The organism is Enterobacter sp. PL1 (genome assembly GCF_945957325.1).
Lineage (GTDB): Bacteria > Pseudomonadota > Gammaproteobacteria > Enterobacterales > Enterobacteriaceae > Enterobacter > Enterobacter roggenkampii.
Window position 1 is genome coordinate 1 of the sequence record NZ_CAMFKT010000005.1, and the last position, 57,671, is coordinate 57,671.

Consider the following 57,671-nt stretch of genomic DNA (forward strand, 5'->3'; position numbering starts at 1 on the left):
ACTTGCGTACTACGACCGAAAAACCCAGAGTGTGGTGCGGATAGACTAAAAGTGTTACCTATGTTCCCGGTCTGATCTGTCACCTATGTATCCGGTCATACAAAAGCGCTACCCGGCAATATGCCCCATAAGAAAACCCGCCGAAGCGGGTTTTTTGTTATTTGCTGGTATCCAGCTCATCGAAGCTCTTGACCAGATCGTCAATTGCTTTGATCTGTTTCAGGAACGGCTCCAGCTTATCCAGCGGCAGCGCAGATGGGCCGTCGCATTTTGCGTTATCCGGATCCGGGTGCGCTTCAATGAACAGGCCAGCCAGGCCGGTTGCCATACCGGCGCGCGCCAGTTCGGTCACCTGAGCACGACGGCCGCCGGACGCAGCGCCAAACGGGTCGCGGCACTGCAGCGCGTGGGTCACGTCGAAAATCACCGGAGACTGATTAGAGACGTTTTTCATCACGCTGAAGCCCAGCATATCCACAACCAGATTGTCATAACCGAAGTTGGAACCACGGTCGCACAGGATAACCTTGTCGTTGCCACCTTCGATAAACTTATCGACGATGTTGCCCATCTGACCCGGGCTCACGAACTGTGGTTTTTTCACGTTGATCACGGCACCGGTTTTCGCCATCGCGGCAACCAGGTCGGTCTGGCGAGCCAGGAACGCCGGGAGCTGAATCACGTCAACCACGTCTGCCACCGGCTGCGCCTGAGCGGCTTCATGCACGTCGGTGATCACTTTCACGCCAAAGGTCTGCTTCAGCTCCTGGAAAATCTTCATCCCTTCTTCCAGGCCCGGGCCACGGTAAGAGTTGATGGAGGAGCGGTTGGCTTTGTCAAAAGAGGCTTTAAACACGTACGGGATGCCCAGCTTCTGGGTCACGGTCACGTAGTGCTCGCAGATACGCATGGCGAGGTCGCGGGATTCCAGCACGTTCATGCCGCCAAACAGCACGAACGGCAGGTCGTTTGCTACCTTGATATCACCAATGCTAACCACTTTTTGTTTCATAGGATCGCCTTATTCAGGTGTGAATCGGAATTAAGATTAATGCAGTGTAATTTGCTTGTGCGAGATCGCGTTGATCTGCGCACGAATCATTTCGCTAATAGGATCTTCCGGACACTGCTCGACGAAATAGCTCAGATCGTTCAGCGCCACGTGCTCACAATCGAGCTGGGCATAGATCAACCCACGGTCGCGAATTTCGTACGGGTCTTCCGGATTAAACTGCAGCAGCACTTCGCTGGCGCGCAGGGCCAGCTCCATCTGACGCTCTTCCATTAACGCAGACTTCAGCGTATCCAGCAGCTTGCGGATCACTTCTGCGTTATCCGCCTCGTCGAGATCTTCGTTGAAGAGCTCAGCCACCGGGCTGATATTGCCTTTCAGCCACACGTCCAGCGTATGTTCATCCAGCGTATCGCCGTTGAAGGGATTAATGAGCCACATCTCACCGTCCAGCCACTCCGCACGCAGGATCATCTGCGTCGGAAAAATGACCGGCACCAGTGGAATATCCAGGCGATGCGCAACCCAAAGCAAAATAGAACCTAGCGCAACGGCGCTCCCCTGACGATTTTTTAAGACCTGGTCCAGCCATAATGCGTCAGACAGGCGATACACGCCCCGCGTGTCGCAGAAACCCCATTCGCCGTAGAAAAGCTCAAGCAGCTTCTCTAATTGCCAGTCCTGCGGGCGCGCCTGATTGATCTCTTCACGCGCCAGGCAGACCAGATTCTCCAGCTCATCGTAGACGTACTGCGACGTAAAATCGTCGCGGATCATCTCAGAAATCAGGATCATGCCATCGCAAAGCGGCACTTTATTAAATTCGAAATCGGCTAAGGACTTCATGACTTACCCCAGTAACGACCGAGCGTAAAGCGACGCCCGGGCGAGATAAAACTCAAAACGATGTAGATGATAACGCCAAACCGCCTTTCAGTCAGCCTTACGCCTTTATCAGTACCTGCGCTCATAACCACTGCCCCAGCGTCAGGCGTTCGTTGCCGCCGTAGTCGCGGCAGGTTTTGACACCTGCGTAGCCCGCCTGGGTAAAGAGCGCCCGCACGGCTTCCCCCTGCGTCCAGCCATGCTCCACCAGCAGCCAGCCGCCGGAAAGCAAATGTTGTCGTGACGTTGTCACAATGTGTTCAAGGTCGGCTAAACCCTCCCTGGCGGCGACCAGCGCCGTCAGCGGTTCGAAGCGCACATCCCCCTGCGCAAGGTGCGGGTCATGCTCGTCAATATAGGGCGGGTTACTGACAATCACTCCGAACGTCTGCTTCTCCAGCGCGCTGAACCAGCTGCTTTGCAGCACCGTCACGTTGGTCAGTCCAAGACGTTCCACGTTACGCTGCGCCAGCGCCACCGCGTCGGGCATCACATCCACCGCCGTGACCGCGCAGTCGGGCCGTTCAGTAGCGAGCGCCAGGGCGATGGCCCCGGTCCCCGTTCCGAGATCGAGAATGCGGCAGGACGATACGGGTAAGCGCGCCAGCGCCTGTTCAACCAGACACTCGGTGTCGGGGCGCGGGATCAGCGTCGCCGCCGAGACGTAAAGCGGTAACGACCAGAACTCGCGCTCGCCGACCAGGTGCGCCACCGGCTCGCCGGTTTTACGGCGGGCAAGCAGCGCGGCGAGCCGGGCTTCCTGTTCCGCGGTCAGTTCGGTTTCGCCGAAGGCCAGCAGGTACGTGCGGGCTTTACCCGTCACATGCTCAAGCAAAATTTCGGCATCGCGCTTCGGGCTTTCGCTTTCGGAAAGCTCACTGGCAGCCTCACGTAACCAGCGCTGAAAATCCATTATTCCTGCTCGGACAGTGCCGCCAGCTGGTCGGCCTGGTATTCCTGCACGATAGGCTCAATCAGCATATCCAGCTTGCCTTCCATTACTTCGTCCAGACGGTACAGCGTCAGGTTGATGCGGTGGTCAGTCACGCGCCCCTGCGGGAAGTTGTAGGTGCGGTTACGGTCGCTGCGATCGCCGCTGCCCAGCAGGTTACGACGCGTAGACGCTTCCGCCTGCTGGCGTTTCGCCATTTCGGCCGCGTGGATACGTGCGCCCAGCACGGAGAGCGCTTTGGCTTTGTTTTTGTGCTGGGAACGCTCGTCCTGACACTCCACCACGATGCCGGTCGGCAGGTGGGTAATACGGATGGCGGAGTCGGTGGTGTTAACGTGCTGACCACCCGCCCCGGAGGAGCGGAAGGTATCAATACGCAGGTCAGCAGGGTTGATGTCCGGCAGCTCCGCTTCCGGCAGCTCCGGCATCACCGCCACCGTACAGGCGGAGGTGTGGATTCGGCCCTGAGATTCGGTGGCCGGTACGCGCTGCACGCGGTGACCGCCGGATTCAAACTTGAGACGACCGTACACGCCGTCGCCGCTGATCTTGGCGATAACCTCTTTGTAGCCACCGTGTTCGCCTTCGTTGGCGCTCATGATCTCCACGCGCCAGCGACGCGACTCGGCGTAGCGGCTGTACATGCGGAACAGATCCCCGGCAAACAGCGCCGCTTCGTCCCCGCCGGTCCCGGCGCGGACTTCCACGAACGCGTTGCGTTCGTCGTCCGGATCTTTTGGCAGCAACAGCACCTGAAGCTGCTGCTCCATCTCCTCAGAACGCGCTTTCGCATCCTGCAACTCTTCCTGCGCCATCTCGCGCATTTCAGGATCGTCGAGCATCATCTGCGCGGTTTCGATATCTTCCTGAACCTGTCGCCAGTCGGTAAAGCATTTAGAAACATCACTTAACTGCGCGTATTCACGTGAAAGTGCGCGAAAACGTTCCTGGTCCGCAATGGTCCCGGCATCCCCGAGCAGCGCCTGGACTTCTTCATGGCGCTCGTGCAGAGCTTCCAGTTTAGCGACGATAGAAGGCTTCATAGGCGTAAGTGCACCTTGTCTTAGAAAATGGGTATAGGGCGCTATTCCAGCCCGAGGCTGTTGCGCAGAATAGTCAGGCGTTCATCATCCCCGTCACGGGCAGCCTGCTGAAGAGATTTGGTTGGGGCATGGATCAGGCGGTTGGTCAGTTTCCACGCCAGATCCTGCATAATAGCCTGCGCGTCGCCGCCCTGCTCCAGGGCCGCTAACGCTTTGGCAGTCAGGTCATCACGCACCTGCTCCGCCTGCCCGCGGTACTCGCGGATGGTCTCGCTGACGCTTTGCGCGCGCAGCCAGGCCATAAACTCACTGGTTTCCTGCTCGACAATGGTTTCCGCCTGCACCGCCGCCGCTTTACGCTGCGCGAGGTTGTGCGAAATGATGCTTTGCAGGTCATCTACGCTGTAAAGATAGGCGTTAGCCAGCTTGCCGACTTCTGGCTCAACGTCGCGCGGGACGGCGATATCCACCAGCAGCATCGGCTGATTACGGCGGGACTTCAGCGCACGCTCCACCATCCCTTTGCCGATAATCGGCAGCGGGCTGGCGGTCGAACTGATAATAATGTCCGCCTCCTTCAGGCGTTCATCGATGTCGCTCAGGGCAACCACCTCTGCCCCCACTTCATCCGCCAGCACCTGCGCGCGTTCGCGGGTGCGGTTAGCGATAATCATCTTTTTCACTTTATGCTCGCGCAGATGGCGCGCCACAAGTTCGATGGTTTCGCCCGCGCCCACCAGCATCACGGTGACGGTAGAAAGGGATTCAAAGATTTGGCGTGCAAGGGTGCAGGCCGCGAAAGCAACAGAAACCGCACTGGCACCAATGTCGGTTTCGGTTCGCACACGCTTCGCCACGGAGAATGACTTCTGGAACATGCGCTCCAGCTCGCTGGCCTTCAGATGCCCTTTTTGCGAATCCGCAAAGGCTTTTTTCACCTGACCGAGAATTTGTGGCTCGCCCAGAACCAGCGAATCCAGCCCGCTCGCCACGCGCATCAGATGGCTGACGGCATCGTTGTCCTGATGCCAGTACAGGCTGTTGCGCAGCTCGTCTTCATTGAGATTGTGGTAGTCGCATAACCAGCGGATCAGCGCGTCGTGCAGGTTGTCCTGCTCTTCCACGCTTAAATAGAGCTCGGTACGGTTGCACGTCGAGAGCACCACGCCACCCTGCACCATCGGCTGTGCAAGCAGGCTATCCAGCGCCAGGTCGAGCGTATCTGGCGAAAACGTTACGCGTTCTCGCAGCGAAACCGGGGCTGTTTTGTGGTTGATACCGAGTGCTAATAGGGTCATGTTGAGCGGGAGTAGTACCAGCGTTAATAAGGTTAGCAGAACGCATCATACAGGATGCGCGAGATCAATAAAAGAGACAGCCCCCTTTCGGAGTAATAGGTTACACAACGCTTTGAGATAATTTGAACGTAGACGGTAGCCCCCTTCGACGCTAGCATTAACAGTTATAACTGCAACGTATCTCAAGGATTTGTCCTCATTATGACCCGACTGATTCGCCTGCTGCCCCTGGCGGCACTGGTTCTGACCGCGTGTACCGTCACCCAACCAAAAGGCCCGGGCAAAAGCCCTGATTCACCCCAGTGGCGTCAGCACCAGCAGGACGTCCGTAATTTGAGCCAGTACCAGACCCGCGGCGCCTTCGCCTATCTCTCTGATGAGCAAAAAGTGTATGCCCGTTTCTTCTGGCAGCAGACGGGTCAGGACAACTATCGCCTGCTGCTGCTGAACCCGCTGGGCAGCACCGAGCTGGAGCTTATCGCGAAACCGGGCGAAGCGCAGATCACCGATAACAAAGGCCAGCACTACACCGCAACCGATGCCGAAGAGATGATTGGCAAGCTGACCGGAATGCCTATCCCGCTCAACAGCCTGCGCCAGTGGATCCTTGGCCTGCCGGGTGACGCCACCGACTATACGCTTGACGATCAGTATCGTCTGAGCCAGGTGAACTACACCCAGAACGGCAAGACCTGGAAAGTGGTGTACAGCGACTATGACAGCAAGAGTAAACCGTCGCTGCCATCCAACATGGAACTGACCCAGGGCAGCCAGCGCATCAAGCTGAAAATGGACAACTGGATCGTTAAATGATGACCCACTGGCCCTCTCCGGCAAAACTGAATCTGTTTTTATACATTACCGGCCAGCGCGCTGACGGCTATCACACCCTGCAGACGCTGTTTCAGTTTATTGACTATGGCGACACAATTTCTATCGAACTGCGCCAGGACGGGCAGATTTGCCTCCTGACGCCGGTCGACGGCGTGGCGCATGAGGACAACCTGATTGTGCGCGCTGCGCGTCTGCTGATGAACGCTGCAGCGGAATCGGGTCGTCTGCCTGCGGGAAGCGGTGCGGACATCCATATCGAGAAGCGTCTGCCGATGGGCGGCGGCCTGGGCGGCGGCTCATCCAACGCCGCTACCGTGCTGGTTGCCCTGAACCACCTTTGGGGCTGCGGGCTGTCGCAGGACGAACTGGCCGTCTTAGGCTTGAGGCTGGGTGCGGATGTCCCGGTGTTTGTGCGCGGTCATGCGGCCTTTGCTGAGGGCGTGGGCGAAATCCTCTCCCCGGTCAACCCGCCGGAAAAATGGTATCTGGTTGCTCACCCCGGCGTGAGCATTCCGACCCCGGTCATCTTTAAAGATCCTGACCTGAAAAGAAATACCCCGATTCGGTCAATAGAAACGTTATTAAATTGTGAATTCAGCAACGATTGCGAGGATATCGCAAGAAAACGTTTTCGCGAGGTTGATGCGGTGCTTTCCTGGCTGTTAGAATACGCGCCGTCGCGCCTGACTGGTACAGGGGCCTGTGTCTTTGCTGAATTTGACACCGAATCCGCCGCTCGTCAGGTGCTTGAGCAAGCGCCGGTTTGGCTGCATGGTTTTGTAGCGCGTGGGATGAACATTTCCCCCCTACAGCAGGCCATTCTGGCGCAGACTGAGTTTCGGTGACAACGTCACCCTGTTCCAGACGTTGCATCGCGCTCTTTAATACACCGCCTGGATAGCCTTTGCCTGGCCCGCACAGTTTACGGCGAACGCTATCCACCACTGGACGCATGCCTGAGGTTCTTCTCGTGCCTGATATGAAGCTTTTTGCTGGTAACGCCACCCCGGAACTAGCACAACGTATTGCCAACCGCCTGTACACTTCCCTCGGCGACGCCGCTGTAGGTCGCTTTAGCGACGGCGAAGTCAGCGTACAAATTAACGAAAATGTACGCGGTGGTGATATTTTCATCATCCAGTCCACCTGTGCTCCAACGAACGACAACCTGATGGAACTGGTTGTTATGGTCGACGCCCTGCGTCGCGCTTCCGCAGGCCGTATCACTGCTGTAATCCCTTACTTCGGCTATGCCCGCCAGGACCGTCGCGTCCGTTCCGCGCGTGTGCCAATTACCGCGAAAGTTGTCGCTGACTTCCTGTCCAGCGTTGGCGTTGACCGCGTACTGACCGTTGACCTGCACGCAGAGCAGATCCAGGGCTTCTTCGACGTCCCGGTTGATAACGTATTCGGCAGCCCAATCCTGCTGGAAGACATGCTGCAGCTGAACCTGGATAACCCAATCGTGGTTTCTCCGGACATCGGCGGCGTGGTACGTGCCCGTGCTATCGCTAAGCTGCTGAACGACACCGACATGGCGATCATCGACAAACGTCGTCCGCGCGCTAACGTTTCTCAGGTGATGCACATCATCGGTGACGTGGCTGGCCGCGACTGCGTGCTGGTTGACGATATGATCGATACCGGCGGTACGCTGTGTAAAGCGGCTGAAGCGCTGAAAGAGCGTGGTGCCAAGCGCGTATTCGCTTACGCGACCCACCCGATCTTCTCCGGCAATGCCGTAAACAACCTGCGCAACTCCGTCATTGACGAAGTTGTAGTATGCGATACCATCCCACTGAGCGACGAGATCAAGGCACTGCCAAACGTGCGTACCCTGACCCTGTCCGGGATGCTGGCCGAAGCGATTCGTCGTATCAGCAACGAAGAATCCATCTCTGCAATGTTCGAACACTAATCGAACACGGCCGAAAAACCCGCTGCGGCGGGTTTTTTTGTCTCTGGGTTTTATTTGTATGATTAATGCCTCCTTCACCTGCCATTCACATGACAGATGATGCGCATACGGATGATAGATAATTGTGAAAAACGTAGCCTCCTCACATGTTCTGCCCTTTCGCGCCCTCATCGACGCCTGCTGGAAAGAGAAGTACACCTCGTCACGTTTTATCCGTGACCTGATTGCCGGGATCACCGTCGGCATTATCGCGATTCCGCTGGCGATGGCGCTGGCGATTGGCAGCGGCGTTGCGCCGCAGTACGGCCTGTACACCTCAGCCGTGGCCGGGATCGTCATCGCTCTGACCGGCGGCTCGCGCTTCAGCGTCTCCGGCCCGACTGCCGCCTTTGTGGTGATCCTCTACCCGGTTTCACAGCAGTTTGGTCTGGCAGGCCTGCTGGTCGCCACCCTGATGTCCGGCGTCTTTTTGATTCTGTTTGGTCTGGCCCGCTTTGGGCGGCTGATTGAGTACATCCCCCTTTCCGTCACGCTGGGGTTCACCTCGGGGATTGGGATCACCATCGGAACCATGCAGATCAAGGATTTCCTCGGCCTGCAAATGCCCCATGTTCCGGAGCACTATTTACAGAAAGTGGGTGCGCTGTTTATGGCGCTTCCGACGGCCAACCTGGGCGATGCCGCCATCGGGATTGTGACGCTGGGCACGCTGATCGTCTGGCCTCGTCTTGGCATTCGACTGCCGGGCCATCTGCCCGCGCTGCTGCTGGGCTGCGCGGTGATGGCCATCGTCAATATGTTCGGCGGCCATGTCGCCACTATCGGCTCGCAGTTCCACTATGTTCTTGCGGACGGTTCGCAGGGGAGCGGCATTCCGCAGCTGCTGCCGCAGCTGGTGCTGCCGTGGGATATGCCCGGATCCAGCTTTACCTTAAGCTGGGATTCCCTGCGCGCCCTGCTTCCCGCCGCGTTCTCGATGGCGATGCTGGGGGCGATTGAATCCCTGCTCTGCGCCGTCGTTCTGGACGGGATGACCGGCACCAAGCACAAAGCCAACAGCGAGCTGGTTGGTCAGGGGTTAGGGAACCTCATCGCACCGTTCTTTGGTGGTATTACCGCCACGGCAGCCATCGCCCGTTCTGCGGCAAACGTGCGCGCGGGTGCAACGTCACCCGTTTCGGCAGTTATCCACTCCCTGCTGGTGATCCTCGCCCTGCTGATCCTCGCCCCGCTGCTCTCCTGGCTACCGCTTTCCGCCATGGCCGCCCTGCTGCTGATGGTGGCCTGGAACATGAGTGAGGCGCACAAGGTGGTAAACCTGCTGCGTCGGGCACCGAAAGACGACATCATCGTGATGCTGATCTGCATGTCGCTGACCGTGCTGTTCGATATGGTTATCGCCATCAGCGTCGGGATCGTGCTGGCTTCCCTGCTGTTTATGCGCCGTATTGCGCAAATGACGCGCCTCTCCCCGGTTAACGTGGAGGTGCCTGACGATGTGCTGGTTCTGCGCGTGATTGGCCCGCTGTTCTTCGCCGCGGCGGAAGGTCTGTTCAGCGATCTGGAGTCTCGCATCGCGGGCAAACGGGTTGTGGTGCTAAAATGGGATGCCGTACCGGTGCTGGATGCGGGCGGCCTGGACGCCTTCCAGCGCTTTGTGAAACGTCTGCCTGAAGGCTGTGAGCTGCGGGTGAGTAACCTCGAATTCCAGCCCCTGCGCACCATGGCGCGTGCAGGCGTGCAGCCGATCCCTGGCCGCCTTGCTTTTTATCCTAACCGTGAAGCCGCGTTAGCGGATCTGTGAGCCGCCTGATGCAGAGAAACGTCTCTGCATCATCACCCCGATCGCCTGCTGGAGCCATGCAAGCACGGCAGGCGTCATCCAGGTTCCCTTCATCAGATGCGGCTCCTGCTGCATGGCCGTGCGAAACTTTTGCTGGGTCTCCGGGTTGGTGCCCGCGTACGACTGGAACAGCGCCAGCCAGTTTTCGGCAAGCTTTTGGGCATCGTCAGAGGCGGGGTCGAGATTTTCCCGCTGCGCCTGATGCAGCTTCGCCACCAGCGGCGGCCACTCCATCATGCGATCAAAGTAGTGCTTCCGCGTAAAGGCCATCTCTTCGGGAGTAAGGTACTTCTCCCATATACTGAGCTTGGATTCCGCAAACGCGCGCGTAATGTAATCCGTCATCTCCGGCGTGATGCCGGTTTGCGCCTGCATCTGTGGCTCTACGCTGTGCATCTCGTTCAGCCGGGTAAGAAACTCCGGTTTGCCCGCCGTGTCCTGCTCCAGGCGCTCTATCCAGCGCGTCGCCAGGTCCTTCGCCCTCTCGTCCGTAACGGGTATATGGTGCTCCAGCAGCGCGTTGGCCTCTGCCACCAGCCCTGACCAGATAGCCGACAGCGCGTCCTTCTGCACCGCAAACGGCAGCTGCTGTAACTCTTCTTTGCTAAACCAGCGATCGTACATATTCATTAACTCCAGAGTCTGTAGCCAGGATTCCAGGTCCGGCGTCGCATCGTCGAGAAGCCCGGTACGCAGTTCGACCAGCCGGTCGCGCAGCGTATGTATGCTGCGCAGCTGTTTATCCAGCAGCGTGATTTGCGCATCGAGTAACTCGGTTAACGACAGCGACTCCTGTTCAAGGAAATCCCTGATTTCAGCAAGTTCCAGCCCCGCTTTTGCCAGCGCCTGGATCATATGCAGGCGCTGAACATCCGCCAGGTTGTAAAGCCGGTAACCTGCCGCGCTTCTGGCAGAAGGCAGCAACACTCCTGTTTGCTCATAGTGATGCAATGTGCGTACGGTGATACCGGCCCGTTTCGCCAGCTCCCCCACCTGAATCAACATAACTGCTCCTTTTCTTTGCCAGTGCCGCCACTCTGGCGCCTTACGTTACGTGAGGGTCAACCCTTGATGCAAAAAAAAACGACTCCCAGGGAGTCGTTTCGGTATTCTTTCGTCTTGGCACTAGCTGTGCTTATGCTGATCTCGACGGCAGCGTTTGTCGTAGTGGCGCACCCACCAGTATTTATCGCAGACTTCCTCATGTCCGCTCACGCGCGCGCCGGCGAGCCACAATACCGCACCGAGGAAGATGCTCAGTACCGCGCCATGCGCGAAGTATTGCGGAAGATCAAGCTGCGGCAGCTGGTTTAATATGGAATAACCTACGCCGACGACCATCACAAACAGCCCCAAACCCATCAGCACGTTACCGAGTAGCGAAGCGTTTTTGCGTTTCATGTGTCACCTCCGGAACTTTGGGTTGTCAGGGGAAAAGCCCCTAATCCTTGTGTGTAAAGTATAGACAACGCTCCTTTTATGAGTTGCGTGAATGATCACAATTACAGATAACGCCCACACAAAAGTTTACAAATAACACGTTGAACAGCTTGAAATTCTAATTGTTCAGGTAAGTAATTATTCGTATTTCGCTGAGACGATCGCAGAATTTTGTCAAGCGGCGCGCCAGACAGTAAACTACGCGCCAGATCTGGAACCCATTAGGAATTGAATCGTGACGATTAAACTGATTGTCGGCCTCGCCAACCCGGGCGCAGAATATGCGGCTACCCGCCACAATGCCGGGGCATGGTACGTCGATCTGCTGGCCGAGCGGTTACGTGCTCCCCTGCGTGAAGAACCTAAATTCTTCGGGTATACCTCACGTATCAACCTTGCTGGCGCGGATGTTCGCCTGCTGGTCCCCACCACGTTTATGAATCTGAGCGGTAAAGCCGTGGCGGCGATGGCAACGTTTTATCGCATCAATCCGGATGAAATTCTGGTCGCCCACGATGAGCTGGATCTTCCCCCTGGCGTGGCAAAATTCAAGCTGGGCGGCGGGCACGGTGGTCACAACGGTCTTAAAGACATCATCAGCAAGCTGGGCAATAACCCGAATTTCCACCGTTTGCGCGTGGGAATCGGCCATCCGGGCGATAAAAACAAAGTTGTCGGTTTCGTGCTCGGTAAGCCACCGGTTTCTGAGCAGAAACTGATTGACGAAGCGGTAGACGAAGCGGCGCGCTGCACGGAAATCTGGCTGCAAGACGGCTTAACCAAAGCGACAAACCGCTTACACGCTTTCAAAGCGCAATAATCCGCCCGATACGGCTTTTTTACCGCGCGTCATGCGGGTTACGTGTATAATAGGCGTAGTTATTTACTTTTCATCAGTCGGTTATCGTTAACGGATTGATTATCAAGATATTAAGGTGATTTAGAAATGGGATTCAAATGCGGTATCGTCGGTCTGCCAAACGTGGGCAAATCCACCCTGTTTAACGCGCTTACAAAAGCGGGTATCGAAGCGGCGAACTTCCCGTTCTGTACCATCGAACCGAACACCGGCGTTGTGCCAATGCCTGATCCGCGTCTGGACCAGCTCGCGGAAATCGTGAAGCCGCAGCGCATTCTGCCAACCACCATGGAATTCGTGGACATCGCGGGCCTGGTAAAAGGCGCATCCAAAGGCGAAGGTCTGGGTAACCAGTTCCTGACCAACATTCGTGAAACTGAAGCGATCGGCCACGTTGTGCGCTGCTTCGAGAACGACAACATCATTCACGTAGCGGGTAAAGTAAACCCGGCTGAAGATATTGATGTCATCAACACCGAGCTGGCGCTGTCGGATCTTGATACCTGCGAGCGTGCGATCCACCGTATCTCCAAGAAAGCCAAAGGTGGCGATAAAGATGCCAAAGCCGAGTTGGCGGTGCTGGAAAAATGTCTGCCACAGCTGGAAAACGCGGGCATGCTGCGTTCTCTGGATCTGAGCAAAGACGAGAAAGAGCTTATCCGCTACCTGAGCTTCCTGACGCTGAAGCCAACCATGTACATTGCCAACGTGAACGAGGACGGTTTTGAAAATAACCCGTACCTCGATCAGGTGCGTGCTATCGCCGAGAAAGAAGGTTCTGTCGTGGTTCCGGTTTGTGCCGCAGTAGAAGCCGATATCGCCGAACTGGATGACGAAGAGCGTGACGAATTTATGGCAGAACTGGGCCTGGAAGAGCCTGGGCTGAATCGCGTTATCCGTGCTGGTTATGCCCTGCTCAACCTGCAAACCTACTTCACCGCTGGCGTGAAAGAAGTGCGTGCCTGGACCATCCCTGTGGGTGCAACTGCGCCTCAGGCTGCGGGTAAAATCCACACCGACTTCGAGAAAGGCTTTATTCGTGCGCAGACCATCGCGTTTGAAGATTTCATCACCTACAAGGGTGAGCAAGGCGCGAAAGAAGCCGGCAAGATGCGTGCAGAAGGGAAAGAATACATTGTTAAAGATGGCGATGTGATGAACTTCCTGTTCAACGTCTGAGTCGTCTTGAATGAAAAAAAACCACGCCCTGGCGTGGTTTTTTTATTGCGGGGTCAAAACACATTGTCTAAGAGTTCTGTTTTCATGCTGGGTTCAAAAGGAATGATTTCAGCCGTCGCGAGCTTTAACCTCTGAAAAGGATCCTCGCGTAATCGCTCTTCAAGAGAGGCAAGACTCTCACATTTCGCGAGAATGACCCCACCGATTCTCGGCACCCGTCTTCCGGATGCGAGGAAAATTCCCTCTGCATACCCTTTTTTTAGCCACTCGACATGCGCAGGTATTGCTGCGTCAATCTCTTCGAGTGGTTTGATATAGGTTAAAATGACAATATAAACCGTGCTCATCCTTTGCCTCTCAGCTGTGTTTTTAGCCGTTTGTTGGAATTGCTTATGCAGTTCCTCTGTTGCCATCGGGTATCGTTATCATTTTGGGCACATTTGATCTTAATATGCAGGGCCCGATCGAGACAACGCGTTATTCTTCATATTCCACGAATAGAACCAGTCATGCCAGCCGTTTTGCTTTACCACATAGCTACAGGCCACAATCACTTCCTTTGACTGGTTGAAAGTTAAGTAATAGAAAATAGAGCCTTCAGGAGGTGCAGACCAAAATAATTTTTCGCCCTGAGCATTGAAGATGGTCAAAACGGTTGGTAATGGCTTTGGTTGGCTTAACGCAAAGACTAACTGGCGTGTTGAGTCGACCATTGCAGAGTCTAAAAATGGCATACTAACCATTATGTTACGTTCACCACACGCCCACTGAAGCAGGTCATTTTCTTTAATACAAATGAGATTTTCAATCATCGGTAAACCTCAACTTTTAAAGCTTGATCTGTTTCATATCACCTTCAAAAAGCCCCACAAGATATACCCGGTATCGGGCTGGTTGCACTTCTTTATACGTTAATACAGTAGAAAATTCCTTTACACACTTTGAACATGTATTTTTCGAAACATATAATTGGCTTTCATCGTAGATATACTTCTTATGTTCACTAACAAACTTCACACCTCGCATTTTCTTAACCAAAAAGTCTTTCGCCTCTTCAGAGAGCGAGTCAAATTCATATGAGTTTACGATAGAATAGATTATTACTCCCTCGCATTCAGGGCATGCTATTTCTGCGCCAGAATCTAAAAAGTCATTATCTATGCCATCCAGGACTAGTACCTTCTTTTTCAGTCGATTAGTTATTTTCATTTTCTATAACCTTTTAATTTTATTAATAAATAAGATGAGAACCGAATGAGGGATTTTATTAATCTATAATGTCATTCAGTCAAACATTCCATTCGATATAAATTCCACAGTCGAAGCTTTTTTCATTAGACTGTACAATAATGCTTCCCCACTCATGATGCCACTGAGTTCCGTATGGAGGCGTACTAATTTTAAGCTTAGGGCGCGAAGTTATTTCACTCTCTACCCAAGCTGTCAAGCGCTGTTCTTCTTCAGATAAATTACGCAAATTGGCTCTTTTATCCCAATTCCATAAAGTTTTATAAAAATCCCCATTCTTACTGGTAAAGAATATGGAAGGAGAAAAAGAAAACACAGAAGGCCTCAGTTCTAATATGAAAGTTTGATCTTTCCAATCGATATTATCAATAGAGAAATAATAAGAGCCTATTGTATTCAACGGAGAGAATAACATGTAAAATTCGGAGTTTTTAAAAGTCTCAACATCCTTTAACTCGAGGGGGCAATTGTTAATAGCCACAAAGCCACTATTAATATCAAAATTCATTTCTAACATATCTAAACCACCTTGTCTGGAAGTGACTACATTATATTCCAGGTTAAATATATCCCGTGATTAAATGATTTTATCTCATATGAGACAGAAATCCGCCCCCATTCAAAGCGCCACCTAATCATGTCTGTTTCCGTGGTATCAGGCGTGTCCAGATTGAGTGATTCTCTTAGCCAATCAGATAAGCTTTTCACTGATTCATTTAGCATGTGAATATTAGCTCGCGCATTCCAGTCATTTAATGCGTTATAATACTGACTGTTTTTATCAACAAGATGAAGCATAAAAGGAAAACCATAGCACACCGGGCGTATAGTAACTTGAAATTCTTTGTCGAAAAACGCTACTGAGTCAACAAGGTAGTGATTCGGCATGGTTTTATTTACAGCTTTTCGCTTGATTAATTCGTGGTATAAACCACTCTTACAAAAGCCTTCTTCAGTATCAATTCCCAAAGGAAGATCATCAAATGTCAGATCACCGGCAATCGGATTTAAATTGAATTCAATCATGCTCCCCTGCATTACTTTTGACTGTCTAACAAGATCTTAATGATATAGTCGACTTAACATGATAACAACCATATAACGATAATTTTCCGTATAAAATCACATTTGTTATAACATTTACAATAATATCCATATAGCAATAAAGTCTTATTGCCAATGGTGTAATAAGTCAATCCACATTTCTTTTTCCCCAGCGATAACTTTTATGCCATCTTTATTTTGTTTTACATACTGCATGTATGTTTCATAAATAGCTCTTATCATCACTGTTTTTTCAGAGCGAGATCCTTCAATCAAAGTCATTATTTTTTCTAAATAAATTGATGAATTCACTCTTTCTTTGAAAAAAAATGAGGTAATCGGGTACTTCGTTATAAGAATCGTAATTCATGACAGGCTTCTCTGAGCTCTTATTCAGATTTATTTTAGCACATCCAATTTTTGGTTGCGCCTAAAACAGTGTTTCCATTTAACAAAGGAGTCATGTATGCAAGCGTCAATTGATACTGGAACGCTACGCATGGAGATTCTGGTTGGTTTGTACACCAGTTTAAGCAATAAAAATTAATCATTTTCTATGTCAGGAGGAGGAGTCGTAATGCCAAGAACATCTCGCCCAAATCGAATTTCTTCGTTGGTTTTCTTTTTTAATTTAAGGATTATTACACCCAGTAGAGTATTGTTTTTATCTGAATAAATTTTAAAGGAAAATGACTTAGTTCGGATATTAATTACTAAGACAGTTTCTTCATCATAGTTTTCAAGAGCAATAATTAATTCATCAAGACCTTCTACCTTCACCCCTGTAAGTTTTGTATTATTTTTATGCGCTTTCATTATTCGCAACTCATCTTGAGTATTGTTTATAAATGATGCACATTGAAGATTATTCTTTTTATTTAAAGAAGAACTATATTCATCCGGTATTTTTTCTCGCGCATACTCAATAAGGTCATCATCATTTATCATGGTAAATTCGCCTCAACGTAGCCTCTTAGAAGTGCTTTCAGAATGATTTCATGTTCCTTCATTCGTCAAAAGAAGACTCCCACGACCACGAATCACCTTGTAAAGGAGTCTATTGAAAGTGCAGTGTCTATATCTGATCCACGCGACCGCGCTGTCGTCTCTCTTCATTTCTGTACCTCAGAGTAATCGGCCAGTTCAAAAAATACCGAAACTCATTGTCGTGCAACCCTGCCGGTGCATCATCGTCGTCAATACGCGGCAATGAGCGATCGAGACGGTAGAATTCATCGCGTGCGCTCAACAGCCCTGCGTGCGGAAGGGAAAAATTGCATCGTTAAAGATGGCGACATAATGATCGCCTTCTTTACGTCTGATTCTTTATAAATTAATCATCTTTGGTTAGCTTTAAATTTAAAAAACACCTTCTTTAAGAGGATGATTTTTTATTCCACTCTAGGGATCGTCTAGCAAAAACTTAGCTGCAACAGTTTCTTTTGTCGGTACGAGCGTGAAATTATAATAAATTTCATCTCCTTCACAAACTTCATAAAATAGTGAATAAGTTTTATCATTTAATCCTAAGCTTAAATCAAATTTTTCAGTTGCTGAAGCTACTTGTAATTTATGTTGTTCCGTAACAAAAAATGGCACAACGATGCAGCGCTGAGAATTCTCATCTAAATTGAAAGATTGTTCTACTTTAATATTCACGTTTGCAACAAATGCATCATCTGGCAATGGATCAAATATTACATAATCCTTATGAAGTACAGCACCTTGTGAAATATTTCCTTTCCCCCACTGACTCAGTTTCTCATCATAGTCTCGGGATCGTAACAATATTTGACTATGCGAAATCAGTAGATTAACTATTTGTATGTTTTTATTGTTCATTACCTTACCTCAATTTTTATTCTCGTTACACCTGACTGCTCTGATAAAAACGTTACCAATATTACACCCTGCACCACAGTTACTGCTCTTTGATATCCGTCATCTCTTGCCAGTTTTGCTTATAAAAATTTATTGCCATATATTGAACAACTGCCTCCATATCTCCTGTTCCTCATGAGCAAGGACTCTATAATCTTGAGTCTTTCGTCTATATACCATAAAGCATGAGTCTATAGATCGAATAGAAACCGTTTTTTCTTTTCGACAACCCTCTAAAATAGATTGCATATCCTGGAGGCAATTATAATCAAGAATATATTTTTGAAAAAATAATTCCAGAAAATCCAATGCTTCATAATAAGATTGCAAATTTATCATAGTTCCTCTGAGAAAATATCAATCTTGTCGTAATTAATAACTCTATTTTCAGCATGCAGCTGTTGAACACTACCCTGGTCGTATTCAGGGTATGAACTGTGAAGCTACAGACAACATTTACTTCCTTTGACTTTTTCAATTTTAAGTAAAAAAACGCCTTCAGCCGGTAAAACAAAAGTATTTTTTCTCCCTGTACTTTGAAGATTATCAAAATGGTTGATTAGTGCTCTCCAGGATTTATTTTATGAGGAATTATCTTTCCTCTATATGGTATGTATTTCTATTACTCCAGTAAATAATTTTATATTTACCAAATTTGATGTTTTGTTCTTTATAATACTCTATTACTTCAGATGGATACCAACCAGGTCCAAATAAAAAAAGAGCACCTTCGTCAACTAACAGTCTTATTATTCTTTGTTTATTCTGTTCGTCAATTACAGGTATAACCATAAACTCATCTTTTAATGAAAAACCTATCGCCTGCATTTTTTTAATTAAACCACTTCCCAAAACACGTATTTTTATACTAGTCCCAGCCACATCAATAACAACAATTGAATTATCTGGCATCTTATTCAATATACATTTACCCTTATTAATTGTAGTGAATATATTGCTAACATTCAATGGCTTCTTATGAAAGATCTTCTTCTGTTACCAATCCATTAACAAAGATGGAAAATGAATTTGTCAGATATCTTTGAAGTTTTATGTGATTCTCTTGCATAGTCAAATACTCATCAAAAGAATCTGTAGCAAAGTATACAATTGAGTAATTATCTAAATCCAGACAGAAGAAATTCCCTCCCCAATCATTTGCGAAGGGAAAAAGGTTTTTTGGGATCACTTGCCTATCCAACATACTGACATAGCAACCATCAATTAAAGATCTAGGGTCATCATTTGTCTGACTATTATAAATAAACGGTTTAAACCCAGCCACCTCTACTGGTTCAAAATCTTCATCATCGGCCCACCAACTTTTCTCAGGAGTGCCACCATTAAATTGCAGATAATGTGAAATGAAATCATCAGGAAGAATAATAGATAATTCTTCTTCATTTTTAGCAATATCTGCACGTCCAATCTTTTTTTCACAGTTACTGAAATGATTCATATATTATTTGGCCAGATGATCAAAAAAATCGCGAATTTATTTAAGGTGTTTATGAGCTGTTGCTGTATGAAAATTAGCTTAGGAAGCCCGCCTCCCCTGATGATCAAATATTTATCAGAACATTGTCGACAAGCTCAAAGCCTGAAACCCCCATTGTTGTGTAATTTGGATATTCAGCAACAGGTAAACGCCTGATCTCGTCCTCCCCATCATATAAGCCGCCAGCATGATTAAATATTTTTAATTCTTTTTTTTCTTCAGTAAGATTAGCGTGGCCAATAATTTTCCAAATGCCTTTGCTAATATTCTGATTGCCAGTGAAAACAACCTTCATCTCTTTGCCAAACTTTTCAAAAGATAAAGGTCTCAGTAAACTGTTATCTTCAAGCTCCTCCGTATTCTGTATTGATAAAATGCAGAAACCTATTGCTTGCTTAAACTTTTCTTTTGGAGCAAATACAATCTGGCAAATCGCAAATTTCCCATTACTCATCGGAATGACAAAGATGTCACCCTCTTTGTATTTTACTTTCATAAGCTATTACCTTTCAGAATTGATAACGCATCTTTCAATACTTTTCCACCCCAATTACTGTTATGACCCGCAATATCATATGTGCTAGCATTTAGGTTATAAGGACTAAATGATCTGATTTTATTTATGAGATTTTTTAAGGAGATCAATGACTTAGCTCCACCATTAAGAACCATAATCCTTTGTACCAGGAATTTAATTTCCGCTTTGGTCAAATTATTATCTAATATAATCAACTGTTGCAAATGTGATTTACCCGGTGTATTCGCATGGCTATTCAAACGAGCGGGAGCTTCCCCACGTCCTCCATAGATAATATTCTTTTCATCGTGAAGGGTTATCGTCCCGCTCTTCCCACACCAGGTTATTGCGGCAATCGTAATCCAGGCAGAGGGACCAGCGGCGCAGCGCTGGGTGTGGAAGGGGAAGATTATATCATTAAAAAATGCGATGTGATAAACTACTTTTCAATATATGATTTGTTTTGAACAAATTAACGATTTGACGTGAATTTTTCAATGTTCTGAACTAGATGATTAATAAATCAAACATTATAGCCTAAATATGCTATTACTTTCTTTATCCATGTCCAGACTTCCTAACGCTCCAAGATCTAAAGAATAAATCTCATCAGTACCTTTACGCAAATTCAAAAAGTATCCCAAATCACCATCTTGACCAATCAATAAAACGTCAGGCTCCACCGATTGAATTGTGTATGTATTATTTCTTTCAAGCAAGTCAAAACAATTGAAAACATAAAGCTGTCCACCATTTGCTCGTTGAATTTCATAAGAGTAGCTATCTTTGACGTTCTCAATCATAAAGCGCTTATATTCAGAAGGTAAAGACGTGTGTATAATCTTTTCAACTTCATTTAACTGATCAATTAAATCTTGCTTTTCCATATCGGCTTACCTATAAATGAATAAATCCTATATTAGGATAAATATTATCTCCATTAGGTTCACATTTATTGATGAATTAGTTGTAATTATTAATAAGGGCAATTATTGTTTCTTTCCTGAAACTAACCAGTCATTAATTGCATAATAAAAAATGGAATAAAAACCCAATTTTTCTTATCAATGCTCTATATATTCAGTGCAATGGTTAAAGATTGATAGAATCTTTATTTATAAACACCAAGCTCTTCAGATCATGAAATTAATTCATCTTGTAAGGAGCCTTGTACTTCATCGCCGTCATATTCAAGTTTAAAATCCCCATCAATATTTGGAGGGAAACGTGAACCATCGATTGTTCCGAGAACAGTAAAAGTTGTATCTACAATGACCAACCTAAGGAAATTGAAAATTTTCTCCTGTTCTTCTGGGGATAGTTTATGAATTACACTTCTTGCCCGCGAATAAGGATCTTCATCACCATTTGACTTGGATAAATCAGATAGATTATCAATATAATAATTTAGCGTATCGCCTAAAAGCTCGGCAAGTAATGATCTCACAACTAACTCATCTTTATTCACATTATCTCCTACAATTACTTTTACCTTTAGGTTTTGATTTTCTCATTTCAGGATACATTGCTTTATTTTTTGCGATTAATTCCTGAAGAACGCTGTTTGCAATGTCTTGATAAACTCGCCTTAATTCTAAGATGTCTCTAGCAAGCAGTTCCCTCGCATTAGCAAATGGTTAGCCAGTTGAAGGATTAATTTTCTTCGTGAAACAATACCGACACCATCTTTTGATATAGTATGGCTTTCTTAAGGTACTAAAATTGACGGGCCAGTTTTAGGATCATAACCTTCTACAAAATCTTTCATAGTAGCTTTTTGCCCCGCTTGATGAGCATCAAGTCCTGTGTTACCTCGCAAAACTATATCTCTCAAATCAGTGTAGACGTAGGTCAGCGGCACGTCTCCATGCAGTTCCTTCAGCAGGCTGAACCCTTCCCGGACAAACCAGGTGGTCACCAGCTTACCGGCGGGCTGTCCGCCCAGCACCTGGCGACTCGTTGGCGGGTAAAACATCCCGGCGATGCAGAAGCCCGAGGAGGTCGTACTCGCTGCGGGTGGTCAGCAACTACGGGGGCTATCCTGAGGTTGGGGTTATTCATCACGAGTATAATGACCGATTATGGAGGTTAAGAGTAAGCAAAGTGCAAAAAAGCAAGCAAGGTGCGTTCAGAAGGAAAAAGAAAATTGTTAAAAATGACTATGTGATGAACTACTTGTATTATTCTATTTTTTCATTCAAAGATAAACTCCCTCTTCTAATGAGTTTTCAGTAGTCGTTGTTTTTGCAAAGGAAATTAGAATATTTGAATCTTGCTTTTTATATTTAACTTCGTAACTACCAGGTTCGAAAGTAATAAACTCACCTGAAATGGCATCTGAGTCGTCAGGCTCAAGATCTCCGCCAGTGACATCTTCTCCCGCCCCAATGAAAACCTTTCCAGAAGGTACGTTTAAAAATAGCGACCCGGTACTTTCATCAACATCTCTTTTAATATGGACTTTATAGGTTCCATCATCTCCAAGATTGAGAAATAACACATTACCTTTATTTATTTCTTCGACTTCATCTTCTGGAAGGCTCCACCAATCTACATCATCGTTAAGTCTATGTTTTAGTGACATTAAATCATAAATCACAATTGTTGCTGTATTTGTTTGGACATGTATTATTGCATGCATAATTTTCAATACTTAATCTTTTATGAAATAATTAAAAACACTATTATGTCAAGTTATAATCTGTAGTATCAATCCCAACTCACATTTCAGCGTTATATTTTTTGAGGATTCCAGTCAGAGTAATCAGCTACACGGATTTCATTAAGAACGAGATCCAGTGGAACATGTGCAATGCTATCTGCGATTTCATCATAAGGCGCTGGCAACTCAAATGAAAAACCAAAGTCGTCATTTATAATAATGAAACCATTAAAAATGCGTTGTTTATTAGTCAAGTCGATTATTTGCCTCATCGTTTGACCTGTTTGTAATATGTTATTATACCTCCCCTTGTAGCTTACATTACAACCAATCGAAATGATCGTTCCATCTTCAATGGTAGCGATTGTGATAGTGTCATCTACAATATATGCAAGCCTTTTCTCATCATCAGGCAAAAAATAATCAAAGTAATTTACCTTAAAATCGGTATATAACTCATTCGTATATTTACTTATATTTTCACCCAAAAACAAGTTACCTAGCGCTCTCCCTGATAAAATATCAGCATAAAAATCAATCATTTACACCCATCCATTCGGAACAAGAATTAAATTATAGTAAATTCCATCTTCTTCACAATTCAGCGCAATGGTTAAAGATTAACATGATGCATCTACCATTGCACACTCAAAAAAGTGGTATGTCGGAAATATATTTTTACCCTTTAGAGATTACAATGCTCCTATGATCGGTCTCATTTTTTATCCATAACATTTCATCTTGAGGTAACGATCCATCACTGCAGAAATCTACAAGTTCACCTTGCCAATCATCAGGAACATATTTGTGATAATGCATACTTTCGACATATTGGGAATATAGTCTTTTATTATCAAAGTCTATAAACAAATCTGGCATTTGATCATATATATCCCACCAGGTGGTTTTTTGCGAAAACCTATTATAAAACTCCTCAGCTATATCATCCTTATTATATAAATAAGCATCTTTAATTAAACCATCAATGAATATCTTTGCGTTTTCTTCATTTACAACTGGTATGTTATATCTTTCCTTATGGATATCCTGTAGGTTTATTTCCATCCCACTTCTCACAAAATCTTCTACCCATTTTGCTCTGTCTAAAACCCACATTTCTTTAAAGGCCACGAACCAATAAAATCTTCCTTCGTTCTTTATTATCACAAGGAGTTCTTCATCTTTATTAATATTCATATTATAACCTATTTTACACTCCCCGAGACTGGAATCGCTACTTCTTCAAGCCATTCAGCCCATATTGATGGTAATTCATACGATCTAACTGGCGTTGTCGGCTCCACACGCTTAGGAGTTAATCTCCCTTGATGTAACGGATTAGTACGATAACCAACCAGAGGTATTACACTTCCTTCTTTTAAATCCGCCATCCGCTTAGGGACTTTAAAGGAGAAGATATTTGCCTCGCTCATGTAGATATTTTTAAAAGTTACAATATGACCCTTTTACCACATGAATTATCCGTAATACTTGGCGGAAATAACAAATTATTTTTTCCAATAAAGTATCCTCTGGTTAAGAAAATAATCCGCATGATTAATAGAGGCATCCGCCAAGGTACGGTATGAGAGATACCAAGTTTTCAACTTACAACGAGCAAACCGTAAATCTATTGTCCTGCCATAGTTTTGCCTTTAAGAATCGAGTGCTCTACAGCGGTTTGAAAATCCAAACCTAATGCCCCCGACAGTGATCTAACATTAATGCCTTAAATCGAATATATTAAATTAAAACGCATTCGAGCTTCATTTTTTCAAGGCTGATGTCATATTCATTGCCAACCACCTTAAATATCTCGTCTTCATTCACAAAAAAACCTCTGTACACTATAGAGGAAATTATTTGTCTAAACATATCTGAAGAAACATGTCTTCTTAAACTTTTTAGATCTGTCAAATTATTTCTAACAATATAATACGAATAATTCATTAGAATGAAATTTGATATTAGTAAATTCTTCGTGGATTGATACTTGTCAAAACACTGTTCCAAGGCTCTATAAATTGTTTTTTTAGATTTCTCATAAGTATTAATAAAACTATCAGGATCGCAAAGGTAGCAGTTTTTATCATTAAAAGACAGGTGATTTCTATCGTTGTTCGCAACAAACAAAAAATTCAACACTGATGATTGATAATGTTTTATAGACTTAATATCTTCAAAGTTTTTCTTTTTTTTAAATTGTACATAAAATTGCTCAAGCAAAGACAATATTGAGACATTACCATGCTGAGAAGTATTTATACAAATCCCATCTTTAGTAATGCATAGCAAATTATAAGAGTCATCATCCATGCCCATTTCAAAACACAAAAATCTTAAAAAAAAGCTTTTTGCTTTTATAGCGTAATCTTCTTCGTTATCTTTTAAAGAAAATAGTTGATAGATATAAAACAAGATAAAGATATCTTTATCTATACGCTGTCGGTTATCTATTTGAAAAAGATAACCTAATCGAGAAAGGAAAACTTCAAATGCATACTTACCATCTTCACTTAGGCCTAACTTGTTTAACGCACGCTGAAACATAACTTTAGGAAAGCAAGTTTGCCAACGACTCAACTCTACATGCTTCCCATTTACTTTTTTAAAACAAACGGGGAAAAGGTCCGGTTCATCCTGAAAATAGATATATTTTCCAAAACTTTCAATCTCTGCTCTCGCATTAGTGAAGTGTTCAATTTTATGTATAAACATTTCAAAAATCATTACGTAATCCTCTTACCACATTTCTTCCAATTACCTTTAGCATCTTTCTTTTCAATCTGGAATGAAGTGATTTTATCATTAAAACGAGGAAGGATATTTTTAACCAGGGTTAAATCCTGGTCGGCTATCATGATTAACCCATATGGCTTTATCACCTCGATTATTTGGGACCAATCCACCTTTACCACCGCGCTCAGAAGCTGATGCAATCGCTTCATCTTTACTCGTATAGCGTATAACTTCCTCTTGTTTTAATCCCAGAAGGTCTATTCGCGTAAGACTATTTGCACCATACAGGTAAAGATTTTTCTCCCCCGCCAGCCCTATCGGGTCCTTCTGCGCAAACCGTCCGCAGTCCGGGTCGTAATACCGGAACAGATTGTCGTGCAACCATCTCACAATGCAGGTGTTGACCCTGCATCCGCAGGTTCTGGGAATATCCTGATCCCTGCGTCTCGCTTTCCCGCAACAGCTTGCCCCAGGCGCTGTTCACCCCTTCCCAGCGCACCTGCCCTTCGATATCCGTCATCCGCTCTGGCGTGCCGTTGGACTGGCAGTGGAACCAGAAGATCTCCGGCGCTTCCACGCCGTCAATTCGCGCCAGCGGGTCGTAGCTGTCCTGGTCGCTGTAGACATAGGTCAGAGGCACATCTCCGTGCAGCTCCTGCAGCAGACGGAACCCTTCCCAGACAAACCGGCTTGCCGGTTAGCTGTCCGCCTTGCATTTGGCGTCGTATTTTGCTGATGCGTGGTCCGAGCGGGTCGTAGCGGAAGCTGACCTGCATCTGCGACCTGTTGCGATCCCGCGGCTGGCTGATAACCTCCGTCAGGCGGTGTTCGCCGTCGTACCGGTAGTGCCAGCGGATCTGGCCGTTATCCTTCTCTACGGTACGGCCGTGGATGTCATAGCGCGAGCGAATACCGTTCAGTTGCGTGACCCGGTTATGGGCAATCTTCTCTCCAGCGCCCTCTAACGGATTACCAGCCGCATCCCAGCGCCACTGCTCCTGACCGGGCAGCGTGCCGTCCTTAACGAGCAGGCGACCGGCGCTGTCGTACTGCCAGCGATACCAGTTAAACGGGTTATCGTCCCGTACTTCCCGCACCAGGTTATTACGATAATCGTACTCCAAGCGGCGAGACCAGCGGCGCGGCGACGGGCGCTGGGCATTGCCGGTAAAGTTGTCCCATCGATAAAGATAACATCGTTAAAGATGGCGACGTAATGAACTTATTGTTTAACGTTTGATTTGTTTTGAATGAAAAAAAACCAAGCTTTGGGATAGTTTTTTTCAATATGGGGGACTCATTACGCCCCCCAATACTACTTATAATTGAAGTGGTTTATAACTTATAATTTTATCCGCAATTTCTTCTGCGCTAAGTTCTTCATAATAAATATAATTAGCTGCCTGAGGATCTGCGACACTTCTACAAAGGAGGTCGATGTCATTATCAGCTTCTTCTTCTGTCCCTTCGCTGTGTTGGATTTTCCTTATTAGCTCGATAAGCACTTGTCTTTGCATATTATACCTCAAAAATGATAAGCACGATCTTAAATGTCAAGGTGATATCTTGTTGTAACGATTACTTGATTATCAATCCCGCCTCCATGTTGGATAGGGGTTCTCTGGTGTATGACATAAGATCTATTTTTCCCGCTCCACTGTGTATCATGCGCTACTGGAGCTTTTCCGCCCCGCATTCCAGAAACGACAGAGCGTGGGCTTTTGTCAAGGCATTTCGAATTGGTTGCTTAATTAAGCGAACTGCTCATCATTATTAAAATCATGTTCTATATATGTCATTTTCCCTATAATAATTTACTTCATCGATAAACCATTTATTCCCATGACCTCCACTATTTTTATTCTTCACAATATAGTTCAAAGAACTGACTAACATCCATCCTTTCAAAGAAAAAGTTTCTACTGCTAAGGGCATTTCCAGATCCTCTTCATCAAGATATATTTCGTCATTCTCCAAACTTTGGATATAATCCCAAGGAATATAAAAGAAGTGAGTACCTTCAGGCCGTGCTTCCCATGTGTTTATATTAGTATAAATCCATTCACCAGGCTCTAACTGAGAAAGACTTGCTATTAATTCATCTATAGATGTATATGTATTCATTATACCCTCACAATTATCTGCATCGAGAACCACCCTCCCCAAGTTTTTCTTCCACCATATACTTTCGGGTGATAATCCAGATGCTTAGAGTTATGATCTGGCCCATTAACCAATTGTAACAACCCACCAACTCGCTCATGATGATGCCAAGTTGTTTCCCAACTAGAACCTGTTGGAGCTGTTCTTAGGAACGCGCCACGCTTACCTGTCGAAACCTTTTCAAATATTCCCGGGAATTTTTCCTCAAGGGAAGCTCTATATGATGGGTCATTATTCATTTTATAATATAATTGTCTGTTCGCTTCCTGGAAGTGTTTTCCGTCACTCATTCTAAACATGTTTTTAGGTAAATTTTTTTAATATTGACTTTATAGGCGCCATCATCCCCAAGATTGAGAAATAATACATTCCCTTTATTTACCTCTTCTACTTCATCTTCTGGAAGACTCCACCAATCTACGTCTTCATTAATTCTATGCTTTAATGACATCAAATCATAAATAACTAAAGTGGTAGTATCTGTTTGTATGCTTATGATTTTTCTCATTGCGTTAGCAAAGGCCAGAAATACCTTCCCGGACTAGCCTATTAGTTAACAAAGCTTTCTATAGATTTTATAATGCTTTTACAGAATTGAATCGACTCTTCACCGACTGGTATATTCTCAGTCGGCGATTCAATTGGCACTCCATGCTGATCATATGTTTTATTTCTGACAGGATTTTTAAAATAATGCTGTGGTAAAATATCCACTTCGCTCGTTTCGATAGTTTTAAACGTTACTAAATAACCGTTTTTCCAACATGAATTATCAGTAATAATTGGTGGCAATAGCAAATTATCTTTTGCCAATACAGCATCTTCTTGAAGCGAAGATGTAAAATAGTCATATATATATATAACTATAGCATTCTTGAATGGGCCAACATCTATTTTACCCAGGGCGACCATACCATAGCCTAATCGAACATCATTTAACTGAAAGTAAAAAACATCGCCTTCTTTTGGCCACTTTTTTTGCTTTTCATTTCCTGACACTACTGTAAGTCTGTCGGCCATTTTACATTAACCCCATTGTTTTTAAGCCAGTTCCCACCCCACAAAACAGCATCCGAGTATAACTTTCTTGTAGGACTTATGCCTATTGATAGAATATTCAAAATGGGAATTATTGTGAATAACTGCTTATTCTATGCTCCGTGCATGACCGCGATTTAGCGGTTCTTCAGTGATTCTAAATCCTAAATACACATGGGTATTATTCCCACCTTTTGCCTTTCTTTTAATCCAGTCAGCAAATGACATGTTTCTCACTGACCGTTTAGGGCTTCCATTTTTGCAAGCGGTTAAACCTATAGGATTCCCCCAGCGCATTCGGCGCATACTGGTTAAGATTTATCCCCCCGCCAGCCCTATCGGGTCCTGATGCGTAAACCGTCCGCAGTCCAGGTCGTAATACCTGAACAGATTGTCGTGCAACTCTCTCACAATGCAGGTGTTGCCCCTGCATCCGCTCGTTCTGGGAATATCCTGATCCCTGCATCTCGCTCTCCCGGAGCAGCTTGCCCCAGGCGGTGTTCGCCATCGTACTGGTAGTGCCGGATCTGGCCGTTATCCTTCTCCACGGTACGGCCGTGGATGTCATAGCGCCAGCGAATACCGTTCAGTTGCGTGACCCGGTTATGGGCAATCTTCTCTCCAGCGACCTCTAACGGGTTACCAGCCGCATCCCAGCGCAGCTGCCCTTCGATATCCGTCATCCCCTCCGGCGTGCCGTTGGGCTGGCAGTGGAACCAGAAGATCTCCGGGACATCAACGCCGTCAATACGCGCCAGCGGGTCGTAGCTGTCATGGTCGCTTTAGACGTAAATCACCGGCACGTCTCCATGCAGCTCATGCAGCAGGCGGAACCCTTCCCAGAAAAACCGGGTAGTGAGGGGCTTGCCGATTTGCTGTCCGCCCAGCCTCTGCTGGCGCGTTTTGCTAATGCAGCGTCCGAGCGGGTCGTAGCGGATACTGACCTGCGTCTGCGGCCTGTTGCGATTCCGCGGCTGGCTGATCACTTCCTTCAGGCGGTTGTACGTGACCTTCTCTGCAGATCCTTCAAGCAGGCAACCGTCCCGCTCTTACCGTGCCAGGTTATTGCGGTAGTCGTATTACAGGTAACTTTAATACCCACGGGAGGGTTAACTTCGCTGATCATAAACATTGTACATTGTAGAGAGAGATGCCTCGACGATACGGTAAATCAGGAAAGCCGTAATCGCTGTGACCATACTGAATATCCCCCCTCTGTCGTAGTTGGATTGCTTCAACTCGCGGTCATCTCGCAGCGTAAATGACTAACAATTGCAGTGGGGATAATACTTTACTAAAAGTTGATAACTCACACGTAAAAAAATTAATAATAAAAATTCAAATGGCGTGCATAAAACATATATGCATTTATTAGCTCTACATCTTTATTCTCGTCAATCCCAACGCTCGTCCAGATAAGGTGTGATACCTTCAATTGTAAGAAAGTTTGATTGACAATGGAAATTTAATTTTTCATCTGTTATAGATATTTTACTATAATTTTCTGTTGAAATAATTACAGGAGAGCAAACAAAACCCACCTTCATTCCTTTAACATCAAGTTCAACTACATCCCCAAATGTCAACACAATACAAAGGGTATTGAATTCACTCTCTTCCCATTTTTTTGGGTAGCAAGATGGGATTTTTCTTGTAAAAAATCGACATGAAATATCAGAAAACCTTTCGAAGGTAAAACCATCGAACTCGACTAATTCCATGCTTAACTCCCCATCAAACATGAAGTTAATTTTTTCTTTCCCTATTGCGTTGTCAAACCACATTTATTAACTCTCGAAATTATAATGACCATGACTACCCGGAACGCTACCTGTATTCAAATTTTGTGACGGCCTAACAGTGAAATGAGGTTCAGCACCATGACCTGAGGTTGCTTTATCATGCCCTAAACTATGTTCCTGGATAAAAACAGGCTTGTTATTTGAGTCCCTAAATTCATATTGTCGAGTTTTTATCGGTAAACCTTTTGTATTTAGTATTTTGTTGCCTTCCCCATCTAACAGATCTGGTCTGGAATGGGCATTCTTCTCTCCAACGCCCTCTAACGGGTTACCGGCCATATCCCAGCGCCATTGCTCCTGGCCCGGCAGCGTGCCGTCCTGAACCAGAAGGCGCCCGGCGCTGTCGTACTGCCAGCGCAAGACCAGCGGCGCGGCGACGGGCGCTGGGCGTTGACGATGAAGACATCCAGGCGATGCAGGCGGCCGAGACGGTCGTACTCGCTGCGGGTGGTCAGCAGTCATAGGGGCGACAGTTCTCACGGTGGAGTTCGTCGCTGTTATACTGACAGTCTGTCGAAAACATGGTGAACAAGGAACGAAGGAAGCAGGAAAATGCGTGCCAGAGAAGAAGATTACATAGTGAATGGGACGTAATGCTTCACTTCTTATTTAACGTTTGGTTTGTTTTGAATGGAATAAATTACTGTTCTTACGACTTCTTACGCAGATAGAACTCAAGATATTTTTTAGGTCTATCCTGAAAAGCACGCTCTCTGCCGTAGTTATAAGCATCGTTAAAATATTTATACGCTTCATCGAATTGATTCAACTCGTAACAGACCATACCCAAGTCGATTAACGGTGCAGTGTCTTTATCCGATCCATGTGTCCGTAAAGCCGTCTCTCCCCATTTCTTTGCCTCAACGTAATCCGCAAGATCAAAATATGCGCTATACATGCATGCAGAGATCCAGTTGGCAAATTCTGATTCGGACTTTGGTTCAGGAAGGGCTTGCCATGCTTTTTGGTATTGCTCTAAAGCCTCGGCTTATTTTTTATCATGAAATTCGTTTCCTTTTCTACAAGAGATGTAAATATTTTTTCATGTGTTTATTCATTTACAATAGAAAATAAACCTCCTCACCTATGAAAAGGGGCATAAAGAATGAATGCTTTTAGAAGCAAGGAGGTATCTAAAACAGTGAATCTTTATTATTAAAAACTTATAAACTAACCAAAAAAGAATTTCTTAAACCCTTCCGCCTCAACATCTTTTAGTTTGGTTTTAAGCATCACATCGATATCTTTCAGAAAGTCCTCTCTGAAATTAAAATCATCATCTGTAGCATCACCATCATATTTACTTTGTTCTATCTCAATGGCAGAACAAAAAGCATCCAAAAAGTCGGCTAACGAATTGGAAATAATGAAATTTCTTTTTTGAATACTACCATAAACAGGAGATGTGATATTTTGGGTATCACAAAAAAGAATATCTCCATTTCGTTCAGCAAAGATTATATATTCATCGCGCCAGGTCGTGTCATTTTGAACTCGCCAGCCTGATAACATTTTATTAAGCTCTTGGGGCTCAACAATCTGTATAATGAATGCACCATCAAATGTTGGGTGGTCATTTAAAATCAAATGGCTATAAAAAAATCGAATTTCACCATTTAAATTTACAGGAAAAGAAGTTTCATTTTCATCGTCTGCATAGTCTATCTCTCCCATATTTAAATCATTCATTTTGAATTTGTTGACAAAGTCTTGGATAGTATTTTTTATACGCATTATTCCTCTTTAAGAGTTAACATTATTGGCTACTCTTAAAATTACTATATCCATAGTTGAAAAATGTACTCATAATCCAAAGAACTTCTTCGCGCCATTAAAAAAGAAAAACAAAGAATCAATAATGTCACGACACCCTTCAATATTAAGGTAGTTTATTGCCCTTTCTTTTACGATTTGAGTCTATTTCGTAGAAATAATCTTCACAGAAAACGTCTAAAGCATTTTCCAGTGGAACAAGTTTCAACCCCCGGAATCCTTTACTTTCTATAACTTCCTTGACCTCTTGTTTAACAATAATAAAACCACCTAACAATGTGTCGTTCAACGAAAGTATATCATATTCAAGCGCATCATCATTGAATTCAATTTTAAAAGGTATGATATCTCCGAACTTATCCTCTTCGAGAATAGATTTATCCTCATCTATAACATCGCCGCCTGGAAAATATACATATTTAAAATCATCCCGAAGAACTTGACCATTCCCAATCGAAACTGGTGTTATATCTCGGCCAAAAAAAACATTGTGCTTATAATTTTCAAAAATTGAAAATAAAGACTTATCCATCAAGTGTCCAAAGTCTTTTTTATAATAGTCAAATTTCAAAGCCCCAACATTTTTATTGCACAACAAATAAATACGGTCTGGGCATGCATCGTCTGTTATTCGATAAGGGAAGGAAAATGCAGAGCCTTCTATTTCCCAGTTTTCATTGATCTGTAACCTTTCATCAACCATGCCCTGTAAATTTCTTGGCATGAGTGATGATTCAAAGTCATTCATGATCACATAATAGGACATTAATTCATTCTCCTGCATTTTGTTGTGGGAACATGACCCATCCAAATTTTATTCTTCATATCAATCTGGATCCGCCTTATAGCTATCCTCGCCCCTTTAGCATCCAATCTTCCAGAATTATATCGTTACTCAACACGAGCAATGCGCCGACGGAGAATGTCACTATAGTTATGATGATTACTGCTATGGAAGATATCCATACCTTTCCCTGCATCTTGTTTCATCGCTGATGCGCTACCTGGAAAATTAATACCATTAAACGCAGAGTTCATGTCTTTTCCGATGCCAATATCATTGAAGAATGATTGCTCCTCTTTCCACACCTCAACGGGTATAACATGGTGAGCAGAATTCGCTCCGGCGTGCCGTTCGGCTGGAAGTGGAACCAGAAAATCTCCGGGGCATCAACGCCGTCAATACGCGCCAGCGGGTCGTAGCTGTCCTGATCGCTGTAAACGTAGGTCAGCGGCACATCCCCGTGCACTTCCTGCAGCAGCCGGAACCCTTCCCAGACAAACCGGGTGGTAACCGGCTTACCGGTTGGCTGTCCGCCCAGCATCTGGCGGCGCGTTTTGCTGATGCGGCGACCGAGCGGATCGTAGCGGAAACTGGCCTGCGTCTGCGGTTTGTTGCGATCCCGCGGCTGGCTGATGACTTCCGTCAGGCGGTGTTCGCCATCGTACCGGTAGTGCCGGATCTGGCCGTTATCCTTCTCTACGGTACGGCCGTGGATGTCATAGCGCCAGCGAATACCGTTCAGTTGCGTGACCCGGTTATGGGCAATCTTCTCTCCAGCGCCCTCTAACGGGTTACCAGCCGCATCCCAGCGCCACTGCTCTTGACCGGGCAGCATGCCGTACTTAACGAGCAGGCGCCCGGCTCTGTCGTACTGCCAGCGGTACCAGTTAAACGGGTTACCGTTCCGTACTTCCCGCACCAGGTTATTACGGTAGTCGTAATCCCAGCGGCGGGACCAGCGGCGCGGCGACGGGCATTGGGCATTGCCGGTAAAGATGTCCCGTCGATAAAGATTACATCGTTAAAGATGGCGACGTGATGAACTTCCTGTTCAACGTCTGAGTCGTCTTGAATGAAAAAAACCACGCCCTGGGGTGTTTTTTTTATTGCGGGGTCAAAACACATTGTCTAAGAGTTCTGTCTTCATACTGGGTTCAAAGGGAATGATCTCAACAGTCGCAAGCTTTAATCTCTGAAAAGGATCCTCGCGTAAGAGCTCTTCAAGAGAAGCAAGACTCTCGCATTTAGCGAGAATGACACTACCGTTTCTTGGGATCCCTCTACCGGATGTCAGGAAAATCCCCTCTGCGTACCCCTTTTTAAGCCACTCCACATGAGCAAGTATCGCTTCGTCGATTTCTTCGAGTGGTTTTATATAGGGCTAAAATAACTTCGTAAACTGTGCTCATCCTTTGCCTCTCAGTTTGTCTTATCGCAAGTAATAATTAAATCTTCCGTTGGTTTTACAGAGACGAATCCACTTATAGCATATGATTACATTATAATTCTTAGCGGAGCTTTAAGTCTTAAAAAGGGATCACTACGAGATATTACTATATGCCTCAACATAATAATGCCATAACATACAATAAAACTGACAAGATATTACTTCTTAAATTTTTTTATTTAACTTAATCACTAAAAATAAAGTTATCTTCTGCCAGATTATTTTTTTTTCTGTATTCTTTTTCCCACTCAAAGTATCCGTCAGGTTCATCTGGAGAAACTCCCTTTGTCCAATATTGATCACCATAAGCAATTAACATTGCCCAATGATACTCACTTTCATGACTGCGCAAAGCGACAGACATGTAATCATTTTCCTTAATACGAACAAGTGGAGAGGCTAATACTATACGTTCAGCCTCACTCTCTGTTTTATTCGCATATTTAACAATAATCGCTTTAATCAACTCAACCCAACTATAGTAATTAAAAATAACACTTTCATTAGAATTACTGAATTGGATACCATCGATAATATTCATTGACCTTTACACCTTTTTTTTACTTTATAACGATCAAACACGGCTGCTGCTTTATTTGAGAAAATAGCAAGCTGTGAACCTATGGGCTTAGCCTTTCCTCCTTTTTTTACAGTACCTGGGTTTGCTAACATTGGTCCACTTACAGCATCATAACTATGTGCAAGTGTGTTGGCTCTACCCTGAGTTACAAATTTAGCCCATTCATTATCAGCAGACTCAAATACTTTTATATTTAGTTTATCGAGTTCTGAATTCGGTATATCAAATTGCGTTATAGTTGGATGTCCTCTCAGCTCTGCCCATTTAATAGCCTGTGATTTATCAGTAGTTACGTAAAAACCACCTTGATTAGAAGGATTAAAATCTAATCCATGCCTCCCCATAGAAGGATTAATCTCGCCCCGAATATCACCAGCATGATAGAAAGTCGTTGATGATAAGCCAAGAGGATCAATATATTTCAGCGCATTCGGCGCATACTGGTAAAGGTTTATCCCCCCCGCCAGCCCTATCGGGTCCTGCTGCGTAAACCGTCCGCAGTCCGGGTCGTAATACCGGAACAGATTGTAGTGCAGCCCTGTCTCACGGTCCAGGTATTGCCCCTGCATGCGCAGGTTCTGAGAATATCCTGATATCTGCGTCTCGCTTTCCCGCAGCAGCTTGCCCCAGGCGCCGTTCACCCCTTCCCAGCGCACCTGCCCTTCGATATCCGTCATCCGCTCCGGCGTGCCGTTCGGCTGGCAGTGGAACCAGAAAATCTCCGGAGCATCAACGCCGTCAATACGCGCCAGCGGGTCGTAGCTGTCCTGGTCGCTGTAGACGTAGGTCAGCGGTACGTCTCCGTGCAGTTCCTGCAGCAGGCGGAACCCTTCCCAGACAAACCGGGTGGTCACCGGTTTGCCGGTTGGCTGACCGCCCAGCATCTGCTGGCGCGTTTTGCTGATGCGGCGTCCGAGCGGGTCGTAGCGGAAGCTGACCTGCATCTGCGGCCTGTTGCGATCCCGCGGCTGGCTGATAACCTCCGTCAGGCGGTGTTCGCCGTCGTACCGGTAGTGCCAGCGCGTCTGGCCGTTATCCTTCTCCACGGTGCGGCCGTGGATGTCATAACGCCAGCGAATGCCGTTCAGCTGCGTCAGGCGGTTGTGCGTGACCTTCTCAGCAGAACCTTCCAGCGGGTTACCGGCTGCATCCCAGCGCCACTGCTCCTGGCCAGGCAGCGTGCCGTCCTGAACGAGCAGGCGCCCGGCGCTGTCGTACTGCCAGCGGTACCAGCTGAACGGGTTATCGTCCCGCTCTTCTCGCACCAGGTTATTGCGGTAGTCGTAATCCCAGCGGCGGGACCAGCGGCGCGGCGACGGGCGCTGCGCATTGCCGGTAAAGACGTCCCGGCGGTGCAGGCGCCCAAGACGATCGTACTCGCTGCGGGTGGTCAGCAGCCCCTGGGTGCGGCTGGTCTCCCGGTGGAGTTCGTCGCGGGTAAAGTCGGAGACCGACAGCTTATCGAGCGCAATGCTGAGCAGATGCCCGCTGCCGTAGTAGAACTGCTTCAGCTCGCGGCCATCGGGCAGCGTGACGGAGGTGCGGTTTCCCAGCGCGTCATACTCCCACGCCAGCTCACCGTGCTCGCCAGCTTCGCGCGTCACGCGACCAAGCGCGTCATACTCAAAGGCAAGTTCCTGCTCTGCCTCGGTGGTCCACGCGTCGGCTGAAAGCGCAGGATGCAGACCAATCCGGCTTAATAGCCCGGACGGCGTGTAATGGTAGCGGGTCTGCCCTTCCGGCGTGGTGCGGGCGATCAGCTGGCCGCTCGCGCTCCAGGCGAAGGCGTGGGTGATAGCCTCCGGATGACCGGCGGCAAAGGTGCGCGCAATCGTGCGCCCGCAGGCATCATAGCGATACTGCGAGGCCACGCCATCAAGCCCCACCTCTTCCAGCAGCAGCGAGTCTGGCCCCCAGCGGAACTGATACGCTTCGCCGTTCTCGTTTTCCAGGGCAATCAGACGCCCGCGGCTGTCCCAGCGGCGGCGCACCTCTTCACCCTGCGTATTTCGGGTGGCGGTTAAGCGCCCCGCCTCGTCGTATCTGAACTCACTTTCTTTCCCGTCGGCGCCCGCATGCTTCACCGGCAGGCCACGTTCGTTCCATTTGAGCGATTCCGTCCAGCCTTCCGGGCGGTCGAGCTGTACCGGACGCCCTGCGGCGTCGTAGCGGTAGCGCGTCTCTTCACCGTCGGCGGCTGTCTCAGCCACCAGCCAGCCCAGCGGATGATAGCGATAGCGGGTAATACGCCCGGAACAGTCCGTCGAACGGACAATCTGCCCGGCCTCGTTGTACTCCTGGTAGCGGCTGTTGCCAGCGGCATCGACCTCTTCCACGACCTGGCCGAACGCGTCCCGGCGCAGCTGCGTCGTCTGCCCCATCGGGTTCACCACGCGCTTGAGCCCGTGATGTTCGTCGTACCAGAACCGGGTGGCGCTGCCGTCGGCTTCGATAATGGCCGCGGGAAGCGCGCGGTGCTCCAGCCAGGTGGTGGTGCGGGTATTGCCGTCGGCATCGGTCTCCTGCACCCGGTTGCCCATCTCGTCGTAGACGAAGGTGACGGCGTTGCCGAGCGGATCGATGCGACGCGTGAGAAGCTCGTTATCATCCCACTCGTAGCGCCAGTTTTCACCGCGCTCGTCTACGTAGCGGACAATCAGATTCTGCGCGTTCCAGTAGTGGCGGCGCGTCTGACCGTCGTAGTGTTCGACGGTCGTCAGCCCGGCGGCTAAATCATAGCTAAAGCGGCAGCCGTCGCCGGTGCTGGTGCGGTTTTCCACCACGCGCCAGTGGTCGAATTTTTGCCAGCGGTATTCGCTCTCCAGCCCACCCGGCATCCGGTGCCAGACCATCAGGCCGTGGTCGTTGTAACGGTATTCACGCGTCACCACGCCGGAGGCATCCGTCGCGCTCGCCAGCTGGCCGCGCGCATCGTAGCCCCACTGCATCAGCGGCCAGGTTTGGTTGCCGTCGAAATGGCTGGCTGCGGTAACGCGCAGCGGGAAGCGCTCATCTTCATAGCGCAGGGTGACGTCGATGGCCCGCGGCTCATCATGGATACCAATCAGCCTGCCGTGCTCGTCCCACGCCGTCAGCAGCGCGTTGCCGTATTCATCGCTAAGGGAGGCCAGACGCAGGATAGAAGGATTCATGCGGGTCGGTTTGTACAGACGCCACACCGCACCGTCATCGTCGGCAATCGCCACGTCGCCGTTCTCATTGCGGCGGATAATGATGCCTTCGCTGATGCTGTAAAACGCGCGGTCGACAGGCGGCAGTTCAAAGCTCAGCTCGCGCCCGGTTTCGTCGAACCAGGTCGCATGGTTATCTTCCAGCGTCAGATAGCTGTCAAAAGTCGTTGCCCAGCCCAGGCCGAACAGCCCTTCGCGGGTAGTCAGGCTGTTGTAGCTACGCTGCCAGCGAAGCGGAAAGCGCCCCGGCAGCGAGAAGTCGAGCTCATCGTCGTCGTTCAGCACCTTCACGCCAGTGGCGGCGTGGACCGGGTGCGAGGAGCCAAACACGGCGTTGACCGCCATATCCGCCAGCATCCCGCCGCCGGCCGCGGCCAGCGCGCAGGGCATGTTTTTCAGGATCTTGCCCGGACGCCCGCGCAGCAGGGAGAGCGCAATCATCCCCAGCGCCAGACCCGGTGTTTTACCGCTTTTGATATCGCGGATCGTGAGCGTGTCCCCGCCGATGATCACGTTCGGGGAGACGTCGTCGGAAACGGTGCCTTCGCAGGTGGTGCGATCTTTCGCACGCACCGCGGGCTGGCCATTGATGAAGACGCTTTTGGAGCCTTCCGCAAGATACTGCGGCCCGGAGTGCTTTTCACACGCCACCTTGTCTTCTTCCAGCGGCGAGGTTCCCGCGGCGGCAGAGGCGACACTCGGCTGCCACATTTCGCTGCCAAACTGTCCGGCGGCGGAAAGCAGCATGCCCGCGTAATCGGCAAAGCTGCCCGGCGACTGCGGCTCAGGGGACGGGGTATCGGCGGGCGTGAGCGTGCCCGCCGCGCGCGCGGCAGGGATTGCGTTGGTCAGTACGTTGTTCGAACCGGTGGTGATTTTACCCGCAGGCGACGGCGGGAAAAGCGCATTGCCTAACCCTTCCGCGGCGTTGCTGATATCGTCGGTGATCCCCGCCACGTTCGCCAGCACGCCACCGATAATCCCGCTTAACAGACAGCTGGACCCAATCGCCGCCACGCCCGCTGCGGCGGCTCCGGCACCGAGGAGTGGCGCGGCGGCCGTAGCCGCCAGCCCCACTGCCGAACCGATCACCGCATAGGCGGCACCTTCCGCCACAATGCTGGTGATATCAGCAAAAATGCTGGAGTGAATAATCTCGTCGCCCTTACGGGCCGCGTTGTTATCGCTCATGCCTTACACATTCCGGTTGTCGTTTAGCGTCAGACTCTGCTTAAGCGCGCTCCAGCGCACCTCGTCCTCTTCGGTAAAGGCTCTTAATGCCGAGAGGGTAAAAATCATCAATATCGGTTTGCCCGGCGTCTGCACGGCCAGCTGTTTTTGCCACAGGCGCTGTCCGTTACGGTCAAACGTGGTCTCAACTTCCAGCCCGTTAATTTTTCCGTCAGGCCCGGCGTTTACGTTCCGGAATTCGCTCTGGGCGATCTCACCCATCTGAGGACGCAACACATCCCACTGGCGGTGAAACTCTTGTTCGTAGTCGCTGCCATCGGGAATCACGCCGCGGCTGACCACCACGGACAGCCCGCTTTCGTCATCGCGAATAATGTTCATGCTGTTATCCTGCCAGGCAGCAGGAAAAAGGGAAAATGAACCTTCCTGGAGGGTGTATTTCATAAGTTAACTCGGGATGATTAATATTGAGAGAAACAAAAAGGCCAATCCATGTTGGCCCTTTGGCTGGCTGTTTTATTATTTACGCCATTGACCTGATTGTTCGACTAAAACATGGCTGCCTTTGCTGACAACCAATTTCACGGGTGCATACGTCACGGTATAAGCGATCTCGCCATTCTTGTAGGTTGAGCCGATTATTTTACCTGCGGAGTCGTGCAACGTTTTTCCCCTTAAGGAGATCGTACTGTTATCGCTTTTGCGCACGCCGAGATAGACCATCTGATCACATTCGCTATCAAAATGACCGCACTTATTTATAAGAGAAATAGCGAACCTTTCGGTGTCCAGTTTTCTGGTTTCAGCGTTTTGAACCGAAGCGGCTTTACGTAACGTATAACGCTGCGGAGCATAATAATTTCCTTTTTGAGGAGGAGTAACTAAACGCCATTCCATCTCACTCCCCTTTATTTCCAGAACAGCCCGTCCGCCTGCGCCGCCAAACGATGAGTTGAACTCAACGTTCGCACGGTTTCCCGCGATCGTACCGCTAAGATTTCGCTCATCATCTTCCGGGCAGTCGATGCGGTTTCCTCTCTGGGAGATATAGCAATAAGACCCGGTGATACGGTTGCCTGATTCAGCTAACTGCAGGGTTAACGTCGAGTCGTTGCCAACCCCGCCTGCCCAAACCCCGTCAAACGCAGGTCTCGATTGGCTGTTCGCTGCAAACTGCATCGTATTGAACCTGGCGGCCCATTGCTGAATATCGGCATTAATCGGCTGACTATTATCAGATGACTGGTAATGGATAACGTTTGATTCTGGAACCACCCAGGCCGCGAAGATTTTGCCGTCAGGATTGATAACCAGCGCTGAGGCATTTTCCTGGTAGAGATCCTTTAGCCAGCCCTCAACAAACAATCCTCCACCTGGAGTGGTATGCGGTTCACCGAAGACATCAAAGTTATCAATAAAGGCCTGGTAATGATTTCCCAGCGTTTTCCTGAGAATGTCCGTCACTTCGCTATCATTAACGATGCGACTTACCGTATCGAGCTTATTGTACTGCGATAATTCAAGTGCCGTAGAGGTTTCAACGACGCCAGCCAATAAAGCCGCGCACAATGCGGATGCTAAAAGTTTATTGGACATAATTTACTCTGAAGAACCATTATCGTAATTCATTGTTATTTTCACAACGTTGCCGCCATTCATCTCAAAAGAGAGTACTTTTTTACCCAACGCATAGGAAACCCACTGGGTCCCTGAATCATTTTCAACAAGGCCATTGCCGTATGCGTTGTTCAGCTCTCTGGTTGTTGAACCCACATGGACACCCCGCGGCGTTGCGAAGTCTTCGGCAGTCAGCGTAATCTGCGACACGATATAATCATCAACGCTTCGTTCAGCTTTATCCCACCAGAGATTGGAACTGAATATTTCTAACCCAGCCCTTTGATGCTGGTAGAATTTATAGTTCGTTCCGTCAAAAGGAACCTCACCGACAAAGTTGCCTTCCCACGGCACATCAATTTTACCGGCACTATCAGGAGACCATCGGTCGCCCAATGCGACAGGCTGGTCTTTGATCTGCACAGAAAAATCCCGTTTTGTCAGAACGGGAGGCATCACCTGAGCCAAAACCACATTGCTGCCGAGACAGGTAAACATCAGGGCAGAAAAAAGAAATGTCGGCGTGTGTTTTTTCACGTTAATCGTCATTTATTGAATGTGTATTGCAATTATCATCCAGAAGAAACCGCCAGGACATGAGTGCAGTATTTCTTAGTCTGCGCTAATGACGACTGAACCCAGACAGTGAGGATTTTTCACGGTGAAACTGAAGCTCACCTTTTGTCCATTCATATCTTTTCGGGCTGTATAGCTGGTCACTTCGTTCTCCGAACGGCCGCGCGGAGAATCAGTTAACCTCAACTGCGGATAGCGCTTTTTAACGGTATCAAGCGTTATGCATTGACCTGAGGAAGGTGAAAAATTCAGTAAAGGCGCCATGCCGTCGTTATCTTTGCTTAAACGTAACTCAATTGCGGTTATGTTCGTCCCATCAGCGAGTTTGATATCGTCGGCATTGTAGAAATTGATATATTCATTTTGCCTGGTCATCTTAAACGATAACGGCGCATTACTAAGGGTTGTAACGGATAACGTCTTAAGCGATGCGCTCATCCCGGAAATGAACATCCAAAGATCCTTTTTCTGAGCGTCTCCTTCAGCCATTCCCGTCGTTAATAATGCGATAAGTACCGCACCGGCCTTACTCATCTTTTGGCGTAAATTTCGCCTGCACCGCCGCATCAATATCCCCTTTATGCCCCGATCCCGGCGCCGTCGTGCCCGGCTTGGTTCCCGACGTGTTCAGATGCAGCTTACCGCCCGTAGTGATATACCCATCCCCCTCGACAAAGAAGTTAAACTCTTTGCCGATCAGGTTAATCTTGCCGTTCGCGTTGAGTTCAATGGCGCTCTCACCGGAGACCAGCCGCAGCTTCGTCCCGGAAGCGATAACGTACTGCTCCACCGCCGCATCCAGCTTGCCTTTCCCCGTCAGGATCTCGGTGCCACCTTTCACAGCCTGGGTCTGATTCGCTTCCACGCGATGCAGTTCATTTTTCTTCACGTAATGGCTGCGCGCTCCGCCGACGCTGTGCGTTTCATCATTTTTAACGCTGGTGTCCATGTTACGCTCGGCCTGGATCCACACCTGCTCTGCACCCGCTTTATCCTCAAACTGCAGGGCGTTGGCATTGTCCACGGAACCGTCTTTTGTGCGGCTCATAAAGCCCATCTGCGTCGCCGCAGCCGGCAGCGCCCACGGCGGCATGCTCGCGTCGTTGTACACGCGACCGGTAATGATCGGACGGTCCGGGTCGCCGTTGATAAAGTCCACCACCACCTCATCGCCCACGCGCGGGATCTGCACCCCGCCGTAGCCCTGGCCCGCCCACGCGCTCGACACGCGCACCCAGCAGGAGCTGGTGTCATCGCCCTTCGCCAGACGGTCCCAGTGGAACTTCACCTTCACGCGGCCGTATTTGTCCGTCCAGATACTTTCCCCGCTCGGCCCCACCACTTTCGCCGTCTGCGGGCCGTAGGTGCGCGGCCACGCCGTGGTCTGCGCCGGACGGTACACCACCGCCGACGGGATGACCGTGAAATCGGTCCGGTGTATGGTTTCCCCCTCGCCGCTGGCGTAGCGGTTCTCTTCGAGGTGGTAACCCGCCGCCGTCACCAGATACTCCCCGTTGTCGCTGAAGAACGGCGCGTTGGTTAAGGTGAAGGTGTGACCGGGCGCAATCCCCGCCGCCGTCGCGGTGGCCTGAATCTGCTGATGCTCCACCTGCCAGCGCTCCTGACGGATGCGGGCATAAAACTCCCCGTGCCCCTTGTCCACAAAGCGACCCGGCCAGTCGTACACGTCGATGCTGCCCGGCGTCGGCGATGCCGGGTTCTGCTGGGCCTGGAACAGCCACGCGTTCGGCTTGCGGAAGTCATAGTCATCGAGGCTGTAAATCCCCGGCGTCACGCTGTCCTCCAACGCCCACTGGCTGATGCCCTCTTCATCCGTACTGCCGCCTGACGGCGTCTGGTGGTAGGGAATGACCTCATAGCCGCTGAACGGCTGGTACTGCGTGGCGGCGTCGGTCAGCACCAGGGTGTGCTTGTCCGCCTCATGGCGGAAGTGATACGCAATCCCCTCCAGCTCCATCAGGCGGCTGATGAAGTCCAGGCTCGACTCCTGATACTGCACGCAGTAGTCCCACACCCGGTAGCTGCCGGTGAGTTTGTCCTCAACGTTGACCTGATGCTCACCCAGCAGGGTTTTCACAATCTGCGGCACCGTCTGACCCTGGAAAATACGCAGGTTACGGTCGCGCTTCATCGGCCACAGGTCCGGCTCCACCGTCAGCTGGTACACCGCATAGCGGGTGCCCGTCAGCTCAACGGCGCTGACCGCCACGCGGGTAATCTTGCCGTTAATATAGCGGGACGTCAGCAGGCTCTGCGTCGGGATGGTCACCGTGACCGGCTGGCCCAGCAGCTTACTGCGGTCAATGCGTGCGTCCGTGCCGAGCACGGTCAGCGTCAGCGCGAACGATTCGGACATCGCCTCGCGGCCCGTCAGTTTCCAGAACAGAAGCCCCTCCACCGGGAGCTGAACGGTAATTCGGTTGAGCATAATCTTTATTCCACTATGGACTAATCTCGGTGTTCATTGAGATATTTTTTAAATCGTGCTTATTTAAGCCATAAACCTGAAAACATAAGGACGCTCCCCAGGGAAACTACGCTTTTAGCAACGATAAGTAAGCAAGGCGCAACGACGCGTGTTATAGACGATATTGCTTCATAATTTTCAGCATTGTATTTTTTGTGCCCCCTTATAATCCCGGAAAAGATCGTGCAGAGCAGCACAACGGTAACTTTTAGTCCCCATACGCACAGGAAAGACATGGAAAAGATAATCGAATAGTGTTTCGCCGTTGCGACGGAGAATAATGACATTGACTGAGCGAGCCATTTCAACGTAAAACCAATAACAACCGTAGCCACTAGCACCAGAACGAACATCAACCCAGCAAGGAGCCATTGTTTTTTACTGAATAAGTCTTTTCCATTCCAGATAAGCGCTAGTGTCCACATCATAAAGAGAATAAAGAAAAGCCATTGAATCATAACGTACCACATTTATACATGTTGTTCTCCAGGTATTGTCGTGTCGTCATCTCACTTCGCATCACACTCCTTTTCCAAACCAAATACCATAAAACAACAAGATACAGCTTAACGCGGCGAGAGATTTTGGTATCAGGCGTAATATTGGCCCAAACCGCTGATTGACTATATCAGTGATGCCATTAATTCAACCCAACTCAATATAATTTTATTTATCCACAAACCATGGTCACCACATGTTCTCTTCTCGAAGAATCTGTATTGTCCAATTTTTGACACGCCGGGACGCTTTTAACTAACAAACCATTAGGGACAGACAAAGAAAGAGGCACGGTACAATACCCGTGCCATATGACTAATATAATTATAAGAAATTATCCTCTGGAGCTCTATCGAACAGTTCACCTGCCATTTTGGCGATACGTTCGTGCTGCACGAGTTTGTTTTTCCACTCCTGCGGAATACCGGAATAACCATATAATGCTCCAGCTATTTGTCCCGCCGTCGCCGCAACGCTGTCAGCGTCATCGGCAAGATTGGCGGCCAGTAGAATTGCCTCGCGGAAATTATCCGTATTCCATACCGACCACATCGCGGCCTCAAGCGTATCTATAACATAACCACTTGAACGAATCTGATTGCGAGTTTTTTGCTTATATTCACCCGCGTTGATAATCATTACGCGTGGCTGAAGCGGCATAACGTGCGGAGAAAAAACAAAATCTTTATTGCTACCGTTAATCATATGCACAAGCAAATAACTTAAATACTGTGTGCTATTTATTACTTCCGCGGCACCGTGTGTTGCGATACTCTGTTTTTTAGCTTCATAAAACGCTTTGCTTAATGACTTTCTAAAAAAAATAGAGACAGGGGCTTGTCTGATAATGGAAGCATTACCTGCAGTTTCTGCCGCAGTATTGCCGCTCCATCCCGGGCCAATTGTTAAATATTGCTCTAAAGCAAACCGAGTTGTATTTCCTATATCAAAACAGATGCCATTTGAACTGTTATAACCATGCTGATACCTTGCCAAAAGCTTATTCCTGAAGCAGGTAGTATCAGCATCACCTTTCTCAAGAAGCGTTTCCGCAAGACATAATGCCATGGATGTATCATCCGTCCATTCGCCGGCGCGAAGTCGAAATGGCCCACCACCTGTCATATCTTTGACGTGTGCTTTGTCACGAGGTAAAAATTCGAGCGTCGTCCCTACAGCATCTCCAACAGCAAGACCAATAAGCGCACCAACAGCACGATCTCGCGATTCCGCGAGTGAGATGTTACATGATGGTGTTAAGTCCCATTGTTTTTGTGCATCGCAATCAAAAGATGATTCTAATAGTTTATCATTATATTTATACTGCATCTTCTGCTGGACTGAAAGACTGCTAACAGGTAAGTACTTACGATATATATCTACATATTTTAACAATACATTCAAATTAGCATGTAAGTCTATCACCATTCACCCATAATAAAATATTTTTAATATCAAAGCCTAAAATTCACCAGGATATTTCATTTTAAGATTATGTTGTTTCATTTTGTAATTGGCATCAACCTCATGCGGCAGTCTAACCTTTAACCCTCGGCGGATTTGATCCACAATAAACCAGGCATCCGACAACCTTTCAAAAAACAACTCATCAGAATTATCAAACTCCTTTGCTGCATACATACCGAAAGTCATTTTCCATAATTTTGCTTTATCCTTTTCCTTGCCTTCGATTAAATCCCGTAGAAATATTAATTGTTGTACAATAGAATCGTACATTTGTAAAAGTGGGGAGTGGGGGTTGAGATGTTTTACCTCAGCATATCTCTTTTCTGCTAAAGTTAATGCTTTTTCAACATAATTTAGAGCTGTCATGTTATTCATTATATGGAGTCCAAATATCACGCTTAGTGGTAAACCATTGTATCCCACCGCCTTCTGTCTGGAAAGGTTTGTCTGGTACAGACCAGGTGTCCAAGGCTGGTGTGGCACTACTTCGAAGCATCTCAACTTTTTGTTGCGCTTGATAAGCTTTTACTTCTTTAGGAACAATTAACCCCGTATCCCTGACCTGTCCCTCTGGGTTAATGCCTAGTTTTGTGGCAGGGGTCGATTCGTCAAGAGAATACCAGTTTCCTTGCCAATTCCCTGGGGATTGATTCTGATAAGCTATTTTGCCTTTATTGATTGTTTCAATTGTCACTCTCTGTTCAAGATCTATACCGCTGCGATAAGCTGGTATTTTACTTTCTTCAACACCCTGAGAACGCATAAAATTATCAACAATTTTTTGATTTGCACGGATATTAATATCTCTATTAAGATCGCCCGTGCGTCCAAATTTTTCATTAAGTTCAGCTCTTCGGGCCGAAATATTTGGCTTAACCGGTTCGAGAACAGGCTTACCAGCCCGCCACGCATCAAACCTTGCCCCGCCTTTCATGCCAGCCCCGCCGCCAATAACCGAGCCGATCAGCATCCCCCATTTCTGACCGTCGCTACCTTCGCCAAACAGCATTCCCCCCGCATAACTACCGACTGTCCCACCGCCCATCGCACCGAGGGTACTCAGAAGTGCGATTGCCGGACTGGCCAGCACCGCCATGGCTCCGGCACCAACGGCGAGCATCGTCCAGTTCACCCATTCCGGGATTTCAGGACTTATTTCATCGGTCTGAACTTTGCTTCCACCGATAATAACATTACGCGATCCCTGACTAATCTCAGCGCTGCATGTCAATTTATCGCCTGTGCGAGAGGCGGGAAAGTTGTTGATGTAAACTTTTATCGAACCTTCCGCAACCCGTTGCAGGCTACCGCTGTGCTCATCACACTCTCCGGCTGACAGGTGAGCGCGGATCGCCTTTCGGCTGTTGATAAAAACATTGGGTGAACCTTCTTTTAGCGTACCGGTAGTATGGCGTGGAGCCCATGACATACTGCCGAGGAGCTCACCCAACCCACCCGCAGCGCATGCCCCAGCCGCAACGGCAGAAACAGCAACCAGCGCGGTCCCTCCGGTGACGACAACGGCAGCTGCGCCCAGAATGGCCCCGCCCACCAATCCTGCAATCATCCAGCCTTTTGAGGCTGTATGTGCAATCTCATCATCTACGCGAGCAGCCTGACATTCGGACATGGCTATTCGGCTCGCTGTGCCATCAGATACTTACGGATCCGGTCGGCTGTATCAAGCGGGTCAGAACCAGACACCTGGCGGCATACGGAAAGCTGTGAAAGTAGGTGATGTGATTTGTCTGCGAAAGTCGTCCACAGCGCGTAACGAAGGGGTTGGCTCCCCGGAACGGGTGCAATACTGAGTGGTTTACCCTGTTTTTCAAAAAGCAAATATTGCCCCTCTTTCGCCCGCTGAAGCGAAAGATGTCCATACAGTTCCTGAATGTTTTCAAAGACACTCAATTCCTTACTCTCACTATCAAGCGCAAAAAATGGCCCCTGGCTGTCGGCAGCGAGCATTTCTCTAGTTTCAGTCTGAGCCGGTTTGTGGAACTTAATACTGCGGATAATTTCCTGATATTGATTATGATAATAATCGCTAAACTCGCCCGGGCAAGTACCGATATAACACACCATCTTTTGGCCGCCAGGATGGTCACCGAGCAAAATAACGGTCTGCCTCTGGAAAATGATCGCATTATCATTTTTGAATTGATAAAAAAGCTCAACCGCCGGGAGACCATCAACAGAGGTCATCTGCGAGGATTCGAGACGAAAGTCGGGCACCGTAATTTCCAGTTCACGTACCAAACGAGTTGCCGCATCATGGACTTTATCTTCGTTTTTAGCACTCGCACGAGAAACAACAAAAGTAAACTCGCTGGCTCCGTTATCACTCAGGGTAAATAAATTCATGGTTCTGTCTTTAAATACATCGGGTAAGGCAAGGGATGCTTCCTGAAGAATATATTCAGCCATTCGGGTTACTCTTACTTATTGCCATTAATAACAAAAAAACTATCCACTTCCTGCTGGATTTCACCCTGAAGGGATGCGCCAGGCGGATCGATGACATTTTGTCCATCATCAGGGTTCAAATGTAATTCGCCAGAAAGCGTATTAATTTGCGCATTCTGTTTCGCAGTAAAGTTAAAGTTATTACCAATGATATGGACGCTGCCGTCTTTTGATAGCTCGATGGCGCTTTCACCACATTCCAGTCTCAGCGTATTTCCTGCGGAAAGTATAAAATTATTAACGACTTTATCGTTTCGACTGTTCCCCGTCAGGCATACCACATCGCCTTTAATCCCTGATTTCTGATTTTTCGCTACCCGTAAGGTTTCATCTTCGCCAACAAACTGGGTTCGATTTTTTTCAGTAGAATGTGTTTCGTCGTTTTTGACGTTAATATCAAGATTGCGCTCGGCCTGGATCCATACCTGCTCTGCGCCCGCTTTATCCTCAAACCGCAGGGCGTTGGCGTTGTCCACGGAACCGTCTTTCGTGCGGCTCATAAAGCCCATCTGCGTCGCCGCAGCTGGCAGCGCCCACGGCGGCATGCTCGCGTCGTTGTACACGCGACCGGTAATGATCGGACGGTCCGGATCGCCGTTGATAAAGTCCACCACCACCTCATCGCCCACGCGCGGGATTTGCACCCCGCCGTAGCCCTGGCCCGCCCACGCGCTCGACACGCGCACCCAGCAGGAGCTGGTGTCATCGCCCTTCGCCAGACGGTCCCAGTGGAACTTCACCTTCACCCGACCGTATTTGTCCGTCCAGATACTTTCCCCGCTCGGCCCCACCACTTTCGCCGTCTGCGGGCCGTAGGTGCGCGGCCACGCCGTGGTCTGCGCCGGACGGTACACCACCGCCGACGGGATGACCGTGAAATCGGTCCGGTGTATGGTTTCCCCCTCGCCGCTGGCGTAGCGGTTCTCTTCGAGGTGGTAACCCGCCGCCGTCACCAGATACTCCCCGTTGTCGCTGAAGAACGGCGCGTTGGTTAAGGTGAAGGTGTGACCGGGCGCAATCCCCGCCGCCGTCGCGGTGGCCTGAATCTGCTGATGCTCCACCTGCCAGCGCTCCTGACGGATGCGGGCATAAAACTCCCCGTGCCCCTTGTCCACAAAGCGACCCGGCCAGTCGTACACGTCGATGCTGCCCGGCGTCGGCGATGCCGGGTTCTGCTGGGCCTGGAACAGCCACGCGTTCGGCTTGCGGAAGTCATAGTCATCGAGGCTGTAAATCCCCGGCGTCACGCTGTCCTCCAACGCCCACTGGCTGATGCCCTCTTCATCCGTACTGCCGCCTGACGGCGTCTGGTGGTAGGGAATGACCTCATAGCCGCTGAACGGCTGGTACTGCGTGGCGGCGTCGGTCAGCACCAGGGTGTGCTTGTCCGCCTCATGGCGGAAGTGATACGCAATCCCCTCCAGCTCCATCAGGCGGCTGATGAAGTCCAGGCTCGACTCCTGATACTGCACGCAGTAGTCCCACACCCGGTAGCTGCCGGTGAGTTTGTCCTCAACGTTGACCTGATGCTCACCCAGCAGGGTTTTCACAATCTGCGGCACCGTCTGACCCTGGAAAATACGCAGGTTACGGTCGCGCTTCATCGGCCACAGGTCCGGCTCCACCGTCAGCTGGTACACCGCATAGCGGGTGCCCGTCAGCTCAACGGCGCTGACCGCCACGCGGGTAATCTTGCCGTTAATATAGCGGGACGTCAGCAGGCTCTGCGTCGGGATGGTCACCGTGACCGGCTGGCCCAGCAGCTTACTGCGGTCAATGCGTGCGTCCGTGCCGAGCACGGTCAGCGTCAGCGCGAACGATTCGGACATCGCCTCGCGGCCCGTCAGTTTCCAGAACAGAAGCCCCTCCACCGGGAGCTGAACGGTAATTCGGTTGAGCATAATCTTTATTCCATCTAGCTTATGCGATGCAGAAAAGGGGTTCGCATCTGTGATAAAGCGTCATTCAAGAAAGGGGCTTTTCCCTCTTGATCATCCAAAAAACAAGAGAGTAGATTTTCAGTGACTCTGATGTGACAAATAAACCTACATTCAACCAGATGTTTGAAAAATCAAACATACTTACTAAAAGAGGGAACAATGAGACCGAACATCTGAATGAAATCAAGCGAAATAATTCCTGAGCGAGGGCAAGTTTAACCGCTCCGATCTTTCGCTTGAAGAATAAACAGGCCGAAGTACACAATGAGAGTAATAAAAGTAAGTCAAGCACAAAAAAAAGCATGACCAAAATGCTGAAACCATCACCTGCATAATAATGCAACGAATCACTAAACACTTTTGCGTCAGAAATGAATGGAATTCTGTGCTGGCGAACTGAATTCACGCAATAAAGCAATATTGCGAGAAGATCCATACCTCCCCAGAAATACCATAGATGGCTATTTAAATGAGCGAGCTTGTTTTGTGTACGCCCGTTATTGTTATTTAAAAAAATGGGGGAGCACATATTGGCTTCAACTCAACCCTCCGGGTTAGGAATAAATTCAAAACGCACAAACAGGAGAGACAATCTTCTCGTACTCCTTTGAATGAAGCCTAAGACTTCAAAGATCGTACACTTCCATAGTCTCCCCTGTTTATATTCCTACGGATTCACCAGCCAGGTGCCCGGCTTGGCAATATCCAGCGTCTGGCCACGCGTTCTTCCGTTGCCCTGCAGTTCAATCTTCGCCTCACCGGCTGGCAGCTTGAGCGATGCATAGCCGTTGGTTCCCGGGCGCAGCGCTTTTGGCTCGCCGTTTACTTTCAGCGTTTCGCCGTCGAGGATGCGGATATAGACCAGCGCAACAGGGCTCGCGGCAGGCGGTGGCGTCTGCTGTGCCGTCGCCGGTTCGCCCACCTTCGCCGTTTCTGGCTTCACGTCTGGGGCGTTCGCGGCGGTTTCGGTTGGACGCGTCTCTGCCGGTGCCTGCGCAGCCTGCTCTGGCGCATCTTTGCCGCCGCTAAACAGCATCGCGCCAGCGACAACGCCGACCAGCACGCCTGCGGCAACCATGCCCGGGATCCTGTAGCGACGCCAGTCGAGCAGCGACGCCGGCTGTTCTTCCTCCACCGGTACCAGCATGGTGCCGGGCTTTTTCGCCGTCAGCACATCGTTGATACCCGCGACCGGCATCTCTATCAGCGCGGCGAACTCGTCGATGGACTGCGGACGGTCTTCCATGTGCAGCGCCAGCGCGCGGTCAATGGCCTGCAGCAGCGGAATGGAATAGCCCTGCGGCATGATTTCCACCAGCGGTTTGCAGGTATCCTGAATAGAACGCACCACGCTGACCGGCGGCGGAGAACCCACAATCAGGGTACGCAGCACGGCGCCGAGGGCGTAAATGTCCGTCCACGGGCCCTGCTCGCTTTCGTTGTCGTCGGTGTACTGCTCGATCGGCGCAAAGCCCGGGCGCAGCATGGTTTCCGTTTCGTCGGAGAGGTTGCCAATCGTGCGGCGCGCGGAGCCGAAATCGAGCAGCACCGGCAGGCCGTTATCCTGGATCTGGATGTTATCCAGAGAGATGTCGCGGTGCAGGTAGCCTTCGTCGTGGATGGTCTTGATCGCACCGAACAGCATCGGCAGCGTGCGGCGGATCCAGGCTTCGTTGATCAGCTCCGGCTTTTCTTCACGCAGGCGTGACAGCGTGGTGCCGCTGTAAAACAGCGTCCCCATATAGGCCGTGTCGTTTTGCACCCAGAAGCGCAGGACGTGCAGCAGGTTCGGGTGGTTAAAGCGCGCCAGCAGACGCGCTTCCTGAATGAAGCTGTTCAGGCCCGCGGAGAACGCTTTGCCAAAGCGCTCGCTGCGGAGCACCAGGGTCATGTCGTCGCCGCGTACGGCGAGCGAGGAAGGCATAAATTCTTTGATAGCGATAGTGCGTTCGAGCTGGTGATCCCACGCGCGATAGACAATGCCAAAACCGCCGCCGCCGATCACCTCTTTGATTTCAAACTCGTTGAAGCGGTACCCGACCGGGAGCGCGTTTGGGACAGTCCGATTGTTATCATTATCCGTCATCTTTTACAGTTCTCTTGATGATTATTACGCGGCAAACTGACAGTGAAACTCGCCCTGCTCGCAGGTGACGTGCAGACGTCGGTACTGTTCGTCGCTGCGGCTGGCGGTAAGTAAGATCTGGCTCATCTGAGGCAGCAGGGTGTTGGTCAGAATAGCATCCACCATGCGGCCGCCGGACTCCACCTCGGTGCAGCGCTGAACAATCTGTTCCACCACGCTGTCGTCAAACTCAGAAATAATGCTGTGATTCTCCTCCAGACGACGCTGAATACGCTTAAGCTGCAGGCGAACAATCTGCCCCAGCATCTCGTCGCTGAGCGGGTAGTACGGCACCACCAGCAGGCGGCCCAGCAGCGCCGGTGGGAACACCTCCAGCAGCGGCTGGCGCAGCGCGCCGCTTAAGGCCTCAGGCTCCGGCATGAGGTCCGGATCGGCGCACATGGCGCTAATCAGCTCGGTGCCGACGTTGGAGGTCAGAATAATAATGGTGTTGCGGAAATCAATGTGGCGCCCCTCGCCGTCTTCCATCCAGCCTTTGTCGAAGACCTGGAAGAAGATCTCGTGGACGTCCGGGTGCGCTTTCTCAATTTCGTCCAGCAGCACGACGCTGTATGGGCGGCGGCGGACGGCCTCGGTTAATACCCCGCCTTCACCATACCCTACGTACCCCGGAGGCGCACCTTTTAAGGTGGAGACGGTGTGCGCTTCCTGGAACTCGCTCATGTTGATGGTGATGACGTTCTGCTCGCCGCCGTACAGGGATTCGGCGAGCGCCAGCGCGGTTTCGGTTTTACCGACGCCGGACGGACCGCACAGCATAAAGACGCCCACCGGCTTGTTCGGGTCGTCCAGCTTCGCCCGGGAGGTTTTCACGCGGCGGGCAATAAGGTCCAGACCGTGACGCTGGCCGATAACGCGCTGGTTCAGCGTGTCGGCAAGGTTGAGTATCGCGTCGATCTCGTTTTTCACCATCCGGCCCAGCGGGATCCCGGTCCAGTCAGAGACGACCGCGGCGACCACGTTTTCATCCACCGCGGCAAACAGCAGCGGCTCGTCTCCCTGTAAGGCGTTCAGCGCCTGCTGCTGTTCCGCCAGCTTGCCGCGCAGCTCAGCGGTATCTTCCTCGCCCGCCGCGAACAGCGCGGCGCGCAGGCGGATAATCTCCTGCACCAGGCTGCGCTCTTCTTCCCAGCGCCGGGACAGGGCTTCGCGTTTTGTCTCATACGCGTCGCGTTCGGCGCGTAATGCCGTGACGCGATCGGCATCACCGGCCCCCACGCGCGCTTCGCGTTCGGCAATCTCAATTTCCACGTCCAGCGCGGCAAGGTGGCGCAGGCAGTCTTCCAGCTGCGCAGGCGGTGCGCTCTGGCTGACCGCGACGCGGGCGCAAGCGGTGTCGAGCAGGGCCACGGCTTTGTCCGGCAGCTGACGCGCCGGAATGTAGCGATGGGACAGCTTCACCGCCGCACTGACCGCTTCGTCGAGCAGCAACACCTGGTGGTGCGTCTCCAGCGGCGACACGGTGCTACGCAGCATCAGAATGGCTTTCGCTTCGTCCGGCTCGTGCACCTGCACCGTCTGGAAACGACGGGTCAGCGCCGGATCTTTCTCAATGTACTTTTTGTATTCCGCCCAGGTGGTGGCCCCGATGGTGCGCAGCTGGCCGCGCGCCAGAGCTGGCTTCAGCAGGTTCGCCGCATCGCCGGTCCCCTGCTGGCCGCCTGCGCCAATCAGGGTGTGGATCTCATCGATAAACAGAATGATCGGCGTGGCGCTGGACTGGACTTCGTTAATGAGCGCCTGCAGACGGGCTTCAAACTCGCCTTTCATGCCTGCACCGGCCTGCAGCATGCCGATATCCAGCAGCCACAGCTGAATGTTCTGCAGCGGCTCCGGCACGTCGCCGTCGGCGATACGCAGCGCCAGCCCTTCCACCACCGCCGTTTTGCCGACCCCTGCTTCCCCGGTCAGCAGCGGGTTGTTCTGACGACGGCGCATCAGGATATCGACCATCTGGCGGATCTCCTCGTCGCGCCCGACAACCGGGTCAATCTTCCCGTCGCGGGCGCGGGCGGTCAGGTCCTGACCGTACTGGGCCAGCGTCCCCTGTGCAGCCGGTACCGCACCCGCCGGTGCGTCGACGGCTGCAGCGGCCTGCTGTGTTTCTTTACTGTTGGCGCAGATGGTATCGAACTGCTCAATCAATACCTCGACGTTAAGGCGGGTAAACTGCGCCGAAATGCTTTTCAGCACGTTAGCCAGATTCCAGGTTTTCAGCATGCCGATCAGCAAATGGCCGCCGCGAATGCGGCTGACGCCAAACTTCAGCGAGCCGAAGACCCAGGCGCGCTCCACGGCGCTGTCGATATGCTCGGAGAGATCGGAAACGGAACTCGCCCCGCGCGGGAGCACATCCAGCGCGGCAACGATATCGCGCGTCAGCTGCTGTTCATCAAGGGCAAAGTGGCGGATGACCTGCTGCAGATCGCCATCCTGCTGCTGCATCAGCTGATGCAGCCAGTGCACCAGCTCAACATAGGGGTTGCCGCGCAGCTTGCAGAACGCAGTGGCGCTTTCCAGAGAGGTAAATAACAGCGTATCCAGTTTGCCGAAAAGCACGGCACGGCTAATTTCTGACATGTTAGTTTCCATTAACAATGATTCGGTATACGGAAGGATTACCGCTCTGCGCGATACACCAGATCGCCGCGCGGGACAGGCTGCGGCTGAAGGCCCAGCCAGGTGTTATAGCCTAATCGCGCATGACTGCCGAGCGTGGCGCCCTGCACCGCGTCTGCGCGCAGGATCACCCGCGTTTCCCATTCAAACTCCACTCCGGCGTACTGACGCACCCAGTCGCGCAGCTCGGTGACCCACGCTTCACCCGGCAGAAAGCGGTTGTACTCCTCCGCGCTCAGCGGGCCAATCTCGATGCGAAACTTATGCTGCACGTCGCGGACGGCGACGCCGAGAAAGGCGGATTCACCCATGCGCGGCATGCGGCGTCCTGCTCCCAGCTGCGCCTGCTCGCGCGTGGAGAGCGGCATCCACTGCGGCACGTTGCTGACCAGTTTGACCGGCGCCTTAAAATAGCTGCGCAGGATCTTCTCCAGCCCCTCAGGATCCCGCCCATGACGGGTCAGGTGCCCGGCGTGGGTAAAGCGCGCGTGCGCGCTCAGGCTGCCTTTGTCCATCTGACCCGGCTGGCCCATCCCAATCAGCGACGCCAGATAGCCCTCAAAGCGCTTGTTATCGGCGCGGTCCAGCGAGACGGTGGGCTGCGCATCCGCCCAGGCGCGGTAAAACAGCAGCGCCAGACGATGGTGGAACAGATCGGCAAACGCGCTCAGGCTGGTGTCCTGATGATGATAAATACGCTCGCGGGCGTACTCGGTCATGTGGACCGGCAGCGGGCCGTTCGGGCCAAACAGGCCGAAGCTGAGGATAGAGACCTCATGCAGCCCGCTCTCTTCCCGCTGACGCACCCTGGCCAGCGTCGACGGGGCAAAACTCATCGACGGCTGCTGGCCGATGCGCAGCGGTTCAAATTTTGGCAGCGGCGCGCGGCCCAGCGGATAGCGCTCGCCGCCCTGGGCATCAATGCGCCTTAACAGCTGAAACAGATCGTAGCGCCAGGGCGTCTCACGGACGCCGTGCCAGAACGCGTCCGGCAGCTTCGTCAGGCGATGCACGCGCAGCGGTGCAGTGGCGGCGTCACTCATATCAGCGCCCTTTTACCCATGCGCGGCGCCCAGTAGCCAATCTCGCCGCGCTGCTGACTCTTCAGGGTAAACTCGGTGAAGCTGTTGATAGAGACCAGACGGGCAAAGAGGCGCTCCATCACGCTGCCGAAGAGCCACGGACTGGCCCCCGAAAAGGCTCGCTCATCCACCGTCAGGGTAATGCCGATCCCGCGGGCGAACACCACCGGGCCGGGTTCAGGCACGCGGCGGTGAACCGGCTCCAGCACGCAGTGGCGAACGCCCTCCACCTGACGCGCCACGGGCGTTTCGGCCAGGTTGGCGTACAGCCCTAACAGCTGGCGCAGCGCGGCAGCCCCCTCCTCATTGTCACTGTCCATCAGGCTGAGGTAGTTCATCTGCAGCTGGCTGATAAGCCGCCAGGTGCTGAACCCTTCCGCCAGCGCCGGACGCGGCGGCGTCGGCCCTTTACGCAGGGTGAGGGATTTCACCGGCATGGAGTCAGCCATAATGAACTCCCCGAGCTCCTGCAGCAGCATCAGCGGCAGGTCACGGCTGGTGCAGAGCACCTCGGCAGAGATATAGCGCAGGTTTTCCTGCCACGGCGCGTGCTGTTCATCCACCAGCGAGACGAAGACCTCCGAGCCGATATAGCCGGTACGTGTGCCGTAGCGCAGGGCGTGCTCGGACAGCACGCGCTGCTCGCGTCGCAGGGAAAAATAGGCCCCGTAGTTGCCCGCATCGCCGCTCCAGGTGCTCCAGAACGGACGAAACGTCTGGTCATCACGCTGGCCGTCCGCGCTGCCATAGATTTTTTTCACCGCGTAGATTTCATAATCCAGCGGACGGATGTTATCGACCACCAGATGGTATTCATGCTGACCGTCATTAAGCTTCTGCCGCGCCGCAACTTTCGGGAACAGGTTGATGACCGGGGTGCAGTGCAGCGCCAGATGGCTGGCATCGACCACGCGCTCCAGCTGTTCATCCGACTTATCCAGCAGGATGAAGATGTCGAAGGCTTTTTCACCTTCACAGCGCTGGATGAGCGTGCTCAGGCCGCTGAGGCTAATGAAGCGGAAACGGGCCGGAAACGCGAAATACTCCTGCAGCAGGCGATAGCCGTCAAAGTTACGCAGATCGTCCGGCAGCAGCGCCTGGTCAGGCTCAAAACCCTCCTGGCGCAGTGCATCCGTTGCCAGCAGCTGCCGCTGCGGCTGCGGGCTGACCGTCTGACAGACGATCCCGGCGTGGTGCTCCATCACCAGCTCCAGCAGCTTCAGCGCCTCGATATCCGGACCGGCGAGGAAAAACTCAAGACGGTCAAAATCCAGATGCCCGAGATGTTGCGGGCCGTCGCAGGCGATGCGGATCCGCAGGGCGCTGCCGATCCCCCGCTGGCTCAGACCCAGCTGTGCGAGCGGCAAATCGGCGGGGACTCCGCCCAGCTCGACCTTGTCGATTTTCAGCGGCAGCAGGTTGACCTCGTGCGCCGTGGTATAGCTGCAGGTCACGCCGGTTTTTTTCAGCGCCAGGCTGTCCATCATGGTGCCGCGCGGCACGACGAAGCCCTTGCTCAGGTCGCCCCGGCTGCTGTCGGGCAGAATCTCCGCAATCGCCATCGACGGCGTGGGCGCAAGATAGTTCGGCGCAATCATCTCCAGCAGACGCTGGGAGAAGCGCGGAAACTCCGCGTCCATTTTCATCTGCACGCGGGAGGTCAGGAAGGCGAACCCTTCCATCAGACGTTCGGTATACGGGTCCGCCACGTCGATGCCGCGCATGCCCAGCCGTCCGGCGACTTTCGGGTAGCGTTCGGCAAACTCGGCCCCCATTTCGCGCAGGTAGGCCAGCTCACGGTTGTAGTATTCGAGCAGTTTACTTTCCATGATTACCCCGCATCTTTCAGTTCAAAATGGCCGTTTTCCAGATCGACATCGGTGCGAAACAGAAACTCCAGCGGGTACGGCACGCACCATAAACGCCCTTTGATCTCGATGGAGAGCACGTT

The 57,671-nt window shown here is 49.9% G+C and carries 60 protein-coding genes and 6 pseudogenes (1 of these 66 running past the window's edge); 7 read left to right on the forward strand and 59 right to left on the reverse strand.

The annotated features are described in order from the left end of the window. Positions 1–157: 157 nt before the first annotated feature. From kdsA to hemA, 5 genes are all read right to left on the reverse strand, one after another. Positions 158–1,012: a 3-deoxy-8-phosphooctulonate synthase gene (kdsA, locus tag N6P30_RS06055; RefSeq protein WP_008499516.1), complete on the reverse strand. Its 855-nt coding sequence runs from the start codon at positions 1,010–1,012 to the stop codon at positions 158–160. Between the two features lie 36 nt (positions 1,013–1,048). Then, on the reverse strand, positions 1,049–1,858 hold the full coding sequence (sirB1, locus tag N6P30_RS06060; RefSeq protein ID WP_023292212.1) for an invasion regulator SirB1: 810 nt from the start codon (positions 1,856–1,858) through the stop codon (positions 1,049–1,051). 121 nt (positions 1,859–1,979) lie between these two features. Next, complete coding sequence (gene prmC / locus N6P30_RS06065; protein ID WP_023292211.1) at positions 1,980–2,810, reverse strand: peptide chain release factor N(5)-glutamine methyltransferase; 831 nt, start codon at positions 2,808–2,810, stop codon at positions 1,980–1,982. After that, positions 2,810–3,892 (reverse strand): peptide chain release factor 1, encoded by a 1,083-nt coding sequence (prfA, locus tag N6P30_RS06070; RefSeq protein WP_021240360.1) that lies wholly within the window; start codon positions 3,890–3,892, stop codon positions 2,810–2,812. The genes prmC and prfA overlap by 1 nt, the downstream gene beginning before the upstream one ends. A gap of 41 nt (positions 3,893–3,933) precedes the next feature. Then, the gene (gene hemA / locus N6P30_RS06075) at positions 3,934–5,190 is read right to left on the reverse strand and encodes a glutamyl-tRNA reductase (protein ID WP_021240361.1); all 1,257 of its coding nucleotides are present in this window, start codon (positions 5,188–5,190) and stop codon (positions 3,934–3,936) included. A 201-nt stretch (positions 5,191–5,391) separates the two neighbouring features. Between hemA and lolB the strand changes: the two genes are divergently transcribed. The 4 genes from lolB to dauA all read left to right on the forward strand — a co-directional run bounded on the left by lolB (position 5,392) and on the right by dauA (position 9,746). After that, positions 5,392–6,003: a lipoprotein insertase outer membrane protein LolB gene (gene lolB / locus N6P30_RS06080; protein ID WP_008499511.1), complete on the forward strand. Its 612-nt coding sequence runs from the start codon at positions 5,392–5,394 to the stop codon at positions 6,001–6,003. Next, positions 6,000–6,869: a 4-(cytidine 5'-diphospho)-2-C-methyl-D-erythritol kinase gene (gene ispE / locus N6P30_RS06085; RefSeq protein WP_023292210.1), complete on the forward strand. Its 870-nt coding sequence runs from the start codon at positions 6,000–6,002 to the stop codon at positions 6,867–6,869. The genes lolB and ispE overlap by 4 nt, the downstream gene beginning before the upstream one ends. A 125-nt stretch (positions 6,870–6,994) precedes the next feature. Beyond that, positions 6,995–7,942, forward strand: a complete 948-nt coding sequence (gene prs, locus N6P30_RS06090; protein WP_003856663.1) for a ribose-phosphate diphosphokinase — start codon at positions 6,995–6,997, stop codon at positions 7,940–7,942. A gap of 124 nt (positions 7,943–8,066) precedes the next feature. Further along, on the forward strand, positions 8,067–9,746 hold the full coding sequence (gene dauA, locus N6P30_RS06095; protein ID WP_023292209.1) for a C4-dicarboxylic acid transporter DauA: 1,680 nt from the start codon (positions 8,067–8,069) through the stop codon (positions 9,744–9,746). On the opposite strand, the gene N6P30_RS06100 is transcribed toward dauA, so the two are convergent. Then, on the reverse strand, positions 9,732–10,790 hold the full coding sequence (locus N6P30_RS06100) for a MerR family transcriptional regulator (RefSeq protein ID WP_260629934.1): 1,059 nt from the start codon (positions 10,788–10,790) through the stop codon (positions 9,732–9,734). The genes dauA and N6P30_RS06100 overlap by 15 nt on opposite strands. A gap of 120 nt (positions 10,791–10,910) precedes the next feature. After that, the gene (gene ychH, locus N6P30_RS06105; RefSeq protein WP_008499505.1) at positions 10,911–11,186 is read right to left on the reverse strand and encodes a stress-induced protein YchH; all 276 of its coding nucleotides are present in this window, start codon (positions 11,184–11,186) and stop codon (positions 10,911–10,913) included. A 274-nt stretch (positions 11,187–11,460) separates the two neighbouring features. Here ychH and pth point away from each other — a divergent pair, with 274 nt between their 5' ends. Together pth and ychF are read left to right on the forward strand one after the other, a co-directional pair. After that, the gene (gene pth / locus N6P30_RS06110; RefSeq protein ID WP_008499504.1) at positions 11,461–12,045 is read left to right on the forward strand and encodes an aminoacyl-tRNA hydrolase; all 585 of its coding nucleotides are present in this window, start codon (positions 11,461–11,463) and stop codon (positions 12,043–12,045) included. A 126-nt stretch (positions 12,046–12,171) separates the two neighbouring features. Beyond that, positions 12,172–13,263, forward strand: coding sequence for a redox-regulated ATPase YchF (gene ychF, locus N6P30_RS06115; protein WP_020690896.1), 1,092 nt, complete (start codon positions 12,172–12,174; stop codon positions 13,261–13,263). Positions 13,264–13,316: 53 nt separating this feature from the next. On the opposite strand, the gene N6P30_RS06120 is transcribed toward ychF, so the two are convergent. The 11 genes from N6P30_RS06120 to N6P30_RS06170 form a co-directional block, all read right to left on the reverse strand. After that, on the reverse strand, positions 13,317–13,610 hold the full coding sequence (locus N6P30_RS06120) for a YciI family protein (protein ID WP_023292207.1): 294 nt from the start codon (positions 13,608–13,610) through the stop codon (positions 13,317–13,319). A 99-nt stretch (positions 13,611–13,709) separates the two neighbouring features. Then, entirely contained in the window at positions 13,710–14,075 is a 366-nt protein-coding gene (locus N6P30_RS06125; protein ID WP_023292206.1) for a hypothetical protein, read from the reverse strand. Positions 14,076–14,091: 16 nt separating this feature from the next. Then, complete coding sequence (locus N6P30_RS06130) at positions 14,092–14,472, reverse strand: hypothetical protein (RefSeq protein WP_023292205.1); 381 nt, start codon at positions 14,470–14,472, stop codon at positions 14,092–14,094. Positions 14,473–14,551: 79 nt separating this feature from the next. After that, a complete protein-coding gene (locus N6P30_RS06135) occupies positions 14,552–15,028 on the reverse strand; it encodes a hypothetical protein (RefSeq protein ID WP_023292204.1) in 477 nt (158 codons plus the stop codon). Positions 15,029–15,054: 26 nt separating this feature from the next. Further along, complete coding sequence (locus N6P30_RS06140; protein WP_023292203.1) at positions 15,055–15,537, reverse strand: hypothetical protein; 483 nt, start codon at positions 15,535–15,537, stop codon at positions 15,055–15,057. 144 nt (positions 15,538–15,681) lie between these two features. Further along, entirely contained in the window at positions 15,682–15,867 is a 186-nt protein-coding gene (locus N6P30_RS06145; protein WP_225828827.1) for a hypothetical protein, read from the reverse strand. A gap of 231 nt (positions 15,868–16,098) precedes the next feature. Further along, the gene (locus tag N6P30_RS06150) at positions 16,099–16,503 is read right to left on the reverse strand and encodes a hypothetical protein (RefSeq protein ID WP_032635753.1); all 405 of its coding nucleotides are present in this window, start codon (positions 16,501–16,503) and stop codon (positions 16,099–16,101) included. Between the two features lie 453 nt (positions 16,504–16,956). Next, positions 16,957–17,397: a competence protein ComJ gene (gene comJ, locus N6P30_RS06155; RefSeq protein WP_045371132.1), complete on the reverse strand. Its 441-nt coding sequence runs from the start codon at positions 17,395–17,397 to the stop codon at positions 16,957–16,959. A 630-nt stretch (positions 17,398–18,027) separates the two neighbouring features. Beyond that, the gene (locus N6P30_RS06160) at positions 18,028–18,348 is read right to left on the reverse strand and encodes a hypothetical protein (RefSeq protein ID WP_065366037.1); all 321 of its coding nucleotides are present in this window, start codon (positions 18,346–18,348) and stop codon (positions 18,028–18,030) included. A 64-nt stretch (positions 18,349–18,412) separates the two neighbouring features. Further along, positions 18,413–18,895, reverse strand: coding sequence for an SMI1/KNR4 family protein (locus N6P30_RS06165; RefSeq protein WP_023292200.1), 483 nt, complete (start codon positions 18,893–18,895; stop codon positions 18,413–18,415). 103 nt (positions 18,896–18,998) lie between these two features. Continuing rightward, entirely contained in the window at positions 18,999–19,430 is a 432-nt protein-coding gene (locus N6P30_RS06170) for an immunity 26/phosphotriesterase HocA family protein (protein ID WP_023292199.1), read from the reverse strand. Positions 19,431–19,699: 269 nt separating this feature from the next. Here N6P30_RS06170 and N6P30_RS06175 point away from each other — a divergent pair, with 269 nt between their 5' ends. Then, complete coding sequence (locus N6P30_RS06175; protein ID WP_145975203.1) at positions 19,700–19,918, forward strand: hypothetical protein; 219 nt, start codon at positions 19,700–19,702, stop codon at positions 19,916–19,918. A gap of 63 nt (positions 19,919–19,981) precedes the next feature. Here the strand turns inward: N6P30_RS06175 and N6P30_RS06180 are convergent, their stop codons facing one another. The 41 genes and pseudogenes from N6P30_RS06180 to tssE form a co-directional block, all read right to left on the reverse strand. Further along, positions 19,982–20,338, reverse strand: a complete 357-nt coding sequence (locus N6P30_RS06180; RefSeq protein ID WP_023292198.1) for an SMI1/KNR4 family protein — start codon at positions 20,336–20,338, stop codon at positions 19,982–19,984. A 251-nt stretch (positions 20,339–20,589) separates the two neighbouring features. Continuing rightward, entirely contained in the window at positions 20,590–20,919 is a 330-nt protein-coding gene (locus tag N6P30_RS06185; RefSeq protein ID WP_023292197.1) for a hypothetical protein, read from the reverse strand. A 240-nt stretch (positions 20,920–21,159) separates the two neighbouring features. Continuing rightward, positions 21,160–21,369 carry a hypothetical protein gene (locus N6P30_RS06190; RefSeq protein WP_205245791.1) on the reverse strand — a complete coding sequence of 70 codons (210 nt, stop codon included), beginning with the start codon at positions 21,367–21,369 and terminating at the stop codon, positions 21,160–21,162. Between the two features lie 279 nt (positions 21,370–21,648). Beyond that, complete coding sequence (locus N6P30_RS06195) at positions 21,649–22,092, reverse strand: DUF6386 family protein (protein ID WP_032663325.1); 444 nt, start codon at positions 22,090–22,092, stop codon at positions 21,649–21,651. Positions 22,093–22,184: 92 nt separating this feature from the next. Further along, complete coding sequence (locus N6P30_RS06200; RefSeq protein ID WP_023292196.1) at positions 22,185–22,655, reverse strand: hypothetical protein; 471 nt, start codon at positions 22,653–22,655, stop codon at positions 22,185–22,187. 136 nt (positions 22,656–22,791) lie between these two features. After that, positions 22,792–23,310: a hypothetical protein gene (locus N6P30_RS06205; RefSeq protein ID WP_023292195.1), complete on the reverse strand. Its 519-nt coding sequence runs from the start codon at positions 23,308–23,310 to the stop codon at positions 22,792–22,794. Positions 23,311–23,856: 546 nt separating this feature from the next. Further along, positions 23,857–24,843 (reverse strand): hypothetical protein, encoded by a 987-nt coding sequence (locus tag N6P30_RS06210; protein WP_023292194.1) that lies wholly within the window; start codon positions 24,841–24,843, stop codon positions 23,857–23,859. Beyond that, positions 24,843–26,042, reverse strand: a pseudogene (locus tag N6P30_RS06215) (RHS repeat domain-containing protein); the annotation flags it as partial. The pseudogene N6P30_RS06215 and the gene N6P30_RS06210, both read right to left, overlap by 1 nt. A gap of 129 nt (positions 26,043–26,171) precedes the next feature. Next, positions 26,172–26,369: a hypothetical protein gene (locus N6P30_RS06220; protein WP_023292191.1), complete on the reverse strand. Its 198-nt coding sequence runs from the start codon at positions 26,367–26,369 to the stop codon at positions 26,172–26,174. A 29-nt stretch (positions 26,370–26,398) separates the two neighbouring features. After that, positions 26,399–26,548 carry a hypothetical protein gene (locus N6P30_RS24625; protein ID WP_353511637.1) on the reverse strand — a complete coding sequence of 50 codons (150 nt, stop codon included), beginning with the start codon at positions 26,546–26,548 and terminating at the stop codon, positions 26,399–26,401. A gap of 83 nt (positions 26,549–26,631) precedes the next feature. Further along, positions 26,632–26,976, reverse strand: coding sequence for a hypothetical protein (locus tag N6P30_RS06225; RefSeq protein WP_023292190.1), 345 nt, complete (start codon positions 26,974–26,976; stop codon positions 26,632–26,634). Between the two features lie 325 nt (positions 26,977–27,301). Beyond that, positions 27,302–27,523 carry a DUF6386 family protein gene (locus N6P30_RS06230; RefSeq protein WP_373276174.1) on the reverse strand — a complete coding sequence of 74 codons (222 nt, stop codon included), beginning with the start codon at positions 27,521–27,523 and terminating at the stop codon, positions 27,302–27,304. A 41-nt stretch (positions 27,524–27,564) separates the two neighbouring features. Further along, on the reverse strand, positions 27,565–28,035 hold the full coding sequence (locus N6P30_RS06235) for an Imm26 family immunity protein (RefSeq protein WP_023292189.1): 471 nt from the start codon (positions 28,033–28,035) through the stop codon (positions 27,565–27,567). Positions 28,036–28,339: 304 nt separating this feature from the next. Further along, positions 28,340–28,562, reverse strand: a pseudogene (locus tag N6P30_RS24630) (RHS repeat-associated core domain-containing protein); the annotation flags it as partial. A gap of 144 nt (positions 28,563–28,706) precedes the next feature. Then, a pseudogene (locus N6P30_RS24635) lies at positions 28,707–29,054 on the reverse strand (RHS repeat protein); the annotation flags it as partial. 393 nt (positions 29,055–29,447) lie between these two features. Beyond that, positions 29,448–29,837 carry an Imm50 family immunity protein gene (locus N6P30_RS06245; protein ID WP_023292188.1) on the reverse strand — a complete coding sequence of 130 codons (390 nt, stop codon included), beginning with the start codon at positions 29,835–29,837 and terminating at the stop codon, positions 29,448–29,450. Between the two features lie 3 nt (positions 29,838–29,840). Beyond that, positions 29,841–30,357 (reverse strand): annotated as a pseudogene (locus tag N6P30_RS06250) (HNH/endonuclease VII fold putative polymorphic toxin); the annotation flags it as partial. Positions 30,358–30,504: 147 nt separating this feature from the next. Then, positions 30,505–30,753 (reverse strand): tetratricopeptide repeat protein, encoded by a 249-nt coding sequence (locus N6P30_RS06255; RefSeq protein ID WP_023292187.1) that lies wholly within the window; start codon positions 30,751–30,753, stop codon positions 30,505–30,507. A gap of 272 nt (positions 30,754–31,025) precedes the next feature. Then, a complete protein-coding gene (locus N6P30_RS06260; protein WP_023292186.1) occupies positions 31,026–31,589 on the reverse strand; it encodes a hypothetical protein in 564 nt (187 codons plus the stop codon). Between the two features lie 145 nt (positions 31,590–31,734). Next, the gene (locus N6P30_RS06265; protein WP_023292185.1) at positions 31,735–32,394 is read right to left on the reverse strand and encodes an Imm43 family immunity protein; all 660 of its coding nucleotides are present in this window, start codon (positions 32,392–32,394) and stop codon (positions 31,735–31,737) included. 125 nt (positions 32,395–32,519) lie between these two features. Next, complete coding sequence (locus N6P30_RS06270) at positions 32,520–32,717, reverse strand: hypothetical protein (RefSeq protein ID WP_071788853.1); 198 nt, start codon at positions 32,715–32,717, stop codon at positions 32,520–32,522. Positions 32,718–32,743: 26 nt separating this feature from the next. After that, a pseudogene (locus N6P30_RS06275) lies at positions 32,744–33,424 on the reverse strand (type IV secretion protein Rhs); the annotation flags it as partial. Between the two features lie 102 nt (positions 33,425–33,526). Continuing rightward, positions 33,527–33,821: pseudogene (locus N6P30_RS06280) on the reverse strand (YciI family protein). Positions 33,822–34,043: 222 nt separating this feature from the next. Continuing rightward, positions 34,044–34,400, reverse strand: coding sequence for a hypothetical protein (locus tag N6P30_RS06285; protein WP_023292183.1), 357 nt, complete (start codon positions 34,398–34,400; stop codon positions 34,044–34,046). Next, on the reverse strand, positions 34,397–38,821 hold the full coding sequence (locus N6P30_RS06290; protein WP_023292182.1) for an RHS repeat-associated core domain-containing protein: 4,425 nt from the start codon (positions 38,819–38,821) through the stop codon (positions 34,397–34,399). Before N6P30_RS06290 ends, N6P30_RS06285 begins: the two co-directional genes overlap by 4 nt. Before the next feature lie 3 nt (positions 38,822–38,824). Continuing rightward, complete coding sequence (locus N6P30_RS06295) at positions 38,825–39,265, reverse strand: DcrB-related protein (RefSeq protein ID WP_023292181.1); 441 nt, start codon at positions 39,263–39,265, stop codon at positions 38,825–38,827. A gap of 75 nt (positions 39,266–39,340) precedes the next feature. After that, a complete protein-coding gene (locus N6P30_RS06300) occupies positions 39,341–40,417 on the reverse strand; it encodes a hypothetical protein (RefSeq protein WP_023292180.1) in 1,077 nt (358 codons plus the stop codon). A 3-nt stretch (positions 40,418–40,420) separates the two neighbouring features. After that, a complete protein-coding gene (locus tag N6P30_RS06305; protein WP_225828833.1) occupies positions 40,421–40,975 on the reverse strand; it encodes a hypothetical protein in 555 nt (184 codons plus the stop codon). Between the two features lie 75 nt (positions 40,976–41,050). Beyond that, positions 41,051–41,548, reverse strand: a complete 498-nt coding sequence (locus tag N6P30_RS06310) for a hypothetical protein (protein WP_072207184.1) — start codon at positions 41,546–41,548, stop codon at positions 41,051–41,053. Continuing rightward, positions 41,541–43,463 carry a type VI secretion system Vgr family protein gene (locus N6P30_RS06315; protein ID WP_260629935.1) on the reverse strand — a complete coding sequence of 641 codons (1,923 nt, stop codon included), beginning with the start codon at positions 43,461–43,463 and terminating at the stop codon, positions 41,541–41,543. Before N6P30_RS06315 ends, N6P30_RS06310 begins: the two co-directional genes overlap by 8 nt. Positions 43,464–43,522: 59 nt before the next feature. Continuing rightward, on the reverse strand, positions 43,523–43,960 hold the full coding sequence (locus N6P30_RS06320; RefSeq protein ID WP_225828859.1) for a hypothetical protein: 438 nt from the start codon (positions 43,958–43,960) through the stop codon (positions 43,523–43,525). A gap of 364 nt (positions 43,961–44,324) precedes the next feature. Continuing rightward, complete coding sequence (tri1, locus tag N6P30_RS06325) at positions 44,325–45,425, reverse strand: ADP-ribosylarginine hydrolase Tri1 (RefSeq protein ID WP_032664088.1); 1,101 nt, start codon at positions 45,423–45,425, stop codon at positions 44,325–44,327. Between the two features lie 36 nt (positions 45,426–45,461). After that, the gene (locus N6P30_RS06330) at positions 45,462–45,842 is read right to left on the reverse strand and encodes an immunity protein Tsi6 family protein (RefSeq protein WP_008503524.1); all 381 of its coding nucleotides are present in this window, start codon (positions 45,840–45,842) and stop codon (positions 45,462–45,464) included. Continuing rightward, positions 45,835–47,097 (reverse strand): polymorphic toxin type 46 domain-containing protein, encoded by a 1,263-nt coding sequence (locus N6P30_RS06335; protein ID WP_023293788.1) that lies wholly within the window; start codon positions 47,095–47,097, stop codon positions 45,835–45,837. The genes N6P30_RS06330 and N6P30_RS06335 overlap by 8 nt, the downstream gene beginning before the upstream one ends. A 2-nt stretch (positions 47,098–47,099) precedes the next feature. Continuing rightward, on the reverse strand, positions 47,100–47,894 hold the full coding sequence (locus N6P30_RS06340) for a DcrB-related protein (RefSeq protein ID WP_008503526.1): 795 nt from the start codon (positions 47,892–47,894) through the stop codon (positions 47,100–47,102). Between the two features lie 11 nt (positions 47,895–47,905). Further along, positions 47,906–49,834, reverse strand: coding sequence for a type VI secretion system Vgr family protein (locus N6P30_RS06345; RefSeq protein ID WP_154827293.1), 1,929 nt, complete (start codon positions 49,832–49,834; stop codon positions 47,906–47,908). A gap of 706 nt (positions 49,835–50,540) precedes the next feature. Next, a complete protein-coding gene (locus N6P30_RS06350; protein ID WP_023293790.1) occupies positions 50,541–51,959 on the reverse strand; it encodes a serine/threonine protein kinase in 1,419 nt (472 codons plus the stop codon). Between the two features lie 24 nt (positions 51,960–51,983). Further along, positions 51,984–54,599, reverse strand: coding sequence for a type VI secretion system ATPase TssH (gene tssH / locus N6P30_RS06355; RefSeq protein WP_023293791.1), 2,616 nt, complete (start codon positions 54,597–54,599; stop codon positions 51,984–51,986). Positions 54,600–54,637: 38 nt separating this feature from the next. Continuing rightward, positions 54,638–55,681 carry a type VI secretion system baseplate subunit TssG gene (tssG, locus tag N6P30_RS06360; protein ID WP_023293792.1) on the reverse strand — a complete coding sequence of 348 codons (1,044 nt, stop codon included), beginning with the start codon at positions 55,679–55,681 and terminating at the stop codon, positions 54,638–54,640. After that, positions 55,678–57,549, reverse strand: coding sequence for a type VI secretion system baseplate subunit TssF (tssF, locus tag N6P30_RS06365; protein WP_023293793.1), 1,872 nt, complete (start codon positions 57,547–57,549; stop codon positions 55,678–55,680). The genes tssG and tssF overlap by 4 nt, the downstream gene beginning before the upstream one ends. Before the next feature lie 2 nt (positions 57,550–57,551). Beyond that, a protein-coding gene (gene tssE, locus N6P30_RS06370) for a type VI secretion system baseplate subunit TssE (protein WP_023293794.1) crosses the window boundary here: on the reverse strand, positions 57,552–57,671 show its end. Its footprint extends 444 nt past the window's final position; the window shows 120 of its 564 coding nt (coding positions 445–564); its start codon lies beyond the right edge, outside the window; its stop codon occupies positions 57,552–57,554.

Coding starts and splice junctions, on each gene's coding strand:
- kdsA (WP_008499516.1), bottom strand. CDS start 1,012: ATGAAACAAAAAGTGGTTAGCATTGGTGATATCAAGGTAGCAAACGAC.
- sirB1 (WP_023292212.1), bottom strand. CDS start 1,858: ATGAAGTCCTTAGCCGATTTCGAATTTAATAAAGTGCCGCTTTGCGAT.
- prmC (WP_023292211.1), bottom strand. CDS start 2,810: ATGGATTTTCAGCGCTGGTTACGTGAGGCTGCCAGTGAGCTTTCCGAA.
- prfA (WP_021240360.1), bottom strand. CDS start 3,892: ATGAAGCCTTCTATCGTCGCTAAACTGGAAGCTCTGCACGAGCGCCAT.
- hemA (WP_021240361.1), bottom strand. CDS start 5,190: ATGACCCTATTAGCACTCGGTATCAACCACAAAACAGCCCCGGTTTCG.
- lolB (WP_008499511.1), top strand. CDS start 5,392: ATGACCCGACTGATTCGCCTGCTGCCCCTGGCGGCACTGGTTCTGACC.
- ispE (WP_023292210.1), top strand. CDS start 6,000: ATGATGACCCACTGGCCCTCTCCGGCAAAACTGAATCTGTTTTTATAC.
- N6P30_RS06100 (WP_260629934.1), bottom strand. CDS start 10,790: ATGTTGATTCAGGTGGGGGAGCTGGCGAAACGGGCCGGTATCACCGTA.
- ychH (WP_008499505.1), bottom strand. CDS start 11,186: ATGAAACGCAAAAACGCTTCGCTACTCGGTAACGTGCTGATGGGTTTG.
- ychF (WP_020690896.1), top strand. CDS start 12,172: ATGGGATTCAAATGCGGTATCGTCGGTCTGCCAAACGTGGGCAAATCC.
- N6P30_RS06120 (WP_023292207.1), bottom strand. CDS start 13,610: ATGAGCACGGTTTATATTGTCATTTTAACCTATATCAAACCACTCGAA.
- N6P30_RS06125 (WP_023292206.1), bottom strand. CDS start 14,075: ATGATTGAAAATCTCATTTGTATTAAAGAAAATGACCTGCTTCAGTGG.
- N6P30_RS06130 (WP_023292205.1), bottom strand. CDS start 14,472: ATGAAAATAACTAATCGACTGAAAAAGAAGGTACTAGTCCTGGATGGC.
- N6P30_RS06135 (WP_023292204.1), bottom strand. CDS start 15,028: ATGTTAGAAATGAATTTTGATATTAATAGTGGCTTTGTGGCTATTAAC.
- N6P30_RS06140 (WP_023292203.1), bottom strand. CDS start 15,537: ATGATTGAATTCAATTTAAATCCGATTGCCGGTGATCTGACATTTGAT.
- N6P30_RS06150 (WP_032635753.1), bottom strand. CDS start 16,503: ATGATAAATGATGATGACCTTATTGAGTATGCGCGAGAAAAAATACCG.
- comJ (WP_045371132.1), bottom strand. CDS start 17,397: ATGAACAATAAAAACATACAAATAGTTAATCTACTGATTTCGCATAGT.
- N6P30_RS06160 (WP_065366037.1), bottom strand. CDS start 18,348: ATGCCAGATAATTCAATTGTTGTTATTGATGTGGCTGGGACTAGTATA.
- N6P30_RS06165 (WP_023292200.1), bottom strand. CDS start 18,895: ATGAATCATTTCAGTAACTGTGAAAAAAAGATTGGACGTGCAGATATT.
- N6P30_RS06170 (WP_023292199.1), bottom strand. CDS start 19,430: ATGAAAGTAAAATACAAAGAGGGTGACATCTTTGTCATTCCGATGAGT.
- N6P30_RS06175 (WP_145975203.1), top strand. CDS start 19,700: ATGGCTATTCAAACGAGCGGGAGCTTCCCCACGTCCTCCATAGATAAT.
- N6P30_RS06180 (WP_023292198.1), bottom strand. CDS start 20,338: ATGGAAAAGCAAGATTTAATTGATCAGTTAAATGAAGTTGAAAAGATT.
- N6P30_RS06195 (WP_032663325.1), bottom strand. CDS start 22,092: ATGCATGCAATAATACATGTCCAAACAAATACAGCAACAATTGTGATT.
- N6P30_RS06200 (WP_023292196.1), bottom strand. CDS start 22,655: ATGATTGATTTTTATGCTGATATTTTATCAGGGAGAGCGCTAGGTAAC.
- N6P30_RS06205 (WP_023292195.1), bottom strand. CDS start 23,310: ATGAATATTAATAAAGATGAAGAACTCCTTGTGATAATAAAGAACGAA.
- N6P30_RS06210 (WP_023292194.1), bottom strand. CDS start 24,843: ATGATTTTTGAAATGTTTATACATAAAATTGAACACTTCACTAATGCG.
- N6P30_RS06220 (WP_023292191.1), bottom strand. CDS start 26,369: ATGCAAAGACAAGTGCTTATCGAGCTAATAAGGAAAATCCAACACAGC.
- N6P30_RS24625 (WP_353511637.1), bottom strand. CDS start 26,548: ATGCGGGGCGGAAAAGCTCCAGTAGCGCATGATACACAGTGGAGCGGG.
- N6P30_RS06225 (WP_023292190.1), bottom strand. CDS start 26,976: ATGAATACATATACATCTATAGATGAATTAATAGCAAGTCTTTCTCAG.
- N6P30_RS06230 (WP_373276174.1), bottom strand. CDS start 27,523: ATGAGAAAAATCATAAGCATACAAACAGATACTACCACTTTAGTTATT.
- N6P30_RS06235 (WP_023292189.1), bottom strand. CDS start 28,035: ATGGCCGACAGACTTACAGTAGTGTCAGGAAATGAAAAGCAAAAAAAG.
- N6P30_RS06245 (WP_023292188.1), bottom strand. CDS start 29,837: ATGTGGTTTGACAACGCAATAGGGAAAGAAAAAATTAACTTCATGTTT.
- N6P30_RS06255 (WP_023292187.1), bottom strand. CDS start 30,753: ATGTATAGCGCATATTTTGATCTTGCGGATTACGTTGAGGCAAAGAAA.
- N6P30_RS06260 (WP_023292186.1), bottom strand. CDS start 31,589: ATGCGTATAAAAAATACTATCCAAGACTTTGTCAACAAATTCAAAATG.
- N6P30_RS06265 (WP_023292185.1), bottom strand. CDS start 32,394: ATGTCCTATTATGTGATCATGAATGACTTTGAATCATCACTCATGCCA.
- N6P30_RS06285 (WP_023292183.1), bottom strand. CDS start 34,400: ATGAATATTATCGATGGTATCCAATTCAGTAATTCTAATGAAAGTGTT.
- N6P30_RS06290 (WP_023292182.1), bottom strand. CDS start 38,821: ATGAGCGATAACAACGCGGCCCGTAAGGGCGACGAGATTATTCACTCC.
- N6P30_RS06295 (WP_023292181.1), bottom strand. CDS start 39,265: ATGAAATACACCCTCCAGGAAGGTTCATTTTCCCTTTTTCCTGCTGCC.
- N6P30_RS06300 (WP_023292180.1), bottom strand. CDS start 40,417: ATGTCCAATAAACTTTTAGCATCCGCATTGTGCGCGGCTTTATTGGCT.
- N6P30_RS06310 (WP_072207184.1), bottom strand. CDS start 41,548: ATGAGTAAGGCCGGTGCGGTACTTATCGCATTATTAACGACGGGAATG.
- N6P30_RS06315 (WP_260629935.1), bottom strand. CDS start 43,463: ATGCTCAACCGAATTACCGTTCAGCTCCCGGTGGAGGGGCTTCTGTTC.
- N6P30_RS06320 (WP_225828859.1), bottom strand. CDS start 43,960: ATGATTCAATGGCTTTTCTTTATTCTCTTTATGATGTGGACACTAGCG.
- N6P30_RS06330 (WP_008503524.1), bottom strand. CDS start 45,842: ATGAATAACATGACAGCTCTAAATTATGTTGAAAAAGCATTAACTTTA.
- N6P30_RS06335 (WP_023293788.1), bottom strand. CDS start 47,097: ATGTCCGAATGTCAGGCTGCTCGCGTAGATGATGAGATTGCACATACA.
- N6P30_RS06340 (WP_008503526.1), bottom strand. CDS start 47,894: ATGGCTGAATATATTCTTCAGGAAGCATCCCTTGCCTTACCCGATGTA.
- N6P30_RS06345 (WP_154827293.1), bottom strand. CDS start 49,834: ATGCTCAACCGAATTACCGTTCAGCTCCCGGTGGAGGGGCTTCTGTTC.
- N6P30_RS06350 (WP_023293790.1), bottom strand. CDS start 51,959: ATGACGGATAATGATAACAATCGGACTGTCCCAAACGCGCTCCCGGTC.
- tssH (WP_023293791.1), bottom strand. CDS start 54,599: ATGTCAGAAATTAGCCGTGCCGTGCTTTTCGGCAAACTGGATACGCTG.
- tssG (WP_023293792.1), bottom strand. CDS start 55,681: ATGAGTGACGCCGCCACTGCACCGCTGCGCGTGCATCGCCTGACGAAG.
- tssF (WP_023293793.1), bottom strand. CDS start 57,549: ATGGAAAGTAAACTGCTCGAATACTACAACCGTGAGCTGGCCTACCTG.